55 protein-coding genes (1 of these 55 running past the window's edge) are annotated in these 57,671 nt (G+C 53.0%); 36 read left to right on the top strand and 19 right to left on the bottom strand.

Going from position 1 to position 57,671, the window contains the following annotated elements; all coding sequences use genetic code 11:
* From pckA to ACJY2G_RS15385, 5 genes are all read right to left on the bottom strand, one after another.
* Window positions 1-266, bottom strand: partial view of a phosphoenolpyruvate carboxykinase (ATP) gene (pckA, locus tag ACJY2G_RS15405; RefSeq protein WP_430320413.1) — the 5' end (the start) only. Its footprint begins 1,357 nt before the window's first position; the window shows 266 of its 1,623 coding nt (coding positions 1-266); the start codon lies at window positions 264-266; the stop codon falls past the left edge of the window.
* A gap of 226 nt (window positions 267-492) precedes the next feature.
* Window positions 493-1,377 carry an Hsp33 family molecular chaperone HslO gene (hslO, locus tag ACJY2G_RS15400; RefSeq protein WP_095923811.1) on the bottom strand — a complete coding sequence of 295 codons (885 nt, stop codon included), beginning with the start codon at window positions 1,375-1,377 and terminating at the stop codon, window positions 493-495.
* 58 nt (window positions 1,378-1,435) lie between these two features.
* Window positions 1,436-1,840, bottom strand: coding sequence for a ribosome-associated heat shock protein Hsp15 (gene hslR / locus ACJY2G_RS15395; RefSeq protein WP_439291908.1), 405 nt, complete (start codon window positions 1,838-1,840; stop codon window positions 1,436-1,438).
* 24 nt (window positions 1,841-1,864) lie between these two features.
* Window positions 1,865-2,554, bottom strand: coding sequence for a GMP/IMP nucleotidase (gene yrfG, locus ACJY2G_RS15390; protein ID WP_439291907.1), 690 nt, complete (start codon window positions 2,552-2,554; stop codon window positions 1,865-1,867).
* A 123-nt stretch (window positions 2,555-2,677) separates the two neighbouring features.
* Window positions 2,678-4,819 carry an intracellular growth attenuator family protein gene (locus ACJY2G_RS15385; protein ID WP_208644580.1) on the bottom strand — a complete coding sequence of 714 codons (2,142 nt, stop codon included), beginning with the start codon at window positions 4,817-4,819 and terminating at the stop codon, window positions 2,678-2,680.
* 442 nt (window positions 4,820-5,261) lie between these two features.
* Here ACJY2G_RS15385 and nudE point away from each other — a divergent pair, with 442 nt between their 5' ends.
* Window positions 5,262-5,819, top strand: coding sequence for an ADP compounds hydrolase NudE (gene nudE, locus ACJY2G_RS15380; RefSeq protein ID WP_112288641.1), 558 nt, complete (start codon window positions 5,262-5,264; stop codon window positions 5,817-5,819).
* A 75-nt stretch (window positions 5,820-5,894) separates the two neighbouring features.
* Here nudE and mrcA read toward each other — a convergent pair whose 3' ends face one another.
* Complete coding sequence (gene mrcA, locus ACJY2G_RS15375; protein ID WP_120162604.1) at window positions 5,895-8,450, bottom strand: peptidoglycan glycosyltransferase/peptidoglycan DD-transpeptidase MrcA; 2,556 nt, start codon at window positions 8,448-8,450, stop codon at window positions 5,895-5,897.
* Window positions 8,451-8,571: 121 nt separating this feature from the next.
* Between mrcA and pilM the strand changes: the two genes are divergently transcribed.
* The 11 genes from pilM to trpS all read left to right on the top strand — a co-directional run bounded on the left by pilM (window position 8,572) and on the right by trpS (window position 18,623).
* Entirely contained in the window at window positions 8,572-9,405 is an 834-nt protein-coding gene (pilM, locus tag ACJY2G_RS15370) for a pilus assembly protein PilM (RefSeq protein WP_439291905.1), read from the top strand.
* Complete coding sequence (locus ACJY2G_RS15365; protein WP_430320410.1) at window positions 9,405-9,968, top strand: PilN domain-containing protein; 564 nt, start codon at window positions 9,405-9,407, stop codon at window positions 9,966-9,968. The genes pilM and ACJY2G_RS15365 overlap by 1 nt, the downstream gene beginning before the upstream one ends.
* A complete protein-coding gene (locus tag ACJY2G_RS15360; RefSeq protein ID WP_430320409.1) occupies window positions 9,965-10,810 on the top strand; it encodes a pilus assembly protein PilO in 846 nt (281 codons plus the stop codon). Before ACJY2G_RS15365 ends, ACJY2G_RS15360 begins: the two co-directional genes overlap by 4 nt.
* Window positions 10,811-10,840: 30 nt before the next feature.
* A complete protein-coding gene (gene hofQ, locus ACJY2G_RS15355) occupies window positions 10,841-12,100 on the top strand; it encodes a DNA uptake porin HofQ (protein ID WP_430320408.1) in 1,260 nt (419 codons plus the stop codon).
* A 348-nt stretch (window positions 12,101-12,448) separates the two neighbouring features.
* Window positions 12,449-12,970, top strand: a complete 522-nt coding sequence (aroK, locus tag ACJY2G_RS15350) for a shikimate kinase AroK (protein ID WP_014333540.1) — start codon at window positions 12,449-12,451, stop codon at window positions 12,968-12,970.
* Between the two features lie 57 nt (window positions 12,971-13,027).
* Entirely contained in the window at window positions 13,028-14,110 is a 1,083-nt protein-coding gene (aroB, locus tag ACJY2G_RS15345; protein WP_113877185.1) for a 3-dehydroquinate synthase, read from the top strand.
* 128 nt (window positions 14,111-14,238) lie between these two features.
* Window positions 14,239-15,294, top strand: coding sequence for an SPOR domain-containing protein (locus tag ACJY2G_RS15340; RefSeq protein ID WP_430320407.1), 1,056 nt, complete (start codon window positions 14,239-14,241; stop codon window positions 15,292-15,294).
* A gap of 80 nt (window positions 15,295-15,374) precedes the next feature.
* Complete coding sequence (dam, locus tag ACJY2G_RS15335; RefSeq protein WP_439291904.1) at window positions 15,375-16,187, top strand: adenine-specific DNA-methyltransferase; 813 nt, start codon at window positions 15,375-15,377, stop codon at window positions 16,185-16,187.
* Window positions 16,188-16,236: 49 nt separating this feature from the next.
* The gene (gene rpe, locus ACJY2G_RS15330; RefSeq protein ID WP_112288632.1) at window positions 16,237-16,914 is read left to right on the top strand and encodes a ribulose-phosphate 3-epimerase; all 678 of its coding nucleotides are present in this window, start codon (window positions 16,237-16,239) and stop codon (window positions 16,912-16,914) included.
* Entirely contained in the window at window positions 16,907-17,605 is a 699-nt protein-coding gene (locus ACJY2G_RS15325) for a phosphoglycolate phosphatase (RefSeq protein ID WP_430320406.1), read from the top strand. The genes rpe and ACJY2G_RS15325 overlap by 8 nt, the downstream gene beginning before the upstream one ends.
* Before the next feature lies 1 nt (window position 17,606).
* On the top strand, window positions 17,607-18,623 hold the full coding sequence (gene trpS, locus ACJY2G_RS15320) for a tryptophan--tRNA ligase (RefSeq protein WP_112288630.1): 1,017 nt from the start codon (window positions 17,607-17,609) through the stop codon (window positions 18,621-18,623).
* A gap of 63 nt (window positions 18,624-18,686) precedes the next feature.
* On the opposite strand, the gene ACJY2G_RS15315 is transcribed toward trpS, so the two are convergent.
* The 5 genes from ACJY2G_RS15315 to nirB form a co-directional block, all read right to left on the bottom strand.
* Entirely contained in the window at window positions 18,687-20,414 is a 1,728-nt protein-coding gene (locus ACJY2G_RS15315) for a ShlB/FhaC/HecB family hemolysin secretion/activation protein (protein ID WP_430320405.1), read from the bottom strand.
* Between the two features lie 139 nt (window positions 20,415-20,553).
* The gene (locus ACJY2G_RS15310) at window positions 20,554-21,720 is read right to left on the bottom strand and encodes a collagen-like triple helix repeat-containing protein (RefSeq protein WP_430320404.1); all 1,167 of its coding nucleotides are present in this window, start codon (window positions 21,718-21,720) and stop codon (window positions 20,554-20,556) included.
* Between the two features lie 239 nt (window positions 21,721-21,959).
* The gene (cysG, locus tag ACJY2G_RS15305) at window positions 21,960-23,342 is read right to left on the bottom strand and encodes a siroheme synthase CysG (RefSeq protein ID WP_430320403.1); all 1,383 of its coding nucleotides are present in this window, start codon (window positions 23,340-23,342) and stop codon (window positions 21,960-21,962) included.
* A 104-nt stretch (window positions 23,343-23,446) separates the two neighbouring features.
* On the bottom strand, window positions 23,447-23,797 hold the full coding sequence (gene nirD / locus ACJY2G_RS15300) for a nitrite reductase small subunit NirD (protein ID WP_430320402.1): 351 nt from the start codon (window positions 23,795-23,797) through the stop codon (window positions 23,447-23,449).
* Window positions 23,794-26,349 carry a nitrite reductase large subunit NirB gene (nirB, locus tag ACJY2G_RS15295; protein WP_120162595.1) on the bottom strand — a complete coding sequence of 852 codons (2,556 nt, stop codon included), beginning with the start codon at window positions 26,347-26,349 and terminating at the stop codon, window positions 23,794-23,796. The genes nirD and nirB overlap by 4 nt, the downstream gene beginning before the upstream one ends.
* A gap of 222 nt (window positions 26,350-26,571) precedes the next feature.
* Between nirB and ACJY2G_RS15290 the strand changes: the two genes are divergently transcribed.
* From ACJY2G_RS15290 to argD, 8 genes are all read left to right on the top strand, one after another.
* Complete coding sequence (locus ACJY2G_RS15290; protein WP_113877175.1) at window positions 26,572-27,855, top strand: cytosine deaminase; 1,284 nt, start codon at window positions 26,572-26,574, stop codon at window positions 27,853-27,855.
* 144 nt (window positions 27,856-27,999) lie between these two features.
* Window positions 28,000-28,566, top strand: a complete 567-nt coding sequence (gene ppiA, locus ACJY2G_RS15285; RefSeq protein WP_112288623.1) for a peptidylprolyl isomerase A — start codon at window positions 28,000-28,002, stop codon at window positions 28,564-28,566.
* 154 nt (window positions 28,567-28,720) lie between these two features.
* The gene (locus ACJY2G_RS15280; RefSeq protein WP_430320401.1) at window positions 28,721-30,244 is read left to right on the top strand and encodes a helicase HerA-like domain-containing protein; all 1,524 of its coding nucleotides are present in this window, start codon (window positions 28,721-28,723) and stop codon (window positions 30,242-30,244) included.
* A gap of 244 nt (window positions 30,245-30,488) precedes the next feature.
* Window positions 30,489-31,694, top strand: a complete 1,206-nt coding sequence (locus ACJY2G_RS15275) for an aldose 1-epimerase family protein (RefSeq protein WP_120162592.1) — start codon at window positions 30,489-30,491, stop codon at window positions 31,692-31,694.
* 96 nt (window positions 31,695-31,790) lie between these two features.
* Entirely contained in the window at window positions 31,791-31,961 is a 171-nt protein-coding gene (locus ACJY2G_RS15270) for a YhfG family protein (RefSeq protein WP_112288617.1), read from the top strand.
* Entirely contained in the window at window positions 31,951-32,553 is a 603-nt protein-coding gene (locus ACJY2G_RS15265; RefSeq protein ID WP_113877171.1) for a putative adenosine monophosphate-protein transferase Fic, read from the top strand. The genes ACJY2G_RS15270 and ACJY2G_RS15265 overlap by 11 nt, the downstream gene beginning before the upstream one ends.
* A 90-nt stretch (window positions 32,554-32,643) precedes the next feature.
* Window positions 32,644-33,219, top strand: a complete 576-nt coding sequence (locus ACJY2G_RS15260) for an aminodeoxychorismate synthase component II (RefSeq protein WP_159281917.1) — start codon at window positions 32,644-32,646, stop codon at window positions 33,217-33,219.
* Window positions 33,220-33,353: 134 nt separating this feature from the next.
* Window positions 33,354-34,571, top strand: coding sequence for a bifunctional acetylornithine/succinyldiaminopimelate transaminase (argD, locus tag ACJY2G_RS15255; RefSeq protein ID WP_430320400.1), 1,218 nt, complete (start codon window positions 33,354-33,356; stop codon window positions 34,569-34,571).
* 639 nt (window positions 34,572-35,210) lie between these two features.
* On the opposite strand, the gene ACJY2G_RS15250 is transcribed toward argD, so the two are convergent.
* On the bottom strand, window positions 35,211-37,286 hold the full coding sequence (locus tag ACJY2G_RS15250; protein ID WP_430320399.1) for a YccS/YhfK family putative transporter: 2,076 nt from the start codon (window positions 37,284-37,286) through the stop codon (window positions 35,211-35,213).
* A gap of 61 nt (window positions 37,287-37,347) precedes the next feature.
* Window positions 37,348-37,980, bottom strand: coding sequence for a cAMP-activated global transcriptional regulator CRP (crp, locus tag ACJY2G_RS15245; protein ID WP_013573634.1), 633 nt, complete (start codon window positions 37,978-37,980; stop codon window positions 37,348-37,350).
* Between the two features lie 362 nt (window positions 37,981-38,342).
* Between crp and ACJY2G_RS15240 the strand changes: the two genes are divergently transcribed.
* Complete coding sequence (locus tag ACJY2G_RS15240) at window positions 38,343-38,750, top strand: OsmC family protein (RefSeq protein WP_112288612.1); 408 nt, start codon at window positions 38,343-38,345, stop codon at window positions 38,748-38,750.
* A 1-nt stretch (window position 38,751) separates the two neighbouring features.
* Here the strand turns inward: ACJY2G_RS15240 and ACJY2G_RS15235 are convergent, their stop codons facing one another.
* Entirely contained in the window at window positions 38,752-39,663 is a 912-nt protein-coding gene (locus tag ACJY2G_RS15235; RefSeq protein WP_129637642.1) for a LysR substrate-binding domain-containing protein, read from the bottom strand.
* 193 nt (window positions 39,664-39,856) lie between these two features.
* Here ACJY2G_RS15235 and ACJY2G_RS15230 point away from each other — a divergent pair, with 193 nt between their 5' ends.
* Both ACJY2G_RS15230 and ACJY2G_RS15225 read left to right on the top strand, forming a co-directional pair.
* Window positions 39,857-41,047 carry an MFS transporter gene (locus ACJY2G_RS15230; protein WP_430320398.1) on the top strand — a complete coding sequence of 397 codons (1,191 nt, stop codon included), beginning with the start codon at window positions 39,857-39,859 and terminating at the stop codon, window positions 41,045-41,047.
* Between the two features lie 15 nt (window positions 41,048-41,062).
* Complete coding sequence (locus ACJY2G_RS15225) at window positions 41,063-42,247, top strand: amidohydrolase (RefSeq protein WP_095923781.1); 1,185 nt, start codon at window positions 41,063-41,065, stop codon at window positions 42,245-42,247.
* Window positions 42,248-42,252: 5 nt separating this feature from the next.
* Here the strand turns inward: ACJY2G_RS15225 and ACJY2G_RS15220 are convergent, their stop codons facing one another.
* The 3 genes from ACJY2G_RS15220 to ACJY2G_RS15210 all read right to left on the bottom strand — a co-directional run bounded on the left by ACJY2G_RS15220 (window position 42,253) and on the right by ACJY2G_RS15210 (window position 44,503).
* Window positions 42,253-43,122 carry a phosphoribulokinase gene (locus ACJY2G_RS15220; protein ID WP_112288608.1) on the bottom strand — a complete coding sequence of 290 codons (870 nt, stop codon included), beginning with the start codon at window positions 43,120-43,122 and terminating at the stop codon, window positions 42,253-42,255.
* A gap of 143 nt (window positions 43,123-43,265) precedes the next feature.
* Window positions 43,266-43,511, bottom strand: a complete 246-nt coding sequence (locus ACJY2G_RS15215; protein ID WP_112288607.1) for a YheU family protein — start codon at window positions 43,509-43,511, stop codon at window positions 43,266-43,268.
* A complete protein-coding gene (locus ACJY2G_RS15210) occupies window positions 43,508-44,503 on the bottom strand; it encodes a hydrolase (RefSeq protein WP_439291903.1) in 996 nt (331 codons plus the stop codon). Before ACJY2G_RS15210 ends, ACJY2G_RS15215 begins: the two co-directional genes overlap by 4 nt.
* Before the next feature lie 100 nt (window positions 44,504-44,603).
* Here ACJY2G_RS15210 and ACJY2G_RS15205 point away from each other — a divergent pair, with 100 nt between their 5' ends.
* Window positions 44,604-45,206: a LysE family translocator gene (locus tag ACJY2G_RS15205; protein ID WP_430320396.1), complete on the top strand. Its 603-nt coding sequence runs from the start codon at window positions 44,604-44,606 to the stop codon at window positions 45,204-45,206.
* A 60-nt stretch (window positions 45,207-45,266) separates the two neighbouring features.
* On the opposite strand, the gene ACJY2G_RS15200 is transcribed toward ACJY2G_RS15205, so the two are convergent.
* On the bottom strand, window positions 45,267-47,183 hold the full coding sequence (locus ACJY2G_RS15200) for an ABC transporter ATP-binding protein (protein ID WP_439291902.1): 1,917 nt from the start codon (window positions 47,181-47,183) through the stop codon (window positions 45,267-45,269).
* A gap of 129 nt (window positions 47,184-47,312) precedes the next feature.
* On the opposite strand from ACJY2G_RS15200, the gene kefG reads away from it, so the two are divergent.
* From kefG to slyD, 4 genes are all read left to right on the top strand, one after another.
* Window positions 47,313-47,867 (top strand): glutathione-regulated potassium-efflux system ancillary protein KefG, encoded by a 555-nt coding sequence (gene kefG, locus ACJY2G_RS15195; RefSeq protein ID WP_430320394.1) that lies wholly within the window; start codon window positions 47,313-47,315, stop codon window positions 47,865-47,867.
* Window positions 47,867-49,675, top strand: coding sequence for a glutathione-regulated potassium-efflux system protein KefB (gene kefB, locus ACJY2G_RS15190; RefSeq protein ID WP_439291918.1), 1,809 nt, complete (start codon window positions 47,867-47,869; stop codon window positions 49,673-49,675). Before kefG ends, kefB begins: the two co-directional genes overlap by 1 nt.
* A 79-nt stretch (window positions 49,676-49,754) precedes the next feature.
* Complete coding sequence (locus tag ACJY2G_RS15185; RefSeq protein WP_430320393.1) at window positions 49,755-49,958, top strand: YheV family putative zinc ribbon protein; 204 nt, start codon at window positions 49,755-49,757, stop codon at window positions 49,956-49,958.
* 198 nt (window positions 49,959-50,156) lie between these two features.
* Window positions 50,157-50,762, top strand: a complete 606-nt coding sequence (slyD, locus tag ACJY2G_RS15180) for a peptidylprolyl isomerase (RefSeq protein WP_120162582.1) — start codon at window positions 50,157-50,159, stop codon at window positions 50,760-50,762.
* Window positions 50,763-50,833: 71 nt separating this feature from the next.
* Here slyD and ACJY2G_RS15175 read toward each other — a convergent pair whose 3' ends face one another.
* The gene (locus ACJY2G_RS15175; RefSeq protein WP_112288598.1) at window positions 50,834-51,052 is read right to left on the bottom strand and encodes a protein SlyX; all 219 of its coding nucleotides are present in this window, start codon (window positions 51,050-51,052) and stop codon (window positions 50,834-50,836) included.
* A 293-nt stretch (window positions 51,053-51,345) separates the two neighbouring features.
* Between ACJY2G_RS15175 and fkpA the strand changes: the two genes are divergently transcribed.
* The 8 genes from fkpA to fusA all read left to right on the top strand — a co-directional run bounded on the left by fkpA (window position 51,346) and on the right by fusA (window position 57,561).
* A complete protein-coding gene (gene fkpA, locus ACJY2G_RS15170) occupies window positions 51,346-52,206 on the top strand; it encodes an FKBP-type peptidyl-prolyl cis-trans isomerase (protein WP_112288597.1) in 861 nt (286 codons plus the stop codon).
* Between the two features lie 264 nt (window positions 52,207-52,470).
* Window positions 52,471-53,193 (top strand): helix-turn-helix transcriptional regulator, encoded by a 723-nt coding sequence (locus tag ACJY2G_RS15165; protein ID WP_167459614.1) that lies wholly within the window; start codon window positions 52,471-52,473, stop codon window positions 53,191-53,193.
* Entirely contained in the window at window positions 53,190-53,582 is a 393-nt protein-coding gene (gene tusD / locus ACJY2G_RS15160; protein WP_112288595.1) for a sulfurtransferase complex subunit TusD, read from the top strand. Before ACJY2G_RS15165 ends, tusD begins: the two co-directional genes overlap by 4 nt.
* 22 nt (window positions 53,583-53,604) lie before the next feature.
* On the top strand, window positions 53,605-53,964 hold the full coding sequence (gene tusC, locus ACJY2G_RS15155) for a sulfurtransferase complex subunit TusC (RefSeq protein ID WP_120162580.1): 360 nt from the start codon (window positions 53,605-53,607) through the stop codon (window positions 53,962-53,964).
* 13 nt (window positions 53,965-53,977) lie between these two features.
* Window positions 53,978-54,265 (top strand): sulfurtransferase complex subunit TusB, encoded by a 288-nt coding sequence (gene tusB, locus ACJY2G_RS15150; protein ID WP_112288593.1) that lies wholly within the window; start codon window positions 53,978-53,980, stop codon window positions 54,263-54,265.
* A 143-nt stretch (window positions 54,266-54,408) separates the two neighbouring features.
* Complete coding sequence (gene rpsL, locus ACJY2G_RS15145) at window positions 54,409-54,783, top strand: 30S ribosomal protein S12 (protein WP_009638963.1); 375 nt, start codon at window positions 54,409-54,411, stop codon at window positions 54,781-54,783.
* Window positions 54,784-54,879: 96 nt separating this feature from the next.
* On the top strand, window positions 54,880-55,350 hold the full coding sequence (rpsG, locus tag ACJY2G_RS15140) for a 30S ribosomal protein S7 (RefSeq protein ID WP_005969574.1): 471 nt from the start codon (window positions 54,880-54,882) through the stop codon (window positions 55,348-55,350).
* 96 nt (window positions 55,351-55,446) lie between these two features.
* Entirely contained in the window at window positions 55,447-57,561 is a 2,115-nt protein-coding gene (gene fusA, locus ACJY2G_RS15135) for an elongation factor G (protein WP_013573669.1), read from the top strand.
* Window positions 57,562-57,671: the final 110 nt, after the last annotated feature.

The raw sequence follows: 57,671 nt of genomic DNA, 5'->3' as shown, positions 1-57,671 counted from the left end.
TTGCCCTGATCAGACCACCACAGCGTATCGCGGGTGGTGTCATCGCGGACGATGTATTTATCTTTCGGCGAACGACCGGTGAAGATACCGGTATCCACATTGACTGCACCCAGCTCTGTCACTTGCCCGCGCTCAAAGCCTTCGAGACCCGGCGCCGTCTCTTCATTAAAAAGAGTTTCGTAATCAGGGTTATAGACGATTTCGCTATTCTGATGAATCCCATAAAGGGCGAGTTTTTCGGCGGTGATCCCGATAGTCGTAGGCATTTCCCTGCTCCTCACTGAACTTTGAATCCCTCGGTAGGGATAAATCAGTTGTTATTGTAGGTATTTATCGCGTTTTAACCGCGACAAGTCTCAAAGAATAACGGGAGGTGTAAATGTTTTTCCAGAATTGTGATGAAAAACTCGAAAGGTATGCAAAAAGGTTATGTAAAAGAAACAAAAAAGGGACTTTTCGGCGAAAAGTCCCTCAATTTTAAACTGTTAACGATCAGTGAACCTGGTCATCTCCGGAGTGAACATCTCCGCCCGCTTTCAGCGTCGCCATATCCATCGCGTCAAACTCGTAGTCTGCGCCGCAATAATCGCAGTGCATTTCGATTTTGCCATCCGCTTCCAGCATTTCGAGAATATCTTCATCTGGCAGCGTCAGCAGCGCGCCTGCACAGCGTTCACGCGAGCAGGTACAACGGAAACAGACTTCCTGCGGTTCGTATAGCGTGACTTCTTCCTGATGATACAGGCGGTAAAGCACTTCGTTAGCCGGAAGGTTCAGCAGCTCTTCCGCTTTGATGGTGGTGGTCAGCTGCGCCAGATGACTGAATTCTTCAGGATCGGTATCTTCAGCGGGCAGAACCTGCAACAACATGCCGCCTGCAGCAGGCTGGCCTTCAACTTCACCGGTACGGATGAAGATGCGGGTTGGCAATTGCTCGGATTGCATGAAGTAGTTTTCCAGGCATTCCGCCAGGTTTTCACCTTCCAGACCGACCACGCCCTGATAGCGTTCACCGACGGTCGGAGAAATGGTGATCACCATGTAGCCGTTACCAATCATCTCTTTCAGAGAACTGCCTTCGGTAATGTCACCTTGCAGACGCGCAATACCGCGCAGTTCCTGTTTGTTGTTCCCGTTAATCACGGCCAGTTTCAGCGGGCCATCGCCCTGCAGCTGCACGGTAATATCGCCGTCGAATTTCAGGGTCGCGGTCAGCAGGCTGGTCGCCACCAACATTTCGCCCAGCAGATTACGGACTTCTGCCGGATAGTCATGACCGGCAACAATCTCCCGGAAGGTTTCTTTGAGCGAGACCAGTTCACCGCGAACGGCGTGATGATTGAACAGGTAGCGATGCAGTTGGTCGTGATTAGACATAATTTTCTCTCTGTTTAGCGAACTCAAATCCTTCATCCTTCACCGAAGGATTGCGGATTTATTCAGAATCGCCATATTTAAATTTGATCAGGGTCCGCCGTTCCTTTTTATCCGGGCGTCTGTCCGGATGCGGCATTGCATTCATTTTGCGGGCCTCGGAGATTTTCTCCCGGCTGGCAATGCTTGCGTCGGTTTCCTGATACAGTTTCTGTGCTTCTTCCGCGCTGCGGCGCTGAGTAGTCAGCCCCAGAACGGTGATCGTTTTGGTGTCATTTCCCTGACGCAGCGTTATTTCGGCATTCAGTTCCATCAGCTTGCTGGGTTTCCCCCGCTTGCCGTTGTAATGCACTTTGCCGCCATCAATCATCTCTCGTGCCAGCGCGCGGGTCTTATAAAAACGAGCTGCCCACAGCCATTTATCGAGACGTACTGCGTTCTCGTCGTCGTCCTTTTTACCTTTCATCTTTCTCCCCTGACGCTGCCGGAATTATTTAGCCGGGCCTGTTACGGGGTGAATCGAAGGCAACAGGCTACGGAAGTCATTAATGGAGGGATGGTCCTGAAATGACTTATCTGCCATGGTCGAATCCGGATTTTCTATACCCAGACAATAGCGGATACCGAAGGTTTTTGCCGCATTCAGGATCGGCTCACCGTCATCGACAAATAAAGTCCGTTCAGGATCAAAGCCTGTTTGCTTTTGGACCGCAGACCACAACCGCTGATCTTCCTTCGGATATCCAAATGTGTGGGTGGAAAGTAATAAATCAAGGTGCTGATCTAAACCGGTATGCTCAATTTTAACGGACAGGCTGTGCGGATGTGCGTTGGTCAGCAAAATAGTCTGACGCCCGCTTTCACGAAGATGCGTCAGAAAAGGCAGCGTATCGTCACGCAATCGCGCATTTTTGCCGATATTTGTGGTCATCTGATAGATATCCATGTCCAGCCGCTCGCTCCAGTAATCAAAGCAATACCAGTTCATGGTGTGCTGCACCGCCAGATATTCCTCATGAATAATCTGTCGGGCATTTTCAAGCGGAATAGACCGCTGCTGGCTGAGTGCTAACGGTACATCCTGCAACCAGAACTGGCTGTCGAACGCCAGATCCAGCAATGTGCCGTCCATGTCGAGCAAAACGGTATCAATGGAATTCCAGTTAAAATCAGGGGGCATGAAAACTCCATGTCCTGTCGGCTGAAGTGGTACCGGGCGCCGCAGGAAAGAAAAATTGAGAGCAGGGGAAGGGTTTCAGGGTAGCATAATTTCACAGGGCGGCGCAGAGCCACCCTGCGGTTTTCAGCCAGGGTTATGTGGCATCACAGGCGTCAGCGTGGGGTGAAAACACGAATTGTAATGTTGCTGGATATCGTCGATGCGACGCTTATCTTTTATAAAGCGGCTGATAAACAACACGCTGTTCACCAGCAGAATTCCGAACAACAGGAACAGCAACACGCTGGTACCGAGATAACGCCACAGCGTCGAGATGTCCGGCTCGCTGTGCAATGAAATATGACGGGTACCGTTGGCATCAACGCTGATACTGGTGATCACACCCTGTGCACTGAACGGGGTGTGAAGCAGCAGGGTAGATAAGTGTTGCAGTTGCTTCCACTGATCCTGTGGCGGATTGGCGTACAACCCGACCGGGGGCACTGGCATTTCAATCAAATTGCGGCCTTCATCATTGCTGATTAAGAAGCCACCTGGAGGCGGGCTGTTGAGGCTGTCAGCCGCACGACGGGTTTCCTGCATGAAGAACGACGACGTGGCGTTATTCACCAGCTCACTCAGCGACTGCGCACTGACCGGTCGCAACAGCACGTTGATGCCCTGCAATGAGCCCGCTTTCGCCCGTTTGACCAGTGAATTCCAGTTACTTGAGTTCCCCAGATTCACCAGCGCGTTTTTCAGCCGCACGCAATCATTGCTGTTTCCGCATAACGCTTCTGTTTTCAGCACGATATCGGCAAAGTCATCCAGCAGGATCATGCCGGATTTCTCAATCGCGGTAGCCAGCTGAGGGTTGATGTTTTGCTCCGGGCTTTCGCCGGGGTGCATCTGATTATTGACGGTAGTCTGCAACGCCGTCGCGGCTTCAATGATTTCTGACTGCGGGACAGGCAGCGGCGTTGCGTTATTCCAGTAGATGGCTGAACAATCGAAAGGCATATAACCGGAGGTGGTACGGATAGCTGACGGTGGCACATAACACATGCCAGTCCCCTGAACTTTCAGGGTATCGCCAACGCGCAGCGTAGTTTTTTCCAGATCCTGAACGCTGTTAACCTGCGTACTTTGCGCACCCTGTAGCCAGGCAATGCTGAGCTTCAATGGCAGGCCAAGAGGGACATAAACCACTAATGCCAGCAGCAGAAGAAATGCGCTGGTAGCCAGTACAAGATTTTTTCCCCAAAGCTGGAGCGGGAATTTTTTGACCTCATCATGCAATGACAAAATGCTGCCCTGACGGACAACCTGACTGTTCATATACACTTCGACATCCGTCGGCTGACCCAGGTCGCGGCCAATATAAGGTTGCCAGTGTGGCGGATATATCAGGTCGATAGCACCGAGAGAAATATTGCTGATATCACCTTGCTTGGACTCACCAAATAATCCCCAGCGTTTAGGTAAACCCCGCAGGCAGTGGATTTCTTTACGGTTTTTACCGAAGCGTTCAGACACTACCCGCCAGATAACCCAGCCCGCCAGCGCTGCGGCAACCATCAGGATCCAGGGGAGAAAGATCACCGGACTTTGCAACGTGATGAACAGCAGCAGGAGAATACCCGAAACGGCCAGCGCTTCTTTGACGCCGTTCGAACGGGTCAGGGCGCGTTCCTCGCGGGTTTCGCTGCGCACTTTCACCAGTTCAATATGTTCACTTTCTTCATGGCGGATTGAAGCGTTCTGCGGCTGTGAAGGGATTACCGCTGAAACCGGCACCGGACCTTCGTAGACATGATCGGCCAAAGTGTGGCCGTTGAGTGAAATCACCAGCGGCAGGGTCTGCGTTTTGATCAGCTCGACTTCGTTTTCCTGAGCGATGTACTGCTCCCAGAAAGGCGGCAGGTGAATTTCAGTCGCATCCAGGAAATAACGCCATTTATTCGGATCTTCGCTCGCCACGCCATAACGGGTGATTGCACGCTTAAGGCTGTAAACATTTTCGCTTTTAGTGGTCAGCGTCAGTTTATCTTGCAGGATAATCAGATTATTTCGATGGGTGATCGGCGTTTGCCCGAGGCCTTCATACTGGCGAAGATAACGCTCTACGGCATCGCGTTCTTTTTGTGAAAGTTTGCGCTGGCTTGGTGCGGAAAAACGCACGACAGATTCGTCGCGTTGGCGGCGGCGCAATACAAGCCAAAAATAAGACGCTGTGGCAATGATTGCGATACACAACAACACCAATGTCACGACTACTGTGCTCATCCGATCCCCGTTCAGACGTGGGTGACTTACGTCAACTCTGTGAAAGTATTATACATAAATGGAATGCACATTCTGCGCGCGAGTGCCTTTTAGGTAGGAATTTTATTATTCTTTGGGTGAATATTATGCACAAAAATACCACGCTAGAGGATACCTGCATTTAAGAACTGTCTGGTATCGGTATAATCCTATTTTGATGTCTCAATGTTTTTGTTACAGCAAAAATGTGACCAGCGTGAGTGTTCGGATGCTTTTTACGCTTTTTTTGCTGATTTTTTAGGGGCTTTCTGTGCAAAAAATGAGTGCGTTCTGAACCGGTTTGCAGTAAAGATTGCGATTCTGGCTCTCAATAACGCACAATGCTCATTGATAGCGGTCTTTAAACAGAAAAACGAACCCATTAGAACACCTCTGGTCAGGTGAATAATAAGTTGGGGATGAAATGACACAACACCTGCAAAAACCGAAAATCACTAAGGTGGAAACCGTAGCCCGTTCGCGTCTGTTCACCATTGAATCCGTTGATCTGACGTTCAGCAATGGCGCAGAGCGTGTTTACGAACGTATGCGGCCCTCAGATCGCGAAGCGGTGATGATTATTCCTGTCATTGATAATGAGCTGGTGTTAATCCACGAATATGCTGTTGGCATTGAAAGCTATGAACTGGGTTTTCCTAAAGGGCTGATTGATCCCGGCGAGAGTATTCTGGAAGCGGCTAACCGCGAACTCATGGAAGAAGTCGGCTTTGGTGCCCGGCATTTTGATGTGCTGGCCAAACTGACTATGGCACCTTCGTATTTTTCCAGCCGCATGAATATCGTCATTGCCAAAGATCTTTACCTGAAAAGTCTGGAAGGCGATGAGCCGGAACCCTTGCCGCAAACCCGCTGGCCGGTTTCGCGGATGATGGAATTGCTGCAACACCCTGATTTTTGCGAAGCCCGTAACGTCAGCGCTCTGTTCCTTGCGCATGATTTTCTGACGCGCAACGCCCGCTGAATTCCCCGATAAAACCCCATTAAAAAAGCCGGTCATGCTTGATGCAGACCGGCTTTTTGCTTTACAGCTTATGCATCAGAACAGTTCATGTTCCTGACCGTTATCCATGATGGTGGTCCCCACTTCATGCACGGCATGTTCTGTCGGCTGAGTCCCGTCGATGAAATATTCCGGACGACTGTTACCGCCGCCGTCAGACAACTTACCGGAACTCTTATCGATAGTGACCGTCACCACGCCTGGCGGTGGCGTTTGTGGTTGTTCAGGCACACCTTCCAGCACGGCTTTCATGTAATCATCCCAGGCTGGCTGAGCACTCTTCGCGCCGCCTTCTGCACCGGAAATCTGATCAGGGATCACGCCTGAAGCCGTTGAACGACCCAGATCACGACGGTGATCGTCAAAACCAATCCAGACCGAGGTGACGACATTCGGGCCATAACCTGAGAACCACGCATCTTTCGAGCTGTTGGTTGTACCGGTTTTACCGCCAATATCGTGGCGCTTAAGGTCACGCCCTGCACGCCAGCCGGTCCCCATCCAGCCTGGTTCACCGAAAATGTTGGAGTTCAGTGCATCGCTTATCAGGAATGAAAGCGGTGTGCTGATCACGTGCGGCGCGTATTGCTGCGCGGCGTCAACCTGCGGTGAGTTAGGCGGGACCTGCTCCAGTTGCGGAGTTGGTACGCTGGTATTATTGCCGGTGGTCGATGTCGCCACGTTTTCTACGTTGTCATCGGACAGCACCGCTGATTTCTGAGTATCGCCATAAATCACCGGAATATTACAGGTGCGGCAGGCAATTTTAGGTTTTGCTTCAAACTGAACCTGACCGGATTCATCCACGATTTTGGTGATGAAATACGGGTCAACCAGATAACCGCCGTTGGTCAGGGTGGCGTAACCACGCACAACCTGTAACGGGGTGAAAGAAGCCGAGCCCAGCGCCAGCGATTCGGAATGCACAATGTTAGAAGCCGGGAAGCCGAAACGTTGCAGATATTCTGCTGCGTAATCCACACCCATCGCACGCATCGCACGCACCATCACCACGTTTTTAGACTCGCCCAGACCCCGGCGTAAGCGGATCGGACCGTAATACGTTGGCGGTGAGTTCTTCGGACGCCAGTCTGTACCGGCACCGGCATCCCAGCGGGTAATCGGCATGTCATTCAGAATGGTCGCCAGCGTCAGGCCTTTGTCCATTGCTGCGGTATACAGGAACGGTTTGATGTTTGAACCGAGCTGACGTACCGCCTGATTGGCACGGTTGAATTTACTCTGGTTAAAGTCAAAGCCGCCGACCAGTGCTTCAATCGCGCCGTCGTTTGGATTAAGCGAAACGATAGCCGAGTTCACGTCCGGAACCTGCGCCAGCCACCAGACATCGCCCACTTTACGAACCCAAATCTGCTGACCTGGGCGTACCACGTCAGACACTTTTTTCGGGGTCGGCCCCTGAGCATTGTCGTTGCGATAAGGACGCGCCCAGCGCATGCCGCTGAACGGCAGGCTGATCACCGCGCGGTTCGACATGGTCGCCGTTGCCTGTGCGTCATCCGTTGCGGTGATGACCGCAGGGAACAGCGGGCCATACACTGGCAGCGTTTTCAGTGACTGAACAATTTTGTCCTGATCCCACGCCGGTTCGCCGACTTTCCACAGCTCGTTAGACGGACCGCGATAGCCGTGACGCATATCGTAGTTGAGAACGTTGGTACGCAAGGCTTCCTGCGCGGCAAGCTGCGTTTTCCTGGTAATGGTGGTGTAAACCATGTAGCCATCGTTATAAGCGTTATCGCCATAACGTTTCACCATTTCCTGACGCACCATTTCTGTCAGGTACGGCGCAGAGAACTCAATGTGCGGGGCATGATAATTCGCCACCAGCGGCTCAGCGCGAGCCTGATCGTACTGCGCCTGCGTGATGTATTTCTCATCCAGCATACGCGCCAGCACGGTGTTACGACGCGCCAGAGAACGGTCATGGGAATACAACGGGTTAAAGGTTGACGGTGCTTTAGGCAGACCGGCGATCACTGCCATTTCACTCAGTGTCAGCTGGCTGACATCTTTACCGAAATAAACCTGTGCAGCGGCACCCACGCCATAGGCACGGTAACCGAGATAAATCTTGTTGAGATACAGCTCGAGGATTTCATCTTTGGACATCATCTGCTCAATGCGGATGGCCAAAAATGCTTCCTTAATTTTACGGGTCAGCGTGCGTTCAGGACTTAAGAAGAAGTTACGCGCCAGCTGCTGAGTAATGGTACTCGCGCCCTGTGAGGCATGGCCGGACACCAGCGCAACGGAAGCCGCACGGAAAATACCGATTGGATCCACGCCGTGGTGTTCATAGAAACGACTGTCTTCGGTCGCGATAAACGCATGCACCATTTCCGGTGGGATTTGGTCGAGTTTCAGCGGGATACGACGTTTTTCGCCGTATTGGGCAATTAAATCGCCATCAGCACTGAAAACCTGCATGGGTGTTTGCAGGCGCACGTCTTTGAGCGTGGCGACATCGGGTAACTGAGGCTCGATATATTTATACAATCCGAAGATCGAGGCGGCTCCCAGCAAAATGCAACACACTGCAAGAATCAATAAATACTTTACGAACTTCACCTGAGATTTCCCATTAAGTGTCAATTGGGCAGTTTATAAACAACCGCGCGGTAGTATAAAGGCAAGCCAGCAACATGGATACGTTCTTTTATTTACCTGACAATATGGAGATTGGGCGAAAATGAGACTACAAGCATGGCAGGTAGGTCTGGATATTCAAGCCGGTTTTGCCCGTGCGATCGCCGTTCAGCGGCGGCGGAATGGCTGGCAATTACGTCACTGGTGGCAGCATTCGCTGCCTTCCTTCACATTGAGGGAGGGGATATTACATGAGACCGCGCCGCTGATCGCCATTTTATCGTGCTGGCGAAAAACCCTCCCGACGACATTTTCTCTGCGAATTACCCTTCCGGCACAACGGATTATGCAACAACGCATGGCGGCGCCGGATCCCCGTTTGCGCGATCCGGCCCGCAGTGCGTTTATCTTTGCGCATGCAGCGAAACAGTTTCCGCTGGGCATGGAACATCTGGTGATGGATTACCGCGCTGATCCGCACGGCGACAATCAGGTGGTGGTCACCGCAGCCAGACAACAGGAAATTCAGCAATGGATGGAATGTCTGTCGCAGGCGCAGCTTTATCCGGATGCCATCGAACTGACCCCCTGCGCACTTCAGGTGGCGGCGTTGGCTGCCGGCCTTCCCGGTGACGCATTGCTGGTTCATCGGCTTGATGACGGATTCCTCTGGGCCTCGCCCCACAGCTTGCCATTTCAGTTTGGTTTGTCTGATGACGCACCTGAAGATCTGTCGCTGACAGAACGCATCCGCCAGCAATATCGCGCGGCGGCGTTGTGCCACAGCGAATGCTTTTTCAGCGGAGCGTCTCCACTTCCGGCAATGCAATGCTGGTCGCCCCTCAGTGCTATTGCGCAGTTATCCGCGCCGTTGCCCGTCAATCCGGGGGATTTCGCACCCGCAGTTGGGCTGGCATTGCGGCAGGGCGATCACTGATGCTACAGGTAAATTTATTGCCCTGGCGCAAAATTCGCCTGCAGCGCCGGAGCCGTTACTGGCTGAAAATGTTTATCAGTTTTCCGGCGATTATCACGATGACTTTTCTGACGCTGACCGCCTTTCTCGTTCAGGAGCGGGCACTGCGGCAACTGCATTTATCTGCGCTGAATACTTCGGTTCAGGTGTTATCGCGCCAGCTGCTGGAGGTGAACGCGGCAGCGGAACAGGTAAAAACGCTGAAGACTCAGCGTCTGGCTGCTCTTCAGCAACTGAAGCAAAGTCAGGAGTATCTTCAGTTACTGGAGTTAGTGGCTGCGCAGATCCCGCAAGACGTGCGGCTGACTGAAATGACGGAGCATCAGCAAGCTCTTACGCTGAAAGGAGAGGGTCACTTTTATCACGATATTTTGTCTTTCCGGGACGTGCTGGCAGCCAGCGGGTTGTTTGGCAATGTCAGCCTTTCTGATGTTCAGCAGCAACCTGACCGGATACTGAGCTTCGTGATAAAGACACAATTCCGCTCCGCCAGTCCCGCGCCTGATCAAGGGAAAGGGCCATGATGAGGCTTTTGTCAGAACGTCTCGAGCCGCTGATGGAAAAACCGGCCTGGCAGAGAGGCCTGACTCTGACCACTGGCGTGCTGGTTCTGATGCTGTTGCTTTACGTCTTCGGTTTCCGCGGATTGTGGCAGCAACAGGATGCACTGACACGGGATATTGCGGTCGCAGAGCGCACCGTTTTTCAGTCTCAGAGGGCTTTGTTGCGTTTACCTCCGCTGAGCACCCTGAAGCAGGAAATCCAAAATAACGCCGCTCTTGTGCAAGAGAGTTTGCCGCTAGCGCAACAATTTGCTCAGCCGCTGAAAGACGCCGGAGCAGAGTTGCTTCGCTGGTCGCCAGCCCTGCAGCCGAAAGCAGAAGAGCAGGGGACGCTGGATTTGCAGCTGACTTTTTCCGGCCTGATACATTTTCTTCATGCCTTGCTGCAACGTCCGGAACATCCCGCGTTCAGTGAGCCGGATATCAGGATGACTGCCTCCGGCTTAAAAGCATCGATTCTGCTGACGCAAACGACCGGTACCGGCGGTTTGGCTTTCAACTCACCCGACGCTGTGGCCGCGCGCGACCCTTTTTCACGTCTGGCTTCCTCAACATGTCCCGACGATTCTGCGATGTCGGGTTGGATCCTGAGCGGCATTTCCCAGGCGGGTGGCCGGCAATCGGGCTGGCTGTTATCACCGGATGGACGCTGGACAAAAGTCGAGGCCGGTAATCAGGTGGGAACGCCCGCATGGACGGTTGAAACTCTTAACGCCTCGCAGGCAGAGCTCAGTCTCAGCGAGCCACGGTGCGGTTTGCTGCGCCAGACTCTGCGCTTGGGTAAGAACTCTGCGTTTAAGTAAGAAAAACGATTCTCCATGGAAAGGAAAATAATGAAATACATCAATCATAAACTGGCTTTTATTCTGCTTTGCCTGTGTCTCCGTCCGGTGAAAGCTGCCCCGGCGCTTATTTCTCTGGAGTTTCCGTCATCGCCTGTCGGCCTGGTCTTGCAGGCACTGGCGGATTCGCGACAACTTAACCTGGTCACTGCACCGGGTGTGGACGGCGAAATCAGCGTGAAGCTCAAAGAGGTGCCGTGGCAGCAGGCGCTCGACATCATCCTGAAAATGAGCCATCTCACCAGCGAGTTGCAGGGTAATGTTTTACTGGTGTCTCCGGTGGTTGACCCGCTGATTCAGCGACAGCAGCAGGAAGATGCCGCCGGGCAACGGGCGCTCAACAGCCCGATTATCAGCATGACCGTGCCGCTGCGGTATGCGGATGCCAAAGATACTGCGCAGAGTCTGAATACCCAAAAAGGGTCGTTGCTTTCGGTGAAAGGCAATGCCTCGGCCGATACCCGTACCAATACGCTTTTATTACGGGATACGCAGGAGGCGCTGGACGTTGTGGCACCGTGGATAAAAGAAATGGATTTCCCGCTACAGCAGGTACAACTGGCGGCACATATCGTAACGATGAACAGTGAGAGCTTGCGGGAGTTGGGCGTGCAATGGGGGTTTAACGGTGACGAGCCGATCACGAAAGCCGTGCGTATGAACAATTTCAGTATGGGAATGCCGGTAGAGAATCCGATATTTACGGCGGGCTTCAATCTGGCGCACATCAGCGGGCGGATCCTGGAACTGGAGCTGACGGCCCTTGAGCAGGAAGATAAGGTGGATATTATTGCCAGTCCGCGCCTGATGACGGCGCATATGCAAACCGCCAGTATCAAGCAGGGGACCGAAATTCCTTATCAGGTTTCGAGCGGTGCCAGTGGCAGCACATCCATTGAATTTAAAGAAGCCGTGCTCGGGATGGAAGTGACGCCGAAGATCTTACGCGACGGGCGCATTCAGATGGCCTTACAGATAAGCCAGAACATGCCGGGAAGAAGTATAAAACAGTCAGAAGGCGAGGCACTGGCTATCGACAAGCAGGAAATTAAAACTCAGGTGACGGTGACGGATGGGGAAACCATTGTGCTTGGCGGGATATTTCAGCGTAAAAATCAAAAAACAGACACAAAAGTGCCGGTGCTGGGCGATATGCCGGTGGTCGGTTCCTTGTTTAAACACCAGTACACAAGTGAACAGCGGCGTGAGTTGGTGATTTTTATCACTCCGACCCTAATCCACACGCGATAAACGGGTATTCTGACTTAACGTAAATTGCACAATAACGTTGAGCACATGCAACTTTTTGTGTCGCAAGAGGCTTCTGCGTTTGACGCTGCCGTCGATTTAGCTTACAAGGGTTACCGAATTGAGCACCGTGATCTTTTTATTACGACAGACACGCCGATAAAAACGTACGGTTTCCCTCCTGCGGCGTGCAAAGTGATTTATTCGGTTGCCAAACTACCAAGAGTGTTGAGATAATTTTTTTCTGATCTCGCACTATATCGCTCATGAGGTTTCAGTTTAGGTCCCGCCGCTAATTTGATTGGCGGGGCGGGTTATCATCAACGAATTGTCTTAGTAATACCGAAAAACATGGCAGAGAAACGCAATATCTTTCTGGTTGGGCCTATGGGTGCCGGCAAAAGCACTATTGGTCGACAGTTAGCTCAGCAACTCAATATGGAGTTTTTCGACTCCGATCACGAAATTGAGCGACGTACCGGAGCTGATGTGGGCTGGGTATTTGATTTAGAAGGCGAAGACGGATTCCGCGACCGCGAAGAAAAAGTGATCAACGAACTGACCGAAAAACAAGGCATTGTTCTGGCAACAGGTGGCGGTTCCGTGAAATCACGTGAAACCCGTAACCGTTTGTCAGCGCGTGGCGTTGTCGTCTATCTTGAAACTACCATCGAAAAACAACTGGCGCGTACACAACGCGACAAAAAACGTCCATTATTACAAGTGAGTGCTCCGCCACGTGAAGTGCTTGAAGCACTGGCGAGAGAGCGCAATCCTTTGTATGAAGAGATTGCCGACGTCACTATTCGTACCGATGATCAAAGTGCCAAAGTCGTTGCTAACCAGATTATTAACATGCTGGAAAGTAACTGATTATTGGTTTCCATCATTGCCTGAGGGTGTCAGTTAAAGAAGGTCACAGAGCACGACATGGAGAGGATTACCGTAACGTTAGGGGAGCGTAGCTACCCCATTACGATTGCTGCCGGATTGTTCCACGATCCGGCTTCTTTTATGCCGGTAAAGGCAGGCGATCAGGTCATGATAGTGACCAATGAAACCCTCGCCCCTCTCTATCTGGACGCAATCCGTTCAGTGCTGGAGCAGGCAGGCGTTCGTGTTGATCAGGTGATTTTGCCTGATGGTGAACAATACAAATCCCTGGCTGTTCTAAATGACGTGTTTTCCGCGCTGCTTGAAAAGCCGCACGGACGTGATACCACGCTTGTCGCCCTTGGCGGCGGCGTTGTCGGTGATTTAACCGGCTTCGCCGCAGCCAGTTATCAACGCGGTGTACGCTTTGTTCAGGTGCCTACCACGCTGCTTTCTCAGGTCGATTCCTCTGTTGGCGGTAAAACAGCGGTAAACCATCCCCTCGGAAAAAACATGATCGGCGCGTTTTATCAGCCTGCGTCGGTGGTGGTTGATCTCGACTGTCTGAGAACTCTGCCTGCCCGTGAAATGTCATCGGGTCTCGCGGAAGTCATCAAATACGGCATTATTTTGGATGCCGACTTCTTTACCTGGCTTGAAGACAACATGGACGCTCTGCTGGCGCTGGATATGAACGCGCTGGCTTACTGCATCCGTCGTTGCTGCGAGCTGAAAGCCGAGGTTGTGGCAGCCGATGAACGTGAAAACGGACTGCGCGCCTTGCTGAATCTGGGCCATACTTACGGCCATGCTATTGAAGCAGAAATGGGTTATGGCAACTGGTTGCACGGCGAGGCTGTGGCGGCCGGGATGGTGATGGCCTGTTATACGGCTCATCGTCTTGGGCAATTCAGTCTGGGTGATATTGCCCGGGTGAAAGCGTTGCTGACTCGTGCGGGTTTACCGGTAACCGGTCCCGAAACGATGGACGCCCCGTCTTATCTGCCCCACATGATGCGTGATAAGAAAGTGCTGGCTGGCGAGTTGCGTCTGGTTTTACCAAAAGCCATTGGTCAGTCTGAAGTACGCTCCGGCGTATCACATGAAATGGTGCTGGCTTCGATTGAAGATTGCCGTTAAGACTGCGGTCATAATTTTGGCCAGATAACGACCGATTTCACCCATGCCAGCAAAGCTTTATTTTTTTAGTCAGGATAGTTGCTCCGCGTAAAGCCAGTTAAGGCTTTTAGCCGGGTTGGAGGTTTTAGATGGATGATTTAACACCGGAAGACGATCTCAAACCAGACACCAGCGATCGCCGCCCGCCGCGCGCCCGCAAACCGTCTCCTTCCATTCCCAAAGTTGCTGTTTCCCGCCAGTACGTGATGATCGGCATCGGTATTGTGGTGCTGGTATTGCTGATTGTCGGCATCGGCTCCGCCATGAAGTCGCCAACATCCAATCAGCCAGCCCAACAGAACAACGGACCGAAAGACATTAGTCTTGCCGGTAACGATGCAGCAGCGCCTGCTCAGCCTTCTGCCCAGGCTCAGGCCAATACGGCGCAAGCCGTTAACGGTCAGCAACCTGCTGATGGCCAGCAACCGAAGAGTATCGGCTTACCGCCGGTTTCCTCCACACCTACGGAAGCCCAGCCCGTTCCGGATAATGGTCAGGCGAAAGAGCGTGTCGATTTGCCTGGAGATATGAGCGATGCGTTATCTTCTCAGCAAAATCAGGTGGATAATGCCGCGCAGGGGGGGATGAATCCTGCTGCACAGTCACTGACCTCTTTGCCAACCGCCCCGGCGACCGTGAACGGTTCTGCCCGCACTCAGGCAGCGGCGGGTTCTCAGCCATCCGGCTCGCATATCCGCCCGGCTCCGGTTGTTCGTAATCCGCAGACTTCACACACGGCGAAACCGGCAGAGCACAAACCTGCTGCGACCAGCCAGACTGAACATGCAACCAAACCGCAGGCTTCCAAATCATCGGCAACAGCGGCTCCGTCAGCGTCATCTTCTGTCGCATCGTCAGGCAGTTCAGCAGCCATCAAGTCAGCGCCGGGTACGCACTTTACCCTGCAATTAAGCGGTGCTTCTCAATCGAACTCGCTGAACGCCTTTGCTAAACAGCAAGGTCTGAAAAATTATCTGGTATATCAGACAGCCCGCGACGGGAAGCCGTGGTTTGTGCTGGTCAGTGGTAACTATGCTTCTTCTGCAGAAGCCAAACGTGCCATTTCCAGCTTGCCTGCGGAAGTTCAGGCGAAAAAACCGTGGGTCAAACCTGTACATCAGGTACAGCAAGACCTGAAAAAATGAAACTGATCTCAACGCGATTTGCTGTCTAAAAACAGGATACAATCCGCGGCTGTGAATTGTATAAGTAGCTAACTGACGGCATGAAGAAGAACCGCGCGTTTTTGAAGTGGGCTGGCGGCAAATACCCGCTGATTGATGACATCAAACGTCATCTTCCGGCGGGAGATTGTCTGATTGAGCCTTTTGTTGGCGCGGGCTCGGTATTTTTAAATACCGAGTATGACGCTTATATTCTGGCGGACATCAACAACGACCTGATCAACCTCTACAACATTGTGAAGACACGCACTGATGAATTTGTGCGTGATGCCCGTGTGCTTTTCACGCCAGCGTTTAATGAGTCAGAGCGTTTTTACGTCCTGAGGGCTGAGTTTAATGCCAGCAGCGACCCTTATCGTCGTTCAGTGCTTTTCCTCTATCTCAACCGCCATTGTTACAACGGCCTGTGCCGTTACAATCTCAGTGGGGCATTTAACGTGCCTTTCGGCCGTTATAAAAAGCCGTATTTCCCGGAAGAAGAACTCTACTGGTTTGCTGAAAAAGCAAAAAATGCAGTATTTGTGTGTGAGCATTATCAGGACACTTTGCTGAAAGCACAGGTTGGCTCGGTGGTGTATTGCGATCCTCCGTATGCCCCGCTTTCTGCGACTGCAAATTTTACGGCTTACCACACCAACAGTTTTAGTATGGATGATCAGCGTAATCTGGCGCGGCTGGCGTATCAGCTTTCCCATGAGAATGATGTGCCGGTACTGATATCCAACCACGAAACACCACAAACGCTGGAATGGTACGCACAGGCGGTTCTGCATCGTGTTTCAGCACGGCGTACCATCAGCAGTAAAGTTGCAAAACGCAGCCTGGTGAATGAACTTTTAGCGCTCTACCGGTGATTGCCGTTCAGCGGTAATCGACGGATAACCCTATCGTTTGGAGAAGCGGATGAAACAGTTTTTGATTGCACCGTCCATTCTGTCGGCTGACTTTGCCCGTCTGGGTGAAGACACTGCCAAAGCACTGGAAGCTGGCGGAGATGTTGTCCATTTTGATGTCATGGATAACCACTACGTACCTAATCTGACGATGGGGCCGGCGGTTTTGAAAGCGCTGCGCAACTACGGCATTACGGCGCCGATCGATGTTCATCTGATGGTTAAACCGGTAGATCGTATTATTCCGGATTTTGCCGAGGCCGGTGCGACTTACATCACCTTCCATCCGGAAGCCTCAGAACACGTTGACCGTTCGCTGCAACTGATTAAAAGCCATGGCTGTAAAGCGGGTCTGGTATTTAACCCTGCGACTTCGCTGAGTTATCTCGAATACGTGATGGATAAACTCGATGTGATCCTGCTGATGTCGGTGAACCCGGGCTTTGGCGGTCAGTCGTTTATTCCGGGCACGCTCGATAAACTGCGTCAGGTGCGTAAAATCATTGATGCCAGCGGTTATGATATTCGTCTGGAAGTTGACGGCGGTGTGAAAGCTGAAAATATCGGTGAAATCGCTGCGGCGGGTGCGGATATGTTCGTGGCCGGTTCAGCCATCTTTAATCAGCCGGATTACCGAAGCGTTATCGACCACATGCGCAGCGAGCTGGCTAAGGCCACCCATGACTGAGCCACTGAAAGCCCTCGGTTTAGGCTTTGATCTCGACGGCACGCTGGTTGACAGCGCGCCCGGTCTTTCTGACGCGCTGGACAGGGCGCTGCAAGATTTTAATTTGCCTGCCGCAGGCGTTGAACGCCTGAGCACCTGGATTGGTAACGGTGCCGATATCATGGTTGAGCGCGCCGTGCGCTGGGCCGAAGGCGATTTATCTCCAGAGTTTCTGCAGAAAGTGCGCGATAAATTCGATCACTATTATGCCGATACTGCCGCGGGCGGCAGCCGTTTGTACCCGCAGGTTAAAGAGACGCTGGCCGCTCTGGCCGCAGCCGGAATTCCGATGGGGCTGGTGACTAACAAACCGACGCCTTTTATCGCGCCATTACTGCAATCTCTGGGTATCGACAGCTATTTCACCGTGGTGATTGGCGGTGACGATGTCGTGGCGAAAAAACCGCATCCGGCACCCGTCTACATGACGTTAGCGTTGCTCGGATTGCGCGCCAGTGAAATGGTATTCGTGGGCGATTCCCGCAATGATATCCATGCTGCACAGGCCGCAGGCTGCCCGTGTGTCGGCATGACTTATGGCTATAACTACGGTGAAACTATCGCGCTGACCAAACCCGATCGTGTGCTGGATAATTTTGCCGACCTTTTGCCCACATTAGGGCTGTCATCTTTAAAAGATCAGGAAGCATAAAATGAGTAAACCCATCGTATTTAGTGGCGCCCAGCCCTCCGGCGAATTGACCATTGGCAACTACATGGGTGCGCTGCGTCAATGGGTCAAAATGCAGGACGATTACGAATGCATTTACTGCATCGTCGATTTGCACGCGATCACCGTGCGTCAGGATCCGGAAAAACTGCGCAAAGCGACACTCGACACGCTGGCGCTGTATCTGGCGGTCGGCATTGATCCGAAGAAAAGTACCATCTTCGTGCAGTCTCACGTTCCAGAACACAGCCAGCTGAGCTGGGCGCTGAACTGCTACACCTATTTCGGTGAGCTGGGTCGTATGACGCAGTTTAAAGACAAGTCTGCGCGCTACGAGACTTCTAACAGCGAAAGCATTACTGCCGGTTTGTTCGACTATCCGGTGCTGATGGCCGCCGATATTCTGCTGTACCAGACCAATCAGGTGCCGGTGGGTGAAGACCAGAAACAACATCTGGAACTGAGCCGCGATATCGCTGCCCGTTTCAACGCGCTGTATGGCGATGTGTTTACTGTGCCTGAGCCGTTTATTCCGAAGTCTGGTGCCCGCGTGATGTCCCTGCAGGAACCGACCAAGAAGATGTCCAAGTCTGATGACAACCGTAAAAACGTTATCGGCCTGCTGGAAGATCCGAAAGCGGTGACCAAGAAAATCAAAAGCGCGATGACCGACTCTGAAGAGCCGCCAGTCATCCGTTACGACATTAAGAACAAGCCGGGCGTTTCTAACCTGCTGGATATTCTTTCCGGTGTCACCGGCAAAGCGATCCCTGAGCTGGAAGCAGAATTCGAAGGCCAGATGTATGGTCATCTGAAAGGCGCAGTGGCCGAAGCTGTTTCAGGCATGCTGACCGAGGTGCAGGAGCGCTTTAACCGTTTCCGCAGCGACGAAGCTTATCTGCAACAGGTGATGAAAGAGGGCGCTGAAAAAGCCCGCGCCCGTGCCAGCGTGACGCTGAAAAAAGCCTACGAAGCCATTGGCTTTGTCAGCTACGAATAATTCTGGTCTGGCATCAAAGTAAAAAAACCACGTCCCCGGACGTGGTTTTTTATTTTCAGCGCATCATGAGCCGGAACTGAAGTTATAGGTAAATGTCGCGTTATAACGCCAGTCGCGGGATGTGCTGTCGAGCGGCGTGTCGCCAATCGGGCGGGCGGCTTCCACGGATAACGTGTAATGACGGTTATCGCCAAACATCACACCGATGGCGTAAGACGACAGATTTTGCTTCGGTAACCCCTGCTGATTGAACCCCGTATGCGCCGCATCCACCACGGCGTAAGGCTGAATGGTTTTCAGCCACACTCCCTGTTCCCGGCTATGGATATAGCGCATTTCCACCTGTCCGCCGACGCCATAATCCCCCTGCGCATCGCTGTCCGGATAGCCACGCCCGTAATGCAGGGCACCAAAATTCACCCGCTCAGGCTCCGGCAAATCATTGTCAGACCAGTCGCCTTCAACCGACGCGCTGAGCCGCCATTTTTTATCAAACAGATACGCCGAGTCCCCGTTAAATTTCCAGCGGGTAAAGGTCAGATCGGCGTTGGGTGTCGAATTGGTGGCGCCGAGTCCGTCAATTCCCTGACGAACGTTAAACGTCGTATTCCAGTAAGACTGATCGTATTCACGATATCCGGTCAGGGAAAGCTCGGCTGCCGGATAGCGTATCCGCTGGCTTACCTGCGGTAATTGCAGTTTTTGATTGCCGAGTCTTGCCAGTAAATCGTACTCATATTTCTTGTCGAGATAATCCAGACCGCCGCTGACCGTCCACTGTTTTTTCCGCGTCAGTTGTAACGGGTAACTGAATACCACGCCACCGTTGTATTGCGTTTGCTTATCCTGTGAATCCACAGTGATGCCGTTAGGCAGGAACAGGATGGTGTTGTAATCCTTGTCTTTCTGCTGGTAATAGCTGCCTTTAAGCTGCATCAGCAATCCATCGTCACCGAGATATTGCTGATAGTTCAGACCGGCATAGGTTTTGCGGGTATCACTTTCCAGCGGGATGAGTGTCGCAATACCCAGTTGTTCGCCGTAGGTGCTCAGGCCGCTCAGCGTGGCGTTCACCACGGCAGAACTGTCACCTTTGCGGGTATCCACGGCGGTGGCGATATTCCAGTTTCGCTGCCGCACCGCATCTACATTCAGCGCGGTGGCGCCGTAAATATTGTTCGGGTTATTGGCCGTCGCGCTGACTTTGGTGTCCGGTGTGCGTTGCATCAGAATCGTGTAGCGCTCGAAGGTGTCCTGCGTCAGCGGTTTCTCCGCCATGATGTGCTGCGATAATTTGCTCAGCCAGCGGCCAACCTGCTGATTGTCGCTGTGGATTTGGGTTCCGGAAATATATCCTTCAACCAGCCCGACGTTGAGGGTGCCGTCTTTAAAGTTATCGGCCGGAATATAGGCGTAAGAGAGAATAAAACCGTCGCGGTGATAGCGTTGCGTGATGGAATCAGTGGCGGACAGTAATGCCGACAGCGGCACCTTTTTGCCCACAAAGGACGCGAAGGGCGCAACCAGAGAATCCAGCGGATATCGAGTGCCGCCGATAAACTGAATGTGTTTTATCTCAATCAGTGTCTGAGGTGTCAGCTTGGGGGCGGAATCTTTTGCCGGTAAGGAGTGTGAAGGTAAGGCGATTTTTTGCGTTTTGGCCGGAGGCTGGGAAATGGGCTCAGCCAGTTTGGCCGGGTTATTCGGGTCGATCAAAGTGGGAAACATATCTGCCGAACTGTAACCAATGGCAGAACCCAATAAAGCCACCATGCAGGATTTTATTCTCATAAATATTCCTTTGAACGCACAGGCAAATGTTGGAACCCGGTGAATCAAGCCCGCTCTGCGCAGGAAACCGGAGAGCGGGCTTTTTTACAGCTGAAGATAACAACGACAGATTTATAGCTAAAGATTTACCACATCAGACTTATGGGGTTGTTTTGACTTTCAGACCCAGTCCTCCTGTGAGGCCGCCGACGGTGGTGCCCACGCCAGCAAGTAATCCTCCTGATTGTGAAGCCGATGCTCCTGCTCCGGCTGAGATGCTGCCGGAATTACTGGCGGTTGTCGTGGTGGTGCTGCTCGCCGGAACCAGGATCGTGCCGGTTTTAGAAACGGCCTGTCCGGTATCCGTCACCGTTGTCCCCAGACCGGCTAGTGCTGGCGTGCTGGTGGAAAGTTGTGTACCTGCGCCACTCACGGTGGTGCCGACCTGATTCAGCAAGCCGTTAACCGGTGCGCCCAGTCCTGTGGCACCGCCCACGGTTTGAGTAGTGCCCTGAACCTTGGCGACAACGGGGGTGACGATGCCGGTGGCGGCAGTGGTTACATTGGAGAGTGAGCCGGTCTGCACATTCGCGGCTAATCCGTTACCCGTGGTGGTGACCACTTTCCCGACATTATCCACCAGACCGCCTGCGGCTGATGTCACGCCACTGGCTGGTGTTCCGGTGGTGTTTGCTGCCAGAGAAGTACCCAGTCCGGAAACGCCGGTGCCTAAATCAGCCACGGCAACAGGTACACCGGCGACAGTGGTGCCTGTTGCATTCGGATTGGTGCCGAGTTGTCCGACACCGTTTTGCACGCCGCTGCCGACGGCAGTTACGGCTTTACCGGTGCTGTCGATGATGGTCACGACGCCGGTACCGGCGACAGGAATATTACTGACTGGCGTCTGAGTTGCGATGCTGCTGACTTGCGTCCCTACACCGCTCACCGCACCGCCCGCACTGCTCAGGATGGTGCCCGTCGCGAGGGTTGTTGATGGTGTTGTTCCGGTCCCTGTTCCGGTTCCAGTCCCCGTTCCTGTGCCTGTGCCTGTTCCGGTACCCGTTCCGCTTCCATTCCCCGCAGTAGTTGTGCCATCACCTGTAGTGGTGGTCCCTGTCCCTGTACTGGTGCCGGTTCCTGCGGTAGTGGTTCCGTCACTGCCTGAAGTCGTTCCATCGCCGGTTGTTGCCGATCCGGTCGTGGATGTTTTTGCCGTATGAGAAGAACCGCCGCCGCCACTGCCGCTACAGGCAGCCAGTGACAGGGCGACTAAGATTGCCAGAGCAACCTTGTTAACATGACCAACATGAATGGTATGGCGCATGATTTGACCCTCCACGGGAGATTACGCCACAGTTGGCGTAATTAAAGTTTAAGGTTAAGATTCTGAATATTCCATTTGGGTGGGGTGATTATTTTGAATTGCGATCGCGAAAAGTGAGATAACAAGAATTATATTCTGTTATAAGATTTATCTTATAAGTGGAGGGCGAGAAGTGAATCTGAATTCACTTCTCTGAATTGATTAATAAAATAAATGGAGATTTTTTGAGCAGAAGGGCGTTACAGACGGGTTTCGCTGGCAAACCAGTTCAGTTTCTGACGCAAACTCACTACGGTACCTACAATAATCAAACTCGGGCTCTGTACCTGTGTCGCCAGATTACCGAGCTCAGTGAGAATGCCGGTGACCACGCGCTGCGCCTGGCTGGTGCCGTTTTCGACCAGTGCCACAGGCGTTTCTGCCGGCAACCCGTTTTCCAGCAGACGGCGCTGGATCTCAGAGGCCTGGGTCAGCCCCATATAAAACACCAGCGTTTGCTGACTCTGAGCCAGACAGGCCCAGTCTAAAACGCCATCCTGCTTTGCATGACCGGTGATGAGCCGCACGCTTTGCGCGTGATCGCGATGGGTCAGCGGAATGCCGCTATAGGCAGAGCACCCGGATGCCGCCGTGATACCCGGTACCACGGAAAATGCGATACCCGCGGCTTTCAGTGCTTCCAGTTCTTCGCCGCCACGGCCAAAGATAAAGGGATCGCCGCCTTTTAGCCGGACAACGCGTTTGCCCATTTGCGCCTGTTCCAGCAGGATTTCGTTGATACGTTCCTGCGGCACACAATGATGCCCGGCGCGTTTGCCGACAAAAATACGCTCGGCGTCACGACGTATCAGATTCATCACACCGTCGGAAACCAGCCGGTCGTAAACCACCACATCGGCCAGTTGCATCTGCTGCAAACCTTTCAATGTCAGCAATCCTGCATCGCCCGGCCCGGCGCCGACCAGAATGACTTCGCCGTGTTTATCGACCGGTTCGCTGAACAGTTCTTCGAGATATTGCCCGCTTTGTGCCTCGTCATTATTCGCCAGCGACTGCGCCAGACGATGATGATTGAACAGCTTTTCCCACCAGCGGCGGCGCTCAGAGGCATCGGTAAAGTGCGTTTTCACGCGAGCCCGCAATCCGCCCGCCACCTGTGCCAGTTTGCCCAGATGTTGCGGCAAAATGGATTCCAGACGTTCACGCAGCAAACGCGCCAGCACCGGGGCATTGCCGCCGGAAGACACCGCGATCATCAGCGGTGAACGGTCGATGATCGACGGCATGATTACGCTGGCGCTTTCAGGGGCATCGACCACATTACAGAATACGCGGCGATGTTCAGCGGCCTCGCTGACTTCCTGATTCACTAAGTCTGAATCGGTCGCGGCGATCACCAGCCATTTCTCATCAACCAGCAACGGGGAAAATTCGCCTTTCAGCAGCCGGACTTTGCCTTCCTCAGCCCAGATCTGAAACTGCGACGTGAAGGTGAGGGCGTTAACCGTCAGTTTTGCACCGGCATCCAGCAGCAGGCGCGCTTTACGTTCAGCCACGTCACCGGCACCGACCAGCAAACAGGCTCTGTTTTTTAACTGACAAAAAAGGGGCAGGTAATCCATAGATAATCTTCTCTGAGATGGCGCGCTTTGATACGGCGTTCTTTTAACGACATTCTTTTAAATATGAACAACGCCGCCCGGAGGCGGCGTGGAAAGCGCGGAGTTTAGCTGGTTTGCGCCTGAAGACTGGCGGTATTCAGTTCAACATTGCCGTCGCGGACACGCACGTCGTAGGCGGAAATTGAATGCGCTTCATCTTCCATACAAAGGCCGTCTGTCAGGCGAAAATGTTGTTTTTTCAGCGGACTGGCGACCCAGAGTTCGCCCTGATGTTCGGCGATAATCCCGCGTGACAGCACGCTGGCCTGCGCGAACGGGTCGACATTCGACAGCGCAAAAATCTGCTCGCCGGCATACGGACGGAACAGCGCGATTTGCTGATCGTCCGCCAGTGCGCAAACGCCGCAACCTGGCAGGATCTGATCGACAGAACAAAGCGTTAACCACTGGCTCATAATACTTCCTCCCCGTCAGCGATTTGTGTCACCGGAATACGCTCGTCCGGACGCGCCGGACGATGCTGCTGACGTTCACCGACGAACTGCACATTCGGGTCGCGCTGGCTGCTGTTGATAAAGTGGGTAAAGCGGGTTTGCGCCGCCGGGTCATTCAGCGTTTCCTGCCACTCGCAAACCGCGGATCCCCGCAGGCGCGACAGTTCGGCTTCCAGCTGATCGTTTAACCCCAGTTTGTTATCGATGATGACTTTACGCAGGTAGTCGATGCCGCCTTCGAGGTTGTCCATCCAGACTGACGTACGTTGCAACTTATCGGCGGTGCGGATGTAGAACATCATGAAGCGGTCGAGGTAACGCAACAGGGTATCGTTATCCAGATCGGCGGCCAGTAAATCGCCATGACGAGGTTTCATGCCGCCGTTACCGCAGACGTACAGGTTCCAGCCATTTTCCGTCGCGATAATCCCGACATCCTTGCCCTGCGCTTCAGAACATTCACGGGTACAGCCGGACACGCCGAACTTCATTTTATGCGGCGTACGGATGCCTTTGTAGCGGTTTTCCAGGCTGATGCCGAAACCGAGGCTGTCGCCCACGCCGTAACGGCACCAGGTGCTGCCGACGCAGGTTTTCGCCATACGCAACGCTTTGGCGTAGGCCTGACCGGTTTCGAATCCGGCGTTGATCAGTTTCTGCCAGATGGCCGGTAAATCGTCTTTCTGCGCGCCAAACATGCCGATGCGCTGCGAGCCGGTGATCTTGGTGTAGAGGTTATATTCCGCGGCGATTTCGCCAATCGCCTGCAACCCTTGCGGCGTGATTTCACCGCCCGGCGAGCGCGGGATCACGGAATAGGTGCCGTCTTTTTGCATGTTGGCGAGGAACACATCATTGGTGTCCTGCAACGGCGTGTGCTGTGGCTTGAGCACGTAATCGTTCCAGCACGACGCCAGCAGCGAGCCGACGGTCGGTTTACACACTTCGCAGCCGTAGCCTTTGCCGTACTTATTCAGCAAATCATCGTACGAACGGATGCCTTCAACGCGGATCAGGTGATAAAGCTCCTGACGTGAATAGGCGAAGTGCTCGCACAGGTGATGGTTAACTTCGATGCCCTGCTTGCTCAGTTCAGCATTCAGCACCTGCGTCACCAGCGGAATACAGCCGCCGCAGCCGGTACCGGCTTTGGTTGCTGATTTCAGTGCCGCCACGGTATGACAACCGCCCTGAACGGCTTTGATGATGTCGCCTTTAGTGACGTCAAAGCAGGAGCAAATTTGCGCGCTTTCCGGCAAGGCATCGGTACCAATAACCGCACCGCCGCCGCTGCCTGCGTGAGCAGGTAAGATCAGCGCGTCCGGGTTTTCCGGCAACGGAATGCTGTTCAGCACCAGTTGCAGCAGATTGCCGTAATCGCTGGTATCGCCCACCAGCACCGCGCCGAGCAGTGTTTTATTGTCTTCGCTGACCACCAGACGTTTATAGAGCGCCTTGCTTTCATCGAGGTAAACGTAGCTGCGTGCGCCCGGTGTGCGTGCGTGCGCATCACCGATACCGGCCACATCTACGCCTAACAGTTTCAGTTTGGCGCTCATGTCTGCGCCGGTGAAGGCGTTATCGCGACCAAGTAAATGGTCGGCGGTGACCTGCGCCATTTTGTAGCCCGGCGCCACCAGACCGAAGGTGCGCTGATTCCACGACGCACATTCGCCGATAGCGTACACGTCCGGATCGCTGGTCTGGCACTGATCGTTAATCACGATGCCACCGCGCGGGGCGATGTCTAAATCACACTGGCGCGCCAGTTTATCCTGCGGGCGGATACCGGTAGAGAACACGATGAAATCGACTTCGAGGAAAGTGCCGTCGGCGAATTCCATCGTCTTACGGGCAGACGTGCCGCCCTGAACAATCTGCTTGGTATTTTTGGCGGTATGAACCTGCACACCCATGCTTTCGATTTTCTGGCGCAGCTGGCTGCCGCCCATGACATCTAGCTGTTCGGCCATCAGACCGGGTGCAAATTCAACTACATGCGTTTCAACGCCGAGGTTTTTCAACGCGCCGGCGGCTTCGAGGCCAAGCAAACCACCGCCGACCACTGCCCCGCGTTTGCTGCGACGGGCGCAGGATTCAATCGCGTGTAGATCTTCAATGGTGCGGTAAACAAAGCAATCCTGACCGTCAGAGCCAGTGATCGGCGGAACCCATGGGTAGGAACCGGTCGCGATAATCAGTTTGTCGTAATACACCGTCCGGCCGCTGCTGGAATGAATGACTTTTTCCTGGCGGTTGAGGGTAATGGCGCGTTCGCCAATCAGCACATTCACGTTGTGCTTTTCGTAAAACCCTTCACGAACCAGTGACAGTTCTTCGGCGGTATGATGTGAAAAATAGGAGGAAAGATGGACGCGGTCATAGGCCACGCGCGGCTCTTCACATAGTACCGTGATGTCGAACTGACCCGGTTCTGCTTTATCCAGTAAGTCTTCGATAAAGCGATGGCCGACCATGCCGTTGCCAATAATCGCGAGTCTGACTTTGCTCATAATTGCCTCAATTTTGATTTTCTGAGGCTAAACATAACGCGCGCGTAACAGGGGGTATTGATGCAAATCAAGCCGCTCCCAATATACTCCTTAGGAGGTATTTGGCTGATTTCATTGGGTTTTTATGTAACCTTTCGATTTATAAACACTTTCAGGCTATTGTTCTAAGATTGGCTATAACATCACTGATGATGAAGTCTTTCTAAAACGATGAGGTAACGCGTGACCAAAACTCCTTTGCGTACCATTAAAAATGTACGCCTGCCGGACCGGGAAGGGTTGTGGCAGATAGATATCGATGACGGTGTCATTCGCCATATCACTTCGCAGCTTGATAATGCCGATTACGGCGAACATATCCTGGACGCGGAAGGCGGGCTGGCAATACCTCCTTTTATCGAGCCGCATATTCATCTCGATACTACGCAGACCGCCGGTCAGCCAGCGTGGAATCAGTCCGGTACATTATTTGAAGGCATTGAACGCTGGGCGGAACGCAAAGCGTTGTTGTCGCATGAGGACGTCAAACAGCGCGCATGGCAGACGCTGAAATGGCAAATCGCCAACGGCATTCAGCATGTGCGTACACATGTTGATGTTTCCGACCCGACGCTCACCGCGCTGAAAGCGATGCTCGAAGTGAAAGCCGAAGTTGCCCCGTGGGTGACACTGCAAATTGTGGCGTTCCCGCAGGAAGGCATTATGTCTTACCCGAATGGCGAAGCCCTGCTGGAAGAGGCGCTGAAGCTGGGTGCGGATGTGGTCGGCGCTATCCCTCATTTTGAATTCACCCGCGAATACGGCGTGGAATCTCTGCACAAAACTTTCGCGCTGGCGAAAAAATACCATGCGCTTATCGACGTGCATTGCGATGAAATTGACGATGAACAATCGCGTTTTGTCGAAACCGTCGCAGCACTCGCGCTGCGGGAAAACATGGGCGCACGCGTCACCGCCAGCCACACGACGGCGATGCATTCCTACAACGGCGCTTACACCTCGCGCTTATTCCGCCTGCTGAAGATGTCGGGGATTAACTTTGTCGCCAATCCGCTGGTGAATATTCATCTGCAGGGACGGTTTGATACCTATCCGAAACGCCGCGGCATTACGCGGGTCAAAGAGATGCTCGATGCTGGCATAAACGTCTGTTTTGGTCATGACGATGTGTTTGACCCGTGGTATCCGCTGGGGACTGCCAGTATGTTGCAGGTGCTGCACATGGGGCTGCATGTTTGCCAGCTGATGGGTTATCAGCAAATTGATGACGGGCTGAAGCTGATTACGACTTACAGCGCGCGCACCATGAATCTGGACGGTTATGGTCTGGAAAGTGGTAACGCCGCCAGTCTGGTGATCCTGCCAGCAGAAAGCGGATTTGATGCGCTACGCAGGCAAGTCCCTGTGCGCTATTCCATCCGGCAGGGCTCGGTGATAGCCGAAACTCAGCCTGCGAAAACGACGATCCATCTTGATAAAGATTATCCCGTTAATTTCAACAGCTAACCGCTGAGAAAACGATAGTAACAATTTGAAATATCTGAAAAAGTTGCTATGAAGCGTAAATAACCGTAAAGGTCTGGCGCTGAGCGTAAAGGCTCTTTAGAATCAGTGGGATCTGTTGTTTGTACTTTCAAGAAAGGAATTGTCATGTTTAAACGTACTTTGGTGGCCTTAACTGCGCTGCTTTCCCTGACTGCAATAACGCCGGCTTTTGCTGCTGGTCAAACCCACGTCATGCTGACCACTTCAGCAGGGAATATCGAACTGGAACTCGACAGTGCTAAAGCACCGGTTTCTGTGAAGAATTTCGTTGATTACGCCCAGAGCGGATATTACAACAACACCATTTTCCACCGCGTGATCCCGGGCTTTATGGTTCAGGGCGGCGGTTTTACTGCTGATATGCAGCAGAAAGCGACGAAAGAACCGATCAAGAACGAAGCCGACAACGGTCTGCGTAACCTGCGTGGTACTGTCGCGATGGCGCGTACTGCTGACAAAGACAGCGCAACCAGCCAGTTCTTCATCAATGTAGCGGATAACGCCTTCCTGGATCACGGTCAGCGTGATTTCGGCTATGCCGTATTCGGTAAAGTCATCAAAGGCATGGACGTGGTAGACAAAATGTCACAGGTGAAAACGGACAACGTCGGGCCTTACCAGAACGTGCCGACCACGCCGATTGTGATTTTGTCTGCGAAAGTGCTGCCTTAATTTCTCAGCCTTTCCGTTCCTTTCTGCAGTACAAGATCAAGCCTCCGCCAGCCGGGGGCTTTTTCTTGCCCATTTGACGCTCCTTTCTTGACGCCCATCCCGCCGACTAATAGGTTTTAAGGAACGCCCTGCGTCCACTTTCAAGGAAAATGAAATGAGTGAAGCCCGTCTGATTGCAAAAGCCATGAATGAAGGTAAACCGGTGCAGGATCTGGTGATCCTCCCCGCGCTGGCCAACCGCCACGGACTCATTACCGGCGCGACCGGTACCGGCAAAACGGTCACGTTGCAGAGAATGGCCGAACAGTTTTCCCGCATCGGCATTCCGGTATTCCTGGCGGATGTGAAAGGGGATTTATCCGGTATTGGCGCAGAAGGCGTACCGTCGGAAAAACTCACCGCGCGGCTAAATAATATCGGTGTGACGGACTGGCAACCGCAAGCGTGCAGCATTATTCCGTGGGATATTTTCGGAGAAAAAGGCCATCCGATCCGTGCGACGATTTCTGATCTGGGGCCGTTGCTTCTGGCGCGATTACTTGATCTCAATGAAGTGCAAAGCGGCGTATTACAACTGGTCTTTAAGATTGCCGACGACAATGGCCTGTTGTTGCTCGACATGAAAGATTTGCGTGCCATGGTGCAGTTTACCGGTGATAACGCGAAACAATTCCAGACGCAGTACGGCAATATTTCCTCTGCCTCCATTGGTGCCATCCAGCGCGGACTGCTGACGCTGGAAGGTCAGGGTGCCAACCAGTTCTTTGGCGAGCCGATGCTGGATATCAACGACCTGATGAAAACCGATAAAAACGGCCATGGCATTATTAATTTACTGGCCGCTGATAAGCTCATCAACCAGCCGAAGCTCTATTCTGTTTTCCTGTTGTGGCTGCTGGCAGAACTGTTCGAGCATCTGCCGGAAGTCGGTGACCCGGAGCAGCCGAAACTAGTGTTCTTCTTCGATGAAGCGCATTTACTGTTTAACGATGCGCCGCAGGCTTTGCTGACTAAAATCGAGCAGGTGGTGCGCCTGATCCGCTCCAAAGGCGTGGGGATTTATTTTGTCACGCAGAATCCGCTGGATATTCCCGACAGCGTGCTCGGGCAGCTGGGCAACCGCGTGCAGCACGCCCTGCGCGCTTTCACGCCGCGTGATCAAAAAGCAGTGAAAGCGGCAGCGCAAACTCTGCGGGCGAATCCGGCTTTCGATGCTGAAACGGCCATTACCGAGCTGGGCGTTGGCGAAGCGCTGGTGTCATTCCTCGATGAAAAGGGACGTCCGGAGGTGGTGCAGCGTGCGATGGTGATCGCCCCGGAATCCAAAATGGGCATGCTGGGCGACGATGAACGCAACAAAGCGATTAATCAGTCTCCGTTGTATGGCCGCTATGAAGACAGCATTGACCGCGAATCCGCTTACGAGAAAATCACCGCGCAAGGCTTTGGCACCGTCGCTGCGCCGCAACAAACGGGCACGCAGAAACCGGCAGAACAAACGCCTTCCGGCGGCGGGCTGCTGGGCGGCCTGAATGAAATCCTGTTTGGCAGTACCGGTCCGCGCGGGGGTAAACGCGACGGCGTGGTACAGGTCGCAGCCAAAAGCATGGCGCGCGATTTAGGGCGTCAGATCCTGCGCGGCGTACTCGGCTCGATTATGGGCGGAAGGAAAAAGTAATCACTGTTCTGCTTACGCACAAAAGCTGAAACGGATCAGCTTTTGTGCATTTAGTCCTGTCTGAGTTCTCATTTTCATCTGCAATTTTTTCTTTAATGCATGGCTTTTTGCGGAGTCCGGCACGTTACTGCCTGCGGTTCAGTATTAAAACCGCTCAACTTGAAGGCTGTCACGTTTTTAGGCTGTGTGGGTTTGTAGGCTGAATTGCTTTTGGGCTAAATCAATTCAGCAAAAAGGAGTTATTGTGAAAAAATTACTCGTTACCGGGATCGTCATGGGGCTTTTTTCGTGGCAGGCTGCCGCACAAACCATTGTGCTGACGGATGCTGAAGCCGGTACTGAACTGGGAAACTGGAAGACAGACAGTAAAAAGCTGAATATCGCAGGTCCGGATTTCAGCATCGAGCAGAAAGTGTTGCACGGGGGTAAACAGGAAGGGTCAAAAGTCATCACCATTACCAGCAAGGGGCTGACAATTGCGCTCAGCCCGACGCGGGGGATGGATTTGCTACACGTCACCGGCGATAACATCCGCTTAGGCTGGGATTCACCGGTTCAGGAAGTGGTCAATCCGGCGTATATCAACCTTGAAAGCCGTAACGGTGTGGGCTGGCTGGAAGGTTTCAATGAAATGATGGTGCGCTGCGGCTTTGAATGGACCGGACATCCGGTGACCGCAGACGGCATGATTTATACGCTGCACGGACGGGCGGGCAATACGCCAGCCTCGAAAGTGGAGGTTGAGATTGCCGACAAAGCCCCGTATGAAATCACCGTACGAGGCTTGCTGAAAGAAGACACCTTTAAGAAAGCCAGACTGGAAACCTGGACCGAGCTGCGTTACGTGCCCGGCAGCCATTCCTGGACTATCCACGACACCCTGACAAACCTGTCGGATTATCCGCACGACTACCAGATTATTTATCACAGTAACTTCGGTCAGCCGATCCTCGAAGCGGGCGCCCGTTTCATCGCGCCTCTGAAATCAATTTCACCGTTCAATGATTACGCCAAAAAAGGTTTAGCTGACTGGCAGACTTACGCCGGACCGACCAAAGGATTTGATGAGATGGTCTTTAATATGGTGCCGCTGGCAGATGCGCAGGGCAAAACCATTGCCGGTGTGGTGAATAAAGCGGGGAACAAAGGGGCATCCATTGAATTCGACACGCATCAGTTGCCGTTGCTGACACTATGGAAAAACACTGACACCCTGAAACAAGGTTACGTGACAGGCATCGAACCGGGCACCAACTATGCGTATCCGGTGACCATCGAGCGTAAACAAGGGCGCGTCAAACAGTTACAGCCTGGCCAGAGTACGGTGTTTGAGCTGAAATATTCACTTCTGCCTGATGCACAGGCAGTGAAGCAACTTGAGGAACGGGTGAAAACGCTGCAGGACACGCATAAAATCGATGTGAACGAGACGCCGATCGCTGTTGAATAATCCGAGTTTAGGGCGCTAAGGCTGGCGCCCTTTTTTCTCTGTCTATACTTAATCCCACAAGGTATGCGCCCGAATGGCGGTAACCAGGGAGGAAATATGGCGAAGAAACTGACACTCAGACAGCAGGAAAAACTCTTTCGCGAACGTCAGCGGCAGAATTTTCAGGCCAGCAGCGCGCTGGATGGCCTGGAGGTCGAAGTCGTGTCTCTGGATAACGAGAAAATCGCACAACGTCTGGCCGAACTGAGGGGGCACTATGAACGATAAACTCGTGGACGGTGCGGATCCTTATTATTATCCCGGCATCAATGTCCTGAAAAACTCTCTCGATATCCGTGAAGCTCACCGGCTGCAACAGGCTGAACTGGCCTTTACGGCGTTACGGGCGGCGGCGATGCCACTCGGCCCGGCGGTTATGGGCTTGCCACATCTGTGTGCCATTCACCTGTCGCTCTTTCAGGATATTTATCCGTGGGCAGGGGAGTTTCGTGAGATCGACATCTACAAGGACGATACCCAGTTCTGCCATTTCGGCTATATCGAAAATGAAGGCAACGCCCTGATGCAGGAGCTTGAGGAAGAGGAGTTTCTGGTCGGTTTACCGCTGGATAAGCTTGCCGAGCGGCTGGCTCACTATTATACCGGCCTGAATTTGTTGCATCCTTTTCGCGAGGGCAACGGGCGGGTGTTGAGGATTTTTGTCGAGCAGCTGGTTATCCACGCCGGGTATGACATCGACTGGTCCAGCATCAGCCGTGAACGCTGGCTGTCCGCCAATAAAACGGCGGTGTTTGGTGATGAAACCGATCTGGTCGCCATCTTCAATGAAGTGATCAGTGAAATCGATGACGAACATTGATGCGCAAGATCAGAGCGACAAAATACTGAAGCCTGTGCTGAAAAATGCGTAGAATTGCCCGGTAAATTTTTGACTTTTACCGGGAACGCTATGCTGCTGCTGATCGACAACTACGACTCCTTCACCTACAACCTTTATCAATATTTTTGCGAGCTGGGCGCTGAGGTGAAAGTGCTGCGTAACGATCAGCTGACGCTGACCGATATAGAGCAACTTGCTCCGTCGCATCTGGTGATTTCTCCCGGCCCCTGCACACCGGATCAGGCGGGTATTTCCCTGCAAGCCATCACGCATTTCTCCACCCGTTTGCCGATCCTCGGCGTGTGCCTCGGGCATCAGGCCATGGCGCAGGCGTTCGGCGCGAAAATCGTGCGGGCGCGTCAGGCTATCCACGGTAAAACATCGCCGGTGCGACATACCGGCCAGAGCGTATTTACCGGGCTGAATAATCCGCTGACTGTCACCCGCTACCATTCGCTGGTGGTGGCGCCCGAAACGCTGCCGGACTGTTTTGACGTCACCGCCTGGACAGAGCGCGACGGCGAGCGCGATGAAATCATGGGCATCATGCACAAAACCTTGCCGCTGCACGGGGTGCAGTTTCACCCGGAAAGCATTCTGAGCGAGCAGGGGCATCAGCTTCTGGATAATTTCCTTAAAATCTAACCGTTTAATTCCTCGTTAACATCGCTGCAAAAATTACTTACCCATCAGGTGCGATTTCTGTTTGCCTGTGTGTGATTTTTTATGCATATTTTATGATTATATTTTCACATCACTATCAGTAAGGGCGAAGGGTTATGGCAGAAAAATCAGCGGTAGATCGGGGTACGTTCGACAAAGTGATTTTGCCGGTTTATTCACCTGCGAAATTTATTCCTGTTAAAGGTAAAGGCAGTCGTGTCTGGGATCAGCAGGGCACCGAATACGTTGATTTCGCCGGTGGTATCGCGGTGACGGCGCTCGGGCATTGCCATCCGGCACTGGTAAAAGCGTTACACGAACAGGGCGAAACCCTGTGGCATGTCAGCAACGTGTTTACCAACGAACCCGCGCTGCGACTGGCTCAGAAGCTGATCGACGCGACCTTTGCAGACCGCGTATTTTTTGCCAACTCCGGCGCTGAAGCCAATGAAGCTGCTTTTAAACTGGCGCGTTATTACGCTTCCCATCGCCACAGCCCGTACAAAAGTAAGATCATTGCTTTCCATAACGCTTTCCATGGCCGCACATTGTTTACCGTTTCTGTCGGCGGTCAGCCAAAATATTCCGACGGCTTCGGCCCGAAACCGGCTGACATTGTCCACGTGCCGTTTAACGATCTGGACGCGGTAAAAGCGGTCATCGACGATCACACCTGTGCGATCGTTGTCGAACCCGTTCAGGGTGAAGGCGGAGTCACTCCGGCCACTAAAGAGTTCCTGCAAGGGCTGCGCGAGCTTTGCGATAAACATAATGCGCTGCTGGTACTGGACGAAGTACAAAGCGGCATGGGGCGCAGCGGTAAGTTGTTCAGCTATATGCATTACGGCGTGACGCCGGATATCCTGACCACCGCCAAAGCGCTGGGCGGCGGCTTCCCGGTTTCCGCCATGCTGGCAACCGAAGAAGTGGCCTCGGTGATGGAACCGGGCAAACACGGCACCACTTACGGCGGTAACCCGCTGGCCTGCGCCGTCGCTGAAGCCGCACTGGATATCATCAATACGCCAGACGTGCTGGCCGGTATCAACGAGCGTCGCGAGAAATTTATCAGCGCGCTGGAGGCCATCAATCAGAAATATCACATCTTCAGCGAGTTCCGCGGTCAGGGTTTGCTGATTGGCGCTGAGCTTTCCGACGCGTTTAAAAATCGTGCAGGCGAATTCCATGCCGCCGCCGCCGAATTCGGCCTGATGATGCTGGTCGCCGGACCGAACGTCATGCGGTTTGCGCCCTCGCTTGTTATCGACTTCGCGGATATTGAAGAGGGGATGGAAAGGTTTGAGAAAGCGGTGGGGAAAGTTTGTGGGGGGTGAGCCCCACGGCCCTATCTTTGCAACTGACTGAGTAAATTTCGGTTTTTCAATAACGGTTATCACAAGGCCTTGTGCGCCGAAACCGAGCAGAGGGGAAAGGCTTTTCCCCTCTGCACTCCCCTCGCTTTTTTACTGCGCGCTGCCGCAGGCATGACGGACATGTGCTGGTGCATTCGTGGGTGGCGCAAAATGTCATCGCTAAGCGATTCCCGAATTTCAGGCTTCGAGCCTCTGGTCTCGAACCGTTCATTCGGTGCCATTTTTGAGCACGCCAATCAACTTATCTAAAAGATAAAAAACAGTCTGCCGTTGAATTTGAGATCCTGCGGGCGATTCAGAAATCTTGCCGAACGGAGCGGCCTGAAGACCCAGGGCTTCAGGACCGGGAGAGGGAACCGCGCAGCGGCAAGATTTCCAGCCTGTCGCAGCGGTTGCTGAAACATAGCCAGCGAGCGGAGCGCGTGTTGAAAAAGCGAGGAGGAATCCAAAGGAGGAAAAGCACTTTCTTCCTTTGGGCGGTTTCGGCGCAGCGCGTTAAGTGATCCCCGTACTTGAGAAACCGAAATATTCTCCGATTAGCTTTAAAAAGCAGTCTGGCTGCAAGCCAGTAAAACGGGGATTTGAAAGGGGCATTCCCCTTCACGCCTTCCGCGTCAACCAGATCCCATGATGTGGCCTCTGCTTCCACGCCAGTGACGAAATAGTATGCATCACGCTGAGATGTGAAATCACACGCCGCAGGTGGCGTTCCATCTCGGTCAGGGGCATATCAGGATGCAGTTCCGGTGCATTGATCAGCGTGTTCTCATTGCCCGGCCCGTCATAAAGCAGTCGCTGCTGACAACTTTGCAACGCAATTTCACAGGTCTGTAAATACTCCGTCGCCAGTTTCTCCGGCAGCATGTAATGCTCGCGGGCGAGAATGGTCATTGCGTTGATGTGCTCGACAATGAACTGGCTGTGCGTCACCCACAGGCGCATATCCGCCAGATAATGCGAGTTAAAGCCGGGCTCCTGCATGGCCTGATTCAGTGACGTGAAAAGCTTGTTGTGCGCCTGATTGACCTGCATGCGGGTGTAGGCAAGCTTCGAGGTATCCGGATTTTCCTCAAGCAGTAAGCGGATAGCATCCTGAAAGGTTTCCAGCGCCTGGTGCGCATTCTGGCGCAGTAATCCGCTTTGCCATTGCGGCCACAGCCAGATGGTGCCGCCGAACGCCAGGGCGCAGCCGATCAGCGTATCCACCAGCCGCGGTACCAGAAAATGCACGCCGTTCATCGCCAGCAGTTGCAGGGTATATACCGCCGTCACGGTCATGCCGACCATCGCCAGCCCGTAGTTTTTACGCAGCACGGTATACGACACCAGCGTGACGATCAGCATACACATCAGCGTGATGCCTTCGGGTAATTCCAGCTTCAGCAATCCGGCGGCAATCAGCAATCCGGCCAGCGTGCCCAGCGCACGGTGCTGGATACGCACGCGCGTGGCGTTATAACCGTTCTGGCTGACCAGCATGATGGTCAGCAAAATCCAGTAGGGCTTGGGCAGATTAAAGAACAGCCCCAGGCTGCTGCCAATCGCCAGAATGATCCCCAGACGGGCGGCATTGCGCAGGGCGACAGATTTGAAGGAAAGATAGCTTTTCAGCGCAGGCCAGAAGGGTAAACGCGGCTGAGTGTTCATCAGGTCACGTTTGTACAACGGGCGCTGTGTCCGCAGCAGGCGTGCAATGCGGCTGAAGTGGTAGTAGCAAAACTGGCCGACCGGGTTCTCAGGATTGCGCGCGGCGATTTTCTCCAGCGCGGCCAGCTCGTTGGCCATCGTAAACCGCGCGGATAAACGGTGATAAAGAATGTCGTCGGCGATGACCCGCAGACGGGCGGAAATCACCTGCGCATTACGGCGGATAACCGCTTCGGCGTGGCTTTCTTCCACCAGCTTCTGCACTTCTTCCGGCTGATGCAGGCTCACCGTGATGTGCTCCTGCAAATCAAGCGCGACCTGAAAACGCTGAAACAGTCTTTTATGGTGATGATGATGGCCGTGTTGCGGCAGCATGTGCAGTTGCTGATAGAGCAGGGCAATCAGGTCGATGACCTGCTGCTGGCGCGTCAGCAACGGGGGTAACGCGGTTTCAGGATCGGTGTGTTGCGTCAGCAGGCTGTATTTAGCTTCGAAGTAATCCGCGAGTTGCAGATAGAGCTGGCTGAGCGTTTCGCGCATCGGCTGTTCTTCCGATATGCGAAACCACGCCCAGTTAAATAATCCGTACCAGGCCGTACCGGCGGCGAAAAGCACCGGCGCCTGCCATATCGGGCGAACGCCGACCATACTCAGTGTAAAGATGGTCGCCACCAGCGCGCCGGGCAACAGCCGCGCATGCAACGGGCTGATTTCGCCGGTCACGCCAAGCAGTAATGCCAGCGACAACATGATGAGCGGCAGGGGAATGTGCCAGCTTTCCAGCATCACTTGCAACAGAATGCTGCTCACGGCAAAGAGCGTTCCGCCAATTATCAGGCGTTTGAAAAAGCGTTTATGCGGAGTATCGAGGCCCGCGACGTTGCAGCAGGCAGGACAAAGAGAGAACAGCAGCCCCATTTGCAGATTGCCGAACAACCAGCAGATACCAACGGGCAGGCACAACACCAGCGTCTGGCGCAGCGCGTAGTTAACTTCCGGATGGTAAAACAGTCTTCGCCATAGCGTCATGGATAAAGCTTAGCCCATAAAAAAGGCGCGACAGTATTCTGCCGCGCCGATTTTTAAGGGATTAACGTGTGCCGTAAACGACAATCGTTTTACCGTGTGCCGAGATCAGACTTTGATCTTCAAGCATTTTGAGAATACGTCCGACTGTTTCACGTGAACAACCGACGATTTGGCCGATTTCCTGACGGGTGATCTTGATTTGCATCCCGTCCGGATGGGTCATCGCATCAGGCTGTTTAGCCAGATTAAGGAGAGTTTGAGCGATACGCCCTGTTACGTCGAGGAAGGCCAGGTTGCCGACTTTCTCTGACGTCACTTGCAGACGGTTTGCCATCTGCGCGGAAAGACGCATCAGAATATCCGGGTTAACCTGAATCAGCTGGCGGAATTTTTTATAAGAAATTTCAGCCACTTCACAGGCAGTTTTTGCACGAACCCACGCACTACGTTCCTGACCTTCTTCGAAGAGTCCCAGCTCGCCGATGAAGTCACCTTGGTTAAGGTAGGACAGTATCATTTCTTTGCCTTCTTCATCCTTGATAAGGACAGCAACTGACCCTTTCACGATGTAGTAAAGCGTTTCGGCTTTTTCACCCTGGTGAATCAGCGTACTTTTAGAAGGATACTTATGTATATGACAGTGAGACAGGAACCATTCAAGAGTCGGGTCTGTTTGTGGCTTGCCGAGAACCATTTGCTATTATCCTCTGTTGTTATCGCTGCCCAAAATCACAGGGCTCAGAGTTCCCTGTACGGCACTTCATAAAAAAAGCGCCCTTTCAGCATATAACTCCCCAGAAATGCTGCAAGCGGGTGTCGGAGTGAAACAGCCTGATTATTGCCGTTATCACCGTGGGTTCTGTTCTTAAACCGCGAAAACCGTCACCGCAATTCACTGGAAAGTATGTTTCGGCTTTGTTTGTAGCACAGGTTTGCAATGCTGTCTTCTGTTGTCTCGCTTCAGCATGATGGCGATCGGGTTACGTTGCCAGATTTTAGGTGAAAGGGTACTCTGGGAGCGGAATTCGACGAGTTTATTCACCGGGAGAATAGTTCATGCACGCACGCGTAAAATGGGTAGAAGGGCTGACGTTTTTAGGCGAGTCAGCGTCAGGCCACCAGATTTCTATGGATGGTAATGCGGGCGATAAAGCACCCAGCCCGATGGAAATGCTGCTGATGTCCGCAGGCGGTTGCAGCGCGATTGATGTGGTGTCTATTTTGCAAAAAGGCCGTAATGACGTGCGTGATTGTGAAGTCAAGCTGACCTCACAACGCCGCGAAGAAGCGCCGCGCCTGTTCACGCACATCAATCTGCATTTTATCGTCACCGGTAAAGATCTCACCGATAAGATTGTCGAACGTGCCGTTAGCCTGTCTGCGGAAAAGTACTGCTCTGTGTCCCTGATGCTCGGCAAAGCGGCGACCATCACGCACAGCTTTGAAGTGATCAGCGTCGAATAAGTTACGACCAGTCATACGCGTGGCACTGGCTGCGCAATAAATCCAAAAATCGCCGCGCGGCAAACGTCAGCGGCGATTTTTGCGAGTAAAGCACGCAATATTCCGCCTGCGGCAGGGTATCGATATTGAGCACACTCAGCCTGTCCTGCAATCCGAACGGCGCTTTCATCGCCCGCGCCACAATGGTCAGATAATCAGACTGCAACACCATATTTAGCCCGCACACCACCGAATCTGTATGCACCGGCATTTCCGCTGCCGGCTGATGAAATCCTCCCATCGATACCCTGATTTGCTGGTAATACCCCATATCCGTTTCGGGCAACAGCCAGCGCGCATCCTGTAATTCCTCCAGAGTTGTGGAGCCTGCCAGCGGATGTCCACGCCGGGCGATAACGCAGAAAGGTGCGCTGAACAGTGGCTCACGTACCAGATCTTCCAGCGGAAATCCCGGCCCGGCGGTACCGACCGCGAAATCCAGTTTCCCTTCGCGCAGTGCAGGTAATAACGTGGAAAGTTGCCCTTCTTTGATCAGCAGTTTGGACTGCGGAAACTGCGTCTTAAATTCTCCTGCCAGTCCGGGAAAAACCGTCAGCGCCAGCAGCGATGAAAATCCAATGGCGACGGAGCCCTGCGAATATTGTTCGATCTGGCGAATTTCATCGGCGGCGCGCTCAAGCTCTTCGAGGATAAATTGCATACGCTGTGCAAATGCCCGCCCCGTTTCGGTCAGCGTCATCCCCTGATTGCCACGCACGATCAGCTGCGTATCGAGCGTTTGTTCCAGTTCACGCAATGTTCTGCTGACCGCCGGTTGTGACTGATTCAACGCCCGCGCCGCGCCGCGAATACTGCCGCTGCGGATAACCTGCTGGAATACCTTCAGTTGCTGCAATTTCGGCAAATAGCGCATCACGATCCCTATCAGTAAAAAGCATCACCCGCCCAAAAATTGCATCTTATGGTCACGCTGTAAAGCTGATAGCGTCAGGATCGCGAAAAATAATATGTTGTTATTCAGTTGATTACGTGATGCATGTCGCATTTTACGATTCATCCGGCAGTGAGAAAATCTGACGTGGTGATAACAAAAAGGGATATCCGCTATGAAAAGTCGTTCCCTGATGATCTTCCTGCTATTTGTCGGTTATGCCGTGGTGTATATCGATAAAACAGTGATGGGCTTTGCGCTGCTGCCCATCGAGCGCGAATTTAATCTGCAACCTGAACAGCTGGGGTATATCACCGGCATTTTCTTCCTGGCCTATTCGCTGTTTCAGATCCCTGCGGGCTGGCTGAATGACCGGTTCGGCTACAAAAAAGTGCTCGGCATGTCGCTGTTCTTGCTGGGCGGCTTCGCGCTGTGTTTCGGAACGCTGGGCCTCAGCCTGGGATTACTGGTCACGTTCCGGTTTCTCTCCGGCGTCGGCCATTCCGGCTATCCTGCGTCCTGCGCCAAAGCCGTAGTGTCTAATTTCGCAGTTGAGAAGCGAACCTTTGCGCAGTCGATTTTGCTGTCTTCCGCCGGACTGGCGATGACTGCCGGACCGCTGATTGCGGTTTACAGCCTGGATCATCTTGGCTGGCGCGGATCGTTCTCCATTCTCGGATTGCTGGCTTTTGCCATCGCCGTAGCGATTGTGATTTTTGTGCCCAATCCGCCGGAAGCACAAGCCCGTACCGGCGCGAAAACTGGTTATCGGGAGTTGCTGAAAAACCCGATTGTCCTGCTGCTGTTTGTCTCAATTTTCTGCATCAACATTCCGTCTTACGGCCTGATGGCGTGGTTGCCAAAATATCTGGTCCAGCAGCGCGGTATGTCACTCGACGTGTCAGGCATGGTGGTCGCGACCGGCGGGCTGGGTATCTGGATTTCTTCACTGGCAACCGGCTGGCTGGTCGGACGCTATATGCAGGGCAAAGAGCCGAAAGTGATTTTCTGCTGCGCACTGCTCAGTGCGTTGTGTATCTGGCTGGTGTTTACGTCGGCATCGGCGGTTACCGCCGGGTTGTTCCTGTTCCTCGGCTACGTTTTCCTGATGGCGTCCTTTGTGACCGTCTTTACGCTGCCGATGAAACGCCTGCCTTCTGACGTCATGGGCGCGGCGATGGGGATCATTAATACCGGCGGGACTCTCGGCGGATTTGTGGCGCCGATTGCGATGGGATATCTCATCACCGCCAGCCACGGTTACCTTTCTACATTTGTATTTCTGGCGCTGGCGATGGGGGTGGCCGGTCTGGCTATCCTGCCGCTGGCAATAAAACCTCGTGCGCCAATGCGCGATGTGGCTTAACTGAGGAGAAGAGTGATGACTTTTAATTTCGAAGCAATGCTGGCTGAAGTCAAAGCGGACGTCCTGCGCTGGCGCAGACATATTCATGCCCATCCTGAACTCTCTTTTCAGGAGCATAAAACGGCGGCGTACATTACTCAGCAACTGGAAAGTTTCGGCGGTCTGACCCTGACACATCTGACGCCCAACAGCGTGATTGCCGATCTGAAAGGGGCGCATCCGGGGCCGGTATATGCGCTGCGGGCGGATATCGATGCCCTGCCGATTCAGGAGGAGAACGATGAACCTTTCTGCTCAACGGTCCCCGGCGTGATGCACGCCTGTGGTCATGATGCTCACACCGCAATGTTGCTGGGTGCGGCAAAAGTGCTGACCCAATGTCAGTCTGAGTTGCATGGTTCTGTGCGGTTTATCTTCCAGCATGCCGAAGAAGTGCCACCGGGCGGGGCGCAGGAACTGGTGGATTTAGGCGTGCTGGATGGCGTTGAGAAAATCTTTGGCCTGCACGTGATGCCTAATTCTCCGACCGGTGAAGTGGGGCTGAAAGAGGGGGTATTCTGTGCCTCAACGGATAATTTCGACATCACCATTACCGGCAAAGGCGGCCACGGTTCTATGCCGCATTTGTGTATCGATCCGGTGGTGATCGGCGCGGAAGTCGTCACCGCACTGCAAAACGTTGTGGCGCGCCGTATTGATCCGCTTCAGGTGCCGGTGCTGACTATCGCAACCTTCCAGACGGGCGAAAGTTATAACGTGATCCCGGAGCGGGTGAAGCTCGCCGGAACGCTGCGGACGCATCACAGCAACGTGCGCGAACAGGTGCCGCAGGTGATGGAGCAGATCATTTCCGGAATTACTGCAGCGCATGGCGCAACATACGAACTGCGCTGGACACGCGGCTATGTGAACGGTGACAACCATCCTGAGGCCTGTGCGATAGCGCGTCAGGTGATTGAAAAAACGCTGGGACCGCAGGCGCTGCGCGAAGTTACTCAGCCGCTGTTTGGCGGAGAGGATTTCTCTTCCTACCAGCAAAAAGTGCCGGGGTGTTTTCTGTTTATTGGCAGCGGGAATGAAAAAATTGGCGCGACTTACGGCGTACATAATCCGCGTTTTCGTCTCGATGAAGAGGCGTTACAGACTGGCGTCGCGCTGCATGTCGGGTTTATCCGTCAGTTGCTGATGAACGACGCCTGAGTCCGTTACTCGATCTTTTTCCCTTCCATCAGGCGCTGCACCAGCGGCGCCATAATCAGTTCCATCGCCAGCCCCATTTTTCCACCCGGCACCACCAGCGTTTTGATGTGCGAGATAAACGAACCCTGCAACATCGCCAGCAGATACGGGAAATCAATGTCATCCAGCCCCTGGAAGTGGATCACCACAAAGCTTTCATCCAGTGAAGGAATGGCTTTAGCGGCAAAAGGGTTGGAAGTATCGATTGTCGGTACGCGCTGGAAGTTGATGTGCGTGCGCGAGAACTGCGGCGTGATGTAACTGATGTAGTCATCCATCGAACGCACCACAGAATCCATCACTGCTTCGCGGGAATGTCCGCGCTCGCCGGTATCGCGCACCAGTTTCTGAATCCATTCAAGGTTAACGATGGGCACCACGCCGACCAGTAAATCAACCTGCGCGGCAACGTCAATTTTGTCTGCGACAACGCCGCCGTGCAGGCCTTCGTAGAACAAAATGTCAGTCGGTTCCGGCAGCGCCTGCCACGGCGTAAAGGTGCCCGGCACCTGATTGTAGGGAACCGCTTCGTCATAAGTATGCAGATACTTGCGCGAACGACCGGTACCGGTTTTACCGTATTCGATAAAACTTTTTTCCAGCAGACCAAAGTCGTTGGCTTCCGGTCCGAAATAGCTGATGTGACGCCCGAGGTCACGGGCTTTGCGGATTGCCGCATCCATTTCAGGGCGGGTGAAATGGTGAAAGCTGTCGCCTTCCAGCTCAGCCGCACGCAGGCCAAGCTGCTGAAATATTTTACGAAATGCCAGGCTGGTGGTGGTGGTGCCTGCTCCGCTGGAGCCGGTAACTGCTATAACAGGATGTTTTGCTGACATAGTCGGGCTTACTCCTTAAACGTCACGCCATATTGCCCTTCAGGTCATTCAGGGTAGGCGGAAACAAAGCGCATAATTAATCCCATTGTTACCATAATTATTCGCTGAGGGACAGGCTGTCCAAATCCATTTTATGATCGTGTTTACCAGTCCTGCGGGTTTTCTTCCTGTCCGGCGCGGAACTGACCGCGCGGCATAATGTTCAGCGTTTCATGCAGTTCTGACCAGACCAGCACGATCTCGCCACTTTTCAGCTGACGTTTTACGTCGTCGACTTTCTGTTCCAGAGATCGCTCCTGCTCGCCATAATCGGTGCCTTCGCGCAATACGAAGGATTCCACCACGCTGGTGAGCAGTTCGGCGTCCAGTTCCTGCCAGGGAATAATCACTTTGTTGGTTCCTTTGTCTTTGTTTCTAAAAACGGGGCGATCCAGGCCGGAATGCGCTGTTCCAGCCACATTTGCGGATGACGTAAGCTGCCGGAGACGAAACCGACATGTCCGCCATGTTCAGTTAACTGATATTCCACGCAAGCCGGCAAATCCTCTGCTTTCGGGATCACTTCCGGCGTCATAAATGGGTCGTCTTTGGCATGGATAATCAGCAGCGGCGTTCTGACCTGCGACAGCAACGGCAGACCGCTGCAACGGCGGTAATAATCCAGCGCGTCGGTAAACCCGTGCGCCTTTGAAGTGATAGCATCGTCAAATTCACGAATGCGGCGCATGGATTTCAGCTGCGCCAGCGTCACTGGCAACGTGCCCGGATATTTCGCCAGTTTGCGCGAAGCATTGCCTTTGAGCTGATCGAGAAGGTATCGCTGATAAATGCGCGATGAACCGCGCTCCAGCCGGTAAGCGCACGGCTCAAGCATCAGCGGCGCAGACACCACAACCGCCGCTCTAAGCGTACAGTTTTCACCTTCCTGCCCGAGATAACAGGCCAGCATATTACCCCCTAGCGAGACGCCTACCGCGCCGGTCGGCACTTCGCCATAGGTTTCATTGAGCCAGCGAATGAAAAAACGTGCATCTTCGGTTTCGCCGGAATGATAAATCCGCTGAAGTTTATTCGGTTCGCCGCTGCATCCGCGAAAATGCATCACGACGCCGAGCCAGCCTTTGTCTTTCCACGCCTGCAATAAGCCATGGGCGTAAGGGCTGTAGAAACTGCCTTCCAGTCCGTGAAACAAGATCATGCGCGGTTTATCACGCGCCTGTTCGGGGTCTTCGCTCCAGGCTAAATCGAGAAAATCTCCGTCCGGCGTATCGAGTCTTTGCCAGTGAGGTTTGAGTTTTGCATGACGGCGCACCAGCCGTGGTAACAACGTCTGGATGTGAGGATTACTGGCCCCGCGCAGGGGACGAAAGGATTCAACCATAAGATGAATAAATTTCTCTTAAGAGGCTCTTGTGCGATCAATATCACGCTGTTAGCTTCAATGCTATCGCACATCTTTCGGGTCGGAGTACCCAAATTAAATGGAACTTGGTTTATTTTTTTCGATGCTCGGATTTTTATGGGTCGCTGCAATCACCCCAGGCCCGAACAATATGTTGTTAACAACATCTGGCGCTAACTTTGGTTTCTTCCGCTCAATCTGGCTGATGATCGGCATTATGCTCGGCATGCAAAGTATTTTGCTGCTGGTGGCCTTCGGCGTTGGCGGCCTGATCACGGTTTATCCCGCGTTACACCTTTTCCTCAAAATTGCCGGCAGCCTGTATCTGCTGTGGCTGGCGTGGAAAATTGCGACGTCGGCCTATGAAAAACTGGAAACTGGCGCACCGCCACCGAAACCCATCCGCATGTATCAGGGCTGGTTGCTGCAATTCCTCAACCCGAAAGCGTGGCTGATGGGGCTGGGCGCAGTGGCGAGTTTCAGTCTGGCGGGGGCGGCTTACAATCATTCGATTGCCGGTATCAGCCTCGGCATGTTCCTGGTGAATCTGGTTTCCGGGATTATCTGGCTTGGGTTCGGTACCGTCATTGGCCGTCTGCTGCGCAGCAAGCGTGCGTGGCACACCTTCAATATCGCGATGGGGATTCTGACCGCCGCCTGTGTGTTGCTGATCTGGCACTGATTTGCAGACAAAAGAAAGGCGCCGTCGTGGCGCCTTTCTCATTTCTTACCGAACGATCAACTAGTCGAGATCAAACGCCTTCGACATGTCTTCCAGCTGTTCCTGTGCATCGAGCCAGGTCATTTCCGTTTCTTCCAGCGCGCCTTTGACTTTGGTCTGCTGTTGCAGACATTCAGTCAGTTCGGCTTTACGGCTGTTGTCGTAAATCGCGGAATCAGCCAGACGCTCTTCGATAGCCGCCAGCTCGGTACTCAGTTTTTCCATCTGGGTTTCGAGTTTGGTGATTTGCTTACGCAGCGGCTGAGTCTGATTACGGAAATCGGCTTCGCGACGTTTCTGGTCTTTACGCGACTGCGCGCTGTTAACGCCGCCGTCTTTGGCCGGTGCATCCTGCTGGCTTTCCTGACGCTGAATGTCCATCAGCCATTGCTGGTAATCTTCCAGATCGCCGTCGAACTGTTCCACTTTGCCGCCGTGAACCAGATACAAATCGTCGGTGGTAGAACGCAGTAAGTGACGGTCATGCGAGACGACAACCATCGCGCCTTCGAAGTCGATCAGGGCTTCGGTCAGCGCCTGACGCATATCGAGATCCAGGTGGTTGGTCGGTTCATCGAGCAGCAGCAGGTTAGGGCGTTGCCAGACAATCAGGGCCAGCACCAGACGCGCTTTTTCGCCCCCGGAGAAACGCCCGGTCGGATCCGTCACTTTATCGCTGTGGAAACCAAATCCGCCGAGATAATCGCGCAGTTGCTGTTCGGTTTCTTTGTTCGCCAGACGCACCAGATGTTGCAACGGTGAATCTTCAGCGCGCAAAAACTCCAGCTGATGCTGGGCGAAGTAACCAAGCTTAACGCCTTTCGCCAGGCCAATATCGCCCTGAAGCGGTGGCATGGTGCCTGCGAGCAGTTTGATCAGCGTGGATTTACCGGCACCGTTACGGCCCAGTAAGCCGATACGTGATCCCGGCACAAGATTCAGTTTGATCGACTCCAGAATGGTGGTGTCACCATAACCGGCGCTGACTTTTTCCATGCGCAGCAGCGGATCGGGCAAACTTTCCGGCGATCGGAAGCTAAAATGAAAAGGATTGTCGACGTGTGCCGGCGCAATCAGCTCCATACGCTCCAGCATTTTGATACGGCTTTGCGCCTGCTTGGCCTTGGTCGCCTGTGCACGGAACCGGTCGATGTAGCTTTGCAGATGCGCCACTTTTTCCTGCTGACTTTCAAACAATGCCTGCTGTTGCGACAGTTTGGTCGCACGCTGGCGCTCGAAGGACGAGTAGTTGCCGGTGTATTCGTTCAGCGACTGCTGTTCGATATGCAGTATTTTATCGACGATCGGGTCGAGGAAATCCCGGTCATGGGAAATCAGCACCAGCGTGCCGGTGTAGCTTTTCAGCCATTTTTCCAGCCAGATCACCGCGTCTAAATCCAGGTGGTTGGTCGGTTCGTCGAGCAGCAGTAAATCAGAACGGCAAATCAGCGCCTGCGCCAGGTTGAGGCGCATACGCCAGCCACCGGAGAAGGATTTCACCGGCTGCTGTAACTGATTCTGGGTAAAGCCCAACCCGCTGAGCAGGCTGGCCGCGCGAGCAGGAATGGTCCAGGCGTTAATGGCGTCGAGCTTACCGTGCAGCGTGGCGATGGCATGGCCGTCATCCCGCTCGTTGGCTTGTTGTAATTGTGCTTCCAGCTGGCGGAACTCGCGGTCGCCGTCGATAACATACTCTATCGCCGGTTCGTCCAGCGCAGGCGTTTCCTGATTCACCCAGGCCAGCGCCCAGTTAGACGGAAACGTCAGGTTGCCAGCATCGGCGCTCATTTCACCTTTTAACAGGGAAATCAGGGTGGATTTACCGCAGCCATTTTTGCCCACCAGCCCGACTTTCTGGCCGGGATTGATGGTCGCAGACGCGTTGTCCAGCAGCACATTGGTGCCGCGTCGGATTTGTAAGGAGGAGAAAACAATCATAAAGCGCCGTGTTGAGAGTATGTTAAATTGTCATGATAATGATCTAAACAAGACGTATCGCGTCCCATTTTGTCTTTGCGAAGCATGGTAACGGAAAAACCGCACCCTGACGACGCTTTGGAGGTATTGATGTCGCAGCCACCAAAGGTTTTGCTGCTGTATGCCCATCCGGAATCACCCGATTCGGTCGCCAACCGCATTTTACTGCAACAAGCTCAACAGCTTGAACATGTCACCGTGCATGATTTGTACGCCCACTATCCTGATTTTTTTATTGATATTCATCGTGAGCAGCAACTGCTGCGCGATCATAAGGTGATTGTTTTTCAGCATCCTCTTTATACCTACAGCTGTCCGGCGTTGTTGAAAGAGTGGATGGATCGCGTGCTGGCGCGTGGTTTTGCCAGCGGGGCAGGCGGTAATGCGCTTAACGGCAAGTACTGGCGTTCGGTGGTCACCACGGGTGAACCGGAAGGTGCGTACCGGGCGGGCGGTTATAACCGTTATCCGATGTCCGACATTATGCGGCCATTCGAGCTGACGTCTGCTATGTGCCATATGCACTGGATGACGCCCATCATCATTTACTGGGCGCGCCGTCAGAAACCGGATGTGCTGCAAAGCCATGCCGAAGCTTACGGCGAATGGCTGAAATCGCCGTTACCGCAGGGGGGAATTGCCTGATGGATGTTTCGAATATTCCCATGGCGATCCTGCTGTTTTTGTTCGCTGCCGTAGTGGCGGTGCCGGTGGCACAGCGTTTAGGCATTGGCGCAGTGCTGGGTTATTTGCTGGCCGGTATTGCCATCGGTCCGTGGGGCTTGGGCTTTATCCGCGACGTGGATGAAATTCTGCACTTCTCCGAACTGGGCGTGGTTTTCCTGATGTTTATCATCGGGCTGGAACTGAACCCCGGAAAACTGTGGGCGCTGCGGCGGCAAATCTTTGGTGTCGGCGCCGGGCAGGTGATCCTGACTGCGCTGGTGCTCGGCGGTTTGTTGTATCTGACGAAGTTTTCCTGGCAAGCCGCGGTGATTGGCGGTATCGGGCTGGCGATGTCATCCACGGCGATGGCATTGCAACTGATGCGCGACAAAGGCATGACGCGTAACGAAGGCGGTCAGCTGGGTTTCGCCGTGTTGCTGTTCCAGGATATCGCGGTGATCCCGGCGCTGGCGCTGATCCCGATTCTGGCGGGCGGTTCGGAAGGCAGCAATAACTGGGAGATGATCGGCCTGAAAGTGCTGGCCTTTGGCGGCATGCTGATTGGCGGACGCTATCTGCTGCGGCCGATTTTCCGGCTGATTGTGGCTTCCGGCGTGCGTGAAGTGTTTACCGCCGCCGCACTGCTGGTGGTGCTTGGTTCGGCGCTGTTTATGGATACGCTGGGCTTTTCGATGGCGCTCGGAACGTTTATCGCCGGGATTTTACTGGCTGAAAGCGAATATCAGCACGAACTGGAAATCGCTATCGAGCCGTTTAAGGGGTTACTGCTCGGGCTGTTCTTTATTTCTGTCGGCATGGCGCTGAATCTGGGCGTGCTGTATACCCATATTTTGCTGGTGCTGGTAGGCGTGATGATTCTGGTGACGGTCAAAGGCGCGGTGCTGTACGGGCTTTCCCGCATATTTGGTCTGCGGACATCGGTACGCTTGCAGTTTTCTGCTGTGCTCAGTCAGGGGGGGGAATTTGCTTTCGTGCTGTTTTCGGCGGCTGGTGCGCAGAAAGTGATTTCCTCGTCGCAGCTTTCGCTGTTGCTGGTCGTGGTGACGATATCAATGATGACCACGCCGTTGCTGATGCAGTGGGTCGACCGCATCCTGGTACGACGCTACAACGACGGCGAAGAAAGTGACGAAAAGCATTTTGTGCAGGATGACGAACCGCAGGTGATTATTGTCGGGTTCGGACGTTTCGGACAGGTGATCGGACGTTTGCTGATGGCCAATAAAATGCGCATCACGGTGCTTGAGCGTGATATCAGCGCCGTCGGGCTGATGCGGACTTACGGTTATAAAGTGTATTACGGCGATGCGACCGAACTGGAACTGCTCAGGGCTTCGGGTGCTGAAAAGGCCAAATCGATTGTGATTACGTGTGATGAGCCTGCGGACACCATGACCATCGTGCATTTGTGTCAGCAGCATTTTCCTCATCTGAATATTCTGGCACGCGCCCGTGGCCGTGTTGAAGCGCATGAACTGTTGCAGGCCGGTGTGGCGAATTTTTCCCGCGAGACGTTTTCCAGTGCGCTGGAATTAGGCAAAAAGGCGCTGGTCACGCTGGGTATGCATCCGCACAGTGCGTACCGTGCCCAACAACATTTCCGTCGTCTTGATATGCGGATGCTACGTGAACTGGTGCCGCAAAACCGCGGCGATGTGGCGCAGATTTCCCGTGTGAAAGAAGCGCGGCGCGAACTGGAGGATATCTTCCAGAGCGAAATGCACAACGAACGTCGTCAGCTTGATGGCTGGGACGATGACGAATAGTCCGGCTGGCGAAAAAATAATGTTGCCGTCTGAATGAAAAATGACCGGACGCAATGTCGCAGATTTCAGGAGAAGTAACATGGCTACAACCCGTAAACGGTTTATCGCTGGTGCGGTATGTCCGAAATGTAAGGCGATGGATACGCTGGCTTTATGGCAGGAAGATCAGGTCGAAGTGGTGGAGTGTGTGAAGTGCGGGCACCATCAGCGTCAGACGGATGCACAGGTCAGCAAGAGGCTACGGCCGGAAGAGCAGGTGATTGGTATTTTCGATCCGAAGTAGCGTTCTTGCTCGTGTTTTTTTATGCTGGTAGTACAGAGACGCGGATTTCCGCTACACTCTTCGCCAAATTTATCCGGTCGCACTTTTCAGGATGATCTCATCGAAAAGTGGCCGTCACTGAATTAGCCTTAAGCGAAGTTGCGTGTGTTATGAAACGCCCGCAGACAACAAATTGAGTTTCCAACGGTAGGAGTTATCATGAAAGTAGCAAAAGACCTGGTCATCAGCGTGGCATATCAGGTACGTACAGAAGACGGTGTGTTGGTTGATGAATCTCCGGTGAGCGCGCCGTTGGATTATCTGCACGGCCATGGTTCCCTGATCTCCGGTCTGGAAACTGCGCTGGAAGGTCATGCCATTGGTGACGTTTTTGATGTGCATGTTGGCGCCAACGACGCTTACGGCAACTACGACGAAAACCTGGTTCAGCGCGTGCCTAAAGACGTGTTCATGGGTGTTGATGAGCTGGAAGTCGGTATGCGTTTCCTGGCTGACACCGATCAGGGTCCGGTTCCTGTAGAAATCACTGAAGTTGACGGCGACCACGTTGTTGTCGACGGCAACCACATGCTGGCAGGTCAGGATCTGAACTTCCACGTCGAAGTGGTGGCAATCCGTGAAGCAACTGAAGAAGAACTGGCTCACGGCCACGTTCACGGCGAACACGGCCACGATCATGGTCACGACCATGAACACGGCGAAGGCTGCTGCGGTGGTCACGGCCACGACCATGATCACGACCACGGTCATGATCACGGTAAAAAAGGCGGCTGTGGCGGTAACGGTGGCTGCGGTTGCCACTAATCACTCTGTTTGCTGAGTGATAAAAACGAAAGGCGCCGGAAGGGCGCCTTTTTGTTGCGTCAGAAACAGTATCAATAATGCGGCGGAGGCGTTTCTTCCGACTGATCGGCAATCATTGATGGCTGGCTGGCGCGGAGTTTATCTGTCAGAAGGCGCAGGTGATCGTGCAATCTGCTCATTTCCAGCTGATGCTGTGTGACGATCAAGTTCAGCTCTTCGATAGTAATTTCCTGAAAAGCCAGCTTGTTTTCCAGCATCTCCAGACGTTGTTCAACGGTGTTTGAGTCCATAATTATTACCTCATTTTGCGGCTCAAGTTGATCAGGTTGAGCACTGACCGGAACCCCATACTCTATTGTAGACCGGCGATTCTACCCGTAAACCTGCTTAATTACCTGACCTCTGCGGCGCTTTATCTTTGACTCCTCAGGAGCAGACGAAACTAATTGATGTAAAAAAGGTCTGAATATGACGCTAATGGCGTGTATAGAGATTGTTTTGTCGTGAGACGGACAGTTATAGTAACCGCCGAACTTTCGTAATTATTACCAGAGGTCATACGCTTCTGGTCCTGGAGAAATGGATGAAATCACTGTTTAAAGTAACTCTGCTGGCAACCACCATGGCGATCGCCCTGAATGCCACTCAGGTTATGGCTGCTGAAGCCACAGCACCGGCCGCTGCTGCACCCGCGCCAGCCGCTGCCCCTGCTGCAGCTGCTCCGGCAGCAACAGACACGACCAAGTTCAAAAGTGATGACGAGCAGGCTGCTTATGCTCTCGGCGCATCACTGGGTCGCTACATGGATAACTCCCTGAAAGAACAAGAAAAACTGGGTATCAAACTGGATAAAGACCAGCTGATCGCCGGTGTTCAGGATGCGTTCGCCAACAAAAGCAAACTGTCTGATCAGGAAATCGAGAAGACTCTGCAAACCTTCGAAGGCCGTGTGAAAGCATCTGCGCAGGCTAAGATGGAGCAAGACGCTAAAGCTAACGCTGACAAAGGCGACAAGTTCCGTGCTGATTTCGCCAAAGAAAAAGGCGTGAAGAAGACTGAATCAGGCCTGCTGTATCAGGTTGAAAAACCAGGTGCTGGCGCAGCGCCAAAAGACAGCGACACCGTTGTAGTGAACTACAAAGGGACTCTGACCGACGGTACTGAGTTTGATAACTCCTATACCCGTGGCGAGCCGCTGTCTTTCCGTCTTGATGGTGTTATCCCAGGCTGGACCGAAGGCCTGAAACACATTAAGAAAGGCGGCAAAATCAAGCTGGTCATTCCACCAGCGCTGGCTTACGGCAAAACTGGCGTCCCGGGGATCCCTGCTAACTCTACTCTGGTGTTCGATGTTGAACTGCTGGATGTGAAAGCGGCACCTAAGGCTGACCCTAAAGCAGCTGAAAAACCTGCTGAAGCTGAAGCAGCACCAAAAGCAAACTAAGTTGCTGTTGAGCTGTTGCAGAAAACCGTCGCTAAATGCGGCGGTTTTTTTTCGCCTTAAACTTTTCTAACAGGCCGCCCTTCATTTTATTGAGGTTACTCTATGATGATAACTTGACGCTTTTGTTTCCCCGGCATAACGTCACAGATCCATATAATCGCAAGGCCGTTTTTTCTGTGTCTTTGATACAGTAACGACCGTGGAATGATGAATAATGCGTCCTGACTCCCGTTGGAAGGCGCGATAGAGAGGGTGGTAGCTTCAATGTCTAATTCGCTTATAACTGGCGAAACCGGTGAACTGGATTTGCTGGACCAACGTCCGTTCAGCCAGGTCGATCATGAGATTTTGTCTTCATACGAGGCCGTGGTGGACGGGCTTGCGATGCTGATCGGTGAGCATTGCGAAATTGTTCTGCATTCACTGGAAGACCTGAAATGTTCAGCGGTCCGTATTGCAAATGGTGAGCATACCGGCCGTAAGATCGGCTCACCGATTACCGATTTAGCCCTGCGCATGTTGCATGACATGACCGGTGCGGACAGCAATGTGTCCAAAGCCTACTTCACCCGTGCGAAAAGTGGTGTGCTGATGAAGTCAGTCACCATCGCTATTCGCAACCGTGAGCAACGCGTCATTGGTCTGCTGTGCATCAACATGAATCTCGACGTACCTTTCTCGCAAATTATTCAGACCTTTATGCCGCCTGAAACTCAGGAAGTGGCCTCTTCCGTAAACTTCGCCTCATCTGTGGATGACCTGGTAGCGCAAACGCTGGAATTCACCATCGAAGAAGTGAACGCTGACCGCACTGTTTCTAATAACGCGAAGAACCGACAGGTTGTGCTGAATCTTTATGAAAAGGGTATTTTTGATATCAAAGATGCCATCAATCAGGTGGCTGACCGCCTGAATATTTCAAAGCATACCGTTTACCTGTATATCCGCCAGTTTAAAAGCGGGGATCTGGTGGGGAATGAGCGTTGAAACTGCGTTATTGCCTCCTGGTAACCGGCCCTGCTTACGGAACACAACAAGCCAGTGCGGCTTATCAGTTCGCACTGGCATTGATTGGCAGTGGCCATCAGCTGGACAGCGTGTTTTTTTATCGTGAGGGCGTCCTCAACGGTAATATGCTTTCTGCACCTGCTTCGGATGAATTTGATCTGGTCAGATCCTGGCAACGTATGGCTGCAGACCATCAGGTTGCTCTCAATGTTTGCGTGGCAGCGGCTTTACGTCGCGGTGTCATTGATGAAACGGAAGCCCACAATCAGGGCCACGGCCAGACGAATTTACAAGCCGGCTTTGCCCTGACCGGATTGGGCAGCCTCGCTGAAGCGTCGCTGACCTGCGATCGCATGGTGCAGTTCTGATGGGTTATGGCAGGGACAGGCAATGAAGAAGATAGCGTTTGTGTTCACTCAGGGACCGCACGGCACATCAGCGGGAAGAGAAGGCCTTGATGCGCTGCTGGCTACGTCAGCTCTGACCGAAGATATCGGCGTGTTTTTTATGGCTGACGGTGTTTTTCAGCTCATGCCGGCACAACAACCCGAAAAAATTCTCGCCCGTAATTATATTGCCACATTCGGTGTGTTATCACTTTACGACGTCGATCAGTGCTTTGTCTGTGAAGACTCGCTGAAGTCACGCGGTTTATCTGCGGGGCATGAATGGGTGCTGGATGTGGAGCCGTTGTCTGCGACTGAAATTCGCGGGCGACTGGCCAGTTTTGATGTGGTGATGACGTTTTGAATCAGGAAATTCCATGCTTTTTACTCTAGCCCGTTCCCCGCAACAATGTGATTTCTCATTGATTGTTAAGCTGGTTGCTCAGGAAGATGCACTTTTGCTGATGCAGGATGGCGTACTGGCTGCGCTTGATGGCAGCGAGGCGTGTAATCTGCTCAGCCAGCATGTTCAATCGATTTATGTTCTCAGCGAGGATCTGGCGGCCAGAGGATTGGTTGGTCAAATTTCGCACAAAATCACATTGATCGACTATACTGGATTCGTCGCGCTGACTGAGAAACACACCCAGCAAACAGCATGGTGATTTACTGATGTGCTGTATATTTCTTGACACCCTCTTAGGTCAGCCCTAAAATTCTGCGTCCCCATATTAGCTAATGCTTTTTATGGGGCGATTTATCACGCGTTTACAAAGTAGTTTATGAACCAAAATCCAGGAGCTTTTTAATGGCAACAATTAATCAGCTGGTACGCAAACCACGCTCTACGAAGGTTGTTAAAAGCAACGTTCCAGCGCTGGAAGCTTGCCCGCAGAAACGTGGCGTATGTACTCGTGTATATACTACCACCCCTAAAAAACCAAACTCCGCATTGCGTAAAGTATGCCGTGTGCGTTTGACTAACGGTTTTGAAGTTACCTCCTACATCGGCGGTGAAGGTCATAACCTGCAGGAACACTCCGTGATCCTGATACGTGGCGGTCGTGTAAAAGACTTGCCAGGTGTGCGTTATCACACCGTCCGTGGCGCGCTGGACTGTTCAGGCGTTAAGGATCGTAAGCAATCTCGTTCTAAATACGGCGTTAAAAAGCCGAAGTCTTAATGGTTCTCCGTTAAGTAAGGCCAAACATTTTCACTTTACTGTCAAAATAAACTCTTAGAGTTTTGGACAATCCTGAATTAACAACGGAGTATTTCCATGCCACGTCGTCGCGTCATTGGTCAACGTAAAATCCTGCCAGATCCTAAGTTCGGATCCGAACTGCTGGCAAAATTCGTCAACATTCTGATGGTAGATGGTAAAAAATCTACTGCAGAAGCAATCGTCTACACTGCTCTTGAGACCCTGGCTCAACGTAGCGGTAAAGGCCACCTGGAAGCTTTCGAAGTCGCTCTGGACAACGTTCGTCCGACTGTCGAAGTTAAGTCCCGCCGCGTAGGTGGTTCTACTTATCAGGTTCCAGTTGAAGTCCGTCCGGTTCGTCGTAATGCTCTGGCAATGCGTTGGATCGTTGAAGCTGCTCGTAAACGCGGTGATAAATCCATGGCTCTCCGCCTGGCGAACGAACTTTCTGATGCTGCAGAGAACAAAGGTACTGCAGTTAAGAAACGTGAAGACGTTCACCGTATGGCTGAAGCCAACAAGGCGTTCGCGCACTACCGCTGGTAATCACTTCGCAGTAGTTATGCTAACCAAGCGGGCGCTTCAAGAAGCCAACCCGCTTGGGTTAACTGAACTTGAACGTCCTAGTTATAGAGGAATCAAATGGCTCGTAAAACACCCATTGAGCGCTACCGTAACATTGGTATCAGTGCTCACATCGACGCCGGTAAGACAACCACTACCGAACGTGTTCTGTTCTACACCGGTGTAAACCACAAAATCGGTGAAGTGCATGATGGCGCAGCCACCATGGACTGGATGGAGCAGGAGCAGGAACGTGGTATTACCATCACGTCCGCTGCGACCACCTGTTTCTGGTCAGGTATGGCTAAGCAGTTCGAACCACACCACATCAACATCATCGACACCCCAGGGCACGTTGACTTCACCATCGAAGTTGAACGTTCCATGCGTGTTCTTGATGGCGCGGTAATGGTTTACTGTGCTGTTGGTGGTGTTCAGCCACAGTCTGAGACCGTATGGCGTCAGGCAAACAAATATAAAGTTCCTCGTATCGCGTTCGTTAACAAAATGGACCGTATGGGTGCTAACTTCCTGAAAGTTGTTGATCAGATTGAAAAACGTCTGGGCGCAACTCCGGTGCCACTGCAACTGGCAATCGGCGCGGAAGAGAAATTCACCGGTGTTGTTGACCTGGTGAAGATGAAAGCTATCAACTGGAACGAAGCTGATCAGGGCGTTACCTTCGAATACGAAGAAATCCCTGCAAACATGCAAGAACTGGCTGAAGAATGGCGTCAGAAACTGGTTGAGGCCGCTGCTGAAGGCTCTGATGAGCTGATGGAGAAATTCTTTGGTGGCGAAGAGCTGACTGAAGAAGAGATCAAAACTTCTCTGCGTAAGCGCGTTCTGAACAACGAAATCATCCTGGTTACCTGTGGTTCTGCGTTTAAAAACAAAGGCGTACAGGCAATGCTGGATGCTGTTGTTGAGTATCTGCCAGCACCAACTGACGTTGAAGCTATCAACGGTCTGTTGGATGACGGTAAAGACACTCCGGCAGTTCGCCATTCTGACGATTCAGAGCCGTTCTCTGCTCTGGCGTTCAAAATCGCTACTGACCCATTCGTGGGTAACTTGACGTTCTTCCGTGTTTATTCCGGTCTCGTCAATTCAGGTGACACTGTATTTAACCCAGTGAAATCTCAGCGTGAACGTCTGGGTCGTATCGTTCAGATGCACGCTAACAAGCGTGAAGAAATTAAAGAAGTTCGTGCAGGCGATATCGCTGCAGCGATCGGTCTGAAAGACGTGACTACAGGTGATACCCTGTGTGATCCAGATAACGTGATTATCCTGGAACGCATGGAATTCCCTGAGCCGGTAATCTCCGTTGCGGTAGAACCAAAAACCAAAGCTGACCAGGAAAAAATGGGTCTGGCTCTGGGTCGTCTGGCGAAAGAAGACCCATCATTCCGCGTTTGGACTGATGAAGAGTCTGGTCAGACAATCATCGCAGGTATGGGTGAGCTTCACCTGGATATCCTGGTTGACCGTATGCGTCGTGAATTTAACGTTGAAGCTAACGTCGGTAAGCCGCAGGTTGCATACCGTGAAGCTATCCGCGCTAAAGTTACCGATGTTGAAGGTAAACACGCTAAGCAGTCTGGTGGTCGCGGTCAGTATGGTCACGTTGTGATCGACATGTACCCATTAGAACCTGGCACAAATCCGAAAGGATATGAGTTTGTCAACGAAATCAAAGGTGGTGTAATTCCTGGTGAATTCATCGGCGCGATTGACAAAGGCATCCAGGAACAGCTGAAGTCTGGTCCACTGGCCGGTTATCCGGTAGTAGATCTGGGCGTGCGTCTGCACTTCGGTTCTTACCATGACGTCGACTCCTCTGAGCTGGCGTTTAAACTGGCCGCTTCTATCGCCTTCAAAGATGGCTTTAAGAAAGCGAAACCAGTTCTGCTTGAGCCGATCATGAAGGTTGAAGTAGAGACTCCGGAAGAGAACACTGGTGACGTCATCGGTGACCTTAGCCGTCGTCGTGGTATGCTGAAAGGCCAAGAATCTAACGCTACTGGCGTTGTGATTCATGCTGAAGTTCCGCTTTCCGAAATGTTCGGTTATGCAACTCAGCTGCGTTCACTGACCAAAGGCCGTGCATCTTACTCCATGGAATTCCTGAAGTATGATGATGCGCCAAATAACGTGGCCCTGGCCGTTATTGAAGCTCGTGGCAAATAAGCCACAGTTTTAAACACAATGATCCCGTGCTCTCTCTATGAAGGGAGAGCACAAGAGTAAGGAATATAGCCGTGTCTAAAGAAAAATTTGAACGTAACAAACCGCACGTC

The sequence above is a fragment of the Rahnella sp. ATs2 genome, from assembly GCF_051851855.1.
In the GTDB taxonomy this organism is placed as follows: domain Bacteria; phylum Pseudomonadota; class Gammaproteobacteria; order Enterobacterales; family Enterobacteriaceae; genus Rahnella; species Rahnella variigena.
This window is presented reverse-complemented; position numbering and strand designations above follow the sequence as displayed.

Coding starts and splice junctions, on each gene's coding strand:
- ACJY2G_RS15205 (WP_430320396.1), top strand. CDS start 44,604: ATGGAACTTGGTTTATTTTTTTCGATGCTCGGATTTTTATGGGTCGCT.
- ACJY2G_RS15280 (WP_430320401.1), top strand. CDS start 28,721: ATGAGTGAAGCCCGTCTGATTGCAAAAGCCATGAATGAAGGTAAACCG.
- ACJY2G_RS15220 (WP_112288608.1), bottom strand. CDS start 43,122: ATGTCAGCAAAACATCCTGTTATAGCAGTTACCGGCTCCAGCGGAGCA.
- ACJY2G_RS15210 (WP_439291903.1), bottom strand. CDS start 44,503: ATGGTTGAATCCTTTCGTCCCCTGCGCGGGGCCAGTAATCCTCACATC.
- ACJY2G_RS15235 (WP_129637642.1), bottom strand. CDS start 39,663: ATGCGCTATTTGCCGAAATTGCAGCAACTGAAGGTATTCCAGCAGGTT.
- rpe (WP_112288632.1), top strand. CDS start 16,237: ATGAAACAGTTTTTGATTGCACCGTCCATTCTGTCGGCTGACTTTGCC.
- ppiA (WP_112288623.1), top strand. CDS start 28,000: ATGTTTAAACGTACTTTGGTGGCCTTAACTGCGCTGCTTTCCCTGACT.
- trpS (WP_112288630.1), top strand. CDS start 17,607: ATGAGTAAACCCATCGTATTTAGTGGCGCCCAGCCCTCCGGCGAATTG.
- kefB (WP_439291918.1), top strand. CDS start 47,867: ATGGATGTTTCGAATATTCCCATGGCGATCCTGCTGTTTTTGTTCGCT.
- cysG (WP_430320403.1), bottom strand. CDS start 23,342: ATGGATTACCTGCCCCTTTTTTGTCAGTTAAAAAACAGAGCCTGTTTG.
- fkpA (WP_112288597.1), top strand. CDS start 51,346: ATGAAATCACTGTTTAAAGTAACTCTGCTGGCAACCACCATGGCGATC.
- ACJY2G_RS15310 (WP_430320404.1), bottom strand. CDS start 21,720: ATGCGCCATACCATTCATGTTGGTCATGTTAACAAGGTTGCTCTGGCA.
- nudE (WP_112288641.1), top strand. CDS start 5,262: ATGACACAACACCTGCAAAAACCGAAAATCACTAAGGTGGAAACCGTA.
- hslO (WP_095923811.1), bottom strand. CDS start 1,377: ATGTCTAATCACGACCAACTGCATCGCTACCTGTTCAATCATCACGCC.
- ACJY2G_RS15200 (WP_439291902.1), bottom strand. CDS start 47,183: ATGATTGTTTTCTCCTCCTTACAAATCCGACGCGGCACCAATGTGCTG.
- slyD (WP_120162582.1), top strand. CDS start 50,157: ATGAAAGTAGCAAAAGACCTGGTCATCAGCGTGGCATATCAGGTACGT.
- pilM (WP_439291905.1), top strand. CDS start 8,572: ATGAGACTACAAGCATGGCAGGTAGGTCTGGATATTCAAGCCGGTTTT.
- ACJY2G_RS15325 (WP_430320406.1), top strand. CDS start 16,907: ATGACTGAGCCACTGAAAGCCCTCGGTTTAGGCTTTGATCTCGACGGC.
- nirB (WP_120162595.1), bottom strand. CDS start 26,349: ATGAGCAAAGTCAGACTCGCGATTATTGGCAACGGCATGGTCGGCCAT.
- yrfG (WP_439291907.1), bottom strand. CDS start 2,554: ATGCCCCCTGATTTTAACTGGAATTCCATTGATACCGTTTTGCTCGAC.
- nirD (WP_430320402.1), bottom strand. CDS start 23,797: ATGAGCCAGTGGTTAACGCTTTGTTCTGTCGATCAGATCCTGCCAGGT.
- ACJY2G_RS15270 (WP_112288617.1), top strand. CDS start 31,791: ATGGCGAAGAAACTGACACTCAGACAGCAGGAAAAACTCTTTCGCGAA.
- ACJY2G_RS15225 (WP_095923781.1), top strand. CDS start 41,063: ATGACTTTTAATTTCGAAGCAATGCTGGCTGAAGTCAAAGCGGACGTC.
- tusC (WP_120162580.1), top strand. CDS start 53,605: ATGAAGAAGATAGCGTTTGTGTTCACTCAGGGACCGCACGGCACATCA.
- crp (WP_013573634.1), bottom strand. CDS start 37,980: ATGGTTCTCGGCAAGCCACAAACAGACCCGACTCTTGAATGGTTCCTG.
- ACJY2G_RS15340 (WP_430320407.1), top strand. CDS start 14,239: ATGGATGATTTAACACCGGAAGACGATCTCAAACCAGACACCAGCGAT.
- ACJY2G_RS15230 (WP_430320398.1), top strand. CDS start 39,857: ATGAAAAGTCGTTCCCTGATGATCTTCCTGCTATTTGTCGGTTATGCC.
- ACJY2G_RS15250 (WP_430320399.1), bottom strand. CDS start 37,286: ATGACGCTATGGCGAAGACTGTTTTACCATCCGGAAGTTAACTACGCG.
- aroB (WP_113877185.1), top strand. CDS start 13,028: ATGGAGAGGATTACCGTAACGTTAGGGGAGCGTAGCTACCCCATTACG.
- ACJY2G_RS15175 (WP_112288598.1), bottom strand. CDS start 51,052: ATGGACTCAAACACCGTTGAACAACGTCTGGAGATGCTGGAAAACAAG.
- ACJY2G_RS15260 (WP_159281917.1), top strand. CDS start 32,644: ATGCTGCTGCTGATCGACAACTACGACTCCTTCACCTACAACCTTTAT.
- kefG (WP_430320394.1), top strand. CDS start 47,313: ATGTCGCAGCCACCAAAGGTTTTGCTGCTGTATGCCCATCCGGAATCA.
- aroK (WP_014333540.1), top strand. CDS start 12,449: ATGGCAGAGAAACGCAATATCTTTCTGGTTGGGCCTATGGGTGCCGGC.
- ACJY2G_RS15165 (WP_167459614.1), top strand. CDS start 52,471: ATGTCTAATTCGCTTATAACTGGCGAAACCGGTGAACTGGATTTGCTG.
- ACJY2G_RS15240 (WP_112288612.1), top strand. CDS start 38,343: ATGCACGCACGCGTAAAATGGGTAGAAGGGCTGACGTTTTTAGGCGAG.
- ACJY2G_RS15385 (WP_208644580.1), bottom strand. CDS start 4,819: ATGAGCACAGTAGTCGTGACATTGGTGTTGTTGTGTATCGCAATCATT.
- rpsL (WP_009638963.1), top strand. CDS start 54,409: ATGGCAACAATTAATCAGCTGGTACGCAAACCACGCTCTACGAAGGTT.
- argD (WP_430320400.1), top strand. CDS start 33,354: ATGGCAGAAAAATCAGCGGTAGATCGGGGTACGTTCGACAAAGTGATT.
- rpsG (WP_005969574.1), top strand. CDS start 54,880: ATGCCACGTCGTCGCGTCATTGGTCAACGTAAAATCCTGCCAGATCCT.
- ACJY2G_RS15365 (WP_430320410.1), top strand. CDS start 9,405: ATGCTACAGGTAAATTTATTGCCCTGGCGCAAAATTCGCCTGCAGCGC.
- hslR (WP_439291908.1), bottom strand. CDS start 1,840: ATGAAAGGTAAAAAGGACGACGACGAGAACGCAGTACGTCTCGATAAA.
- fusA (WP_013573669.1), top strand. CDS start 55,447: ATGGCTCGTAAAACACCCATTGAGCGCTACCGTAACATTGGTATCAGT.
- hofQ (WP_430320408.1), top strand. CDS start 10,841: ATGAAATACATCAATCATAAACTGGCTTTTATTCTGCTTTGCCTGTGT.
- ACJY2G_RS15360 (WP_430320409.1), top strand. CDS start 9,965: ATGATGAGGCTTTTGTCAGAACGTCTCGAGCCGCTGATGGAAAAACCG.
- dam (WP_439291904.1), top strand. CDS start 15,375: ATGAAGAAGAACCGCGCGTTTTTGAAGTGGGCTGGCGGCAAATACCCG.
- ACJY2G_RS15185 (WP_430320393.1), top strand. CDS start 49,755: ATGGCTACAACCCGTAAACGGTTTATCGCTGGTGCGGTATGTCCGAAA.
- ACJY2G_RS15315 (WP_430320405.1), bottom strand. CDS start 20,414: ATGAGAATAAAATCCTGCATGGTGGCTTTATTGGGTTCTGCCATTGGT.
- ACJY2G_RS15265 (WP_113877171.1), top strand. CDS start 31,951: ATGAACGATAAACTCGTGGACGGTGCGGATCCTTATTATTATCCCGGC.
- tusB (WP_112288593.1), top strand. CDS start 53,978: ATGCTTTTTACTCTAGCCCGTTCCCCGCAACAATGTGATTTCTCATTG.